Here is a 56,009-nt window from a genome sequence, read left to right on the forward strand (position 1 = left end):
TCTCCCGGTTGATGGAACGCTGCTCGAGGCAACGGCCTTCTCTAACTACAAGCTGATGACAATGTTGAAGGAGGCAGTGGCTGGAGAGGCGCTGCTCAAGGACATCAAGGAAGACGATCTTGCCCGGGAGCTTGGCTTCGATTACATCCCCACAACTTCATCTCGCAAACCGAGCACCTCCTCGGAGTCACGTCGCCTTGTTAAGAAGCGCCGACCGGGAACAAGGAAGCCCGGTCGAGATCCCATTGGAGGTGAATCAAATGACCTCTGATGACGACCTTTGGCAAGCATCGAATTGGCAAATGCCGGAACGAAGTCGCCTCTATCGGATCGCTCCACTGGGTAGAGATTCCATCATGCGGGAGGCATTGCATAGCGTGTTGATCCGCCTCGCCCTGGCCCACACAGTAAGCCCGCTTGTTCTGATGAGTCGCGAGATCGTTCCGGAGACAAGGATTCGACATACCAAGCATAGTTCAAGCTTCACGGAGTCTCACTTGAAGACCATGAACGGAGTGGGTAAGTATGCAGCGGAGCTCACCCGAAAACTGGAAAACTTGACGAGCCAGCGACAGCTAAGCGAATGCTCCTTCATGCTGTGGTCCGGCCTACTCGACCCGCGAGCACTGGGGTTACTGTCTACGCATCCGAGATGGTGCCCACTGTGCTTCCTCGAATGGCGTGACGCGGGACACGAACCCTATTTGCCGTTGATCTGGCAAGCCGCCCCCATTTTGGTGTGCCCAGTCCATAGCATGGCGCTGCAGTATGAATGCCCAACCTGCCGGCGGGTACAGCCGTTTGTGCCACGCCATGCCCATGTTGATTTTTGTTCTCGGTGCGGCAGTTGGCTAGCGGCAAACTATAAGGAGCTTCGGGGAATCGCCAAAGCCAGTCGTCTCAGCCCACAGCAGCGGTACAACATCGATGCCATCGGCGAGATGATTCTCCGAGGCCCGGAAATCAGCGAGCTGCTCACGGCACAACATCTGCAGACTCGTATTGCCGAGATGGCCGACCATCACTTCGACGGCACCGTCGCGAACATCGAGAGAGCCCTCGGATTCACAAAGAGAGTCATTAGCCAATGGCGTTATCGAGATGTGAAACCGTCACTGCCTGCCTTCCTTCTAATGACACAAGGGTTACGCACTACGCCCGTTGCGTTGCTGCGGAATGGACTCGACGAATCGTTTGCAGCACCTCCGCAACGGCAATTCCGGAAACCTACACGCCGCACCTTAGATCTATCAGTTAGGCAGCGCAACGCTTTGACTGAGGCGCTCCGAACCATCATCGCCAAAGGGTACTCCGAGCACCCGATGAAAGACATCGCAGAGAAATTGGGTTACAAGTATACGTACCTTCGATACTGGTTCGAGGACGAGTGTCGACAGATCTCAAAACTTCACCAACAGTGGGTTCAGGCTCAGCGTCTGGCGAAGGAAGAGCATGACGCAGAGCTTGCAACGCAGCTCGTACAGACGCTGTATTCAACACAGGCGCATGTCACTCGACGCCGTACCGAAAAGTGCTTGCGGGAAGCGGGCTTATCGCTCGCCAACCCAGTTGTACGTGAAGCGGCAAATCGTGTGAAGTTCGATCATTTTTCTGCCAGTCGACCAATTCAGCATAGCGGTCCGAACGAGGTATTCGCCTCTGTCGAACACTGGTCCGAAGATCCACCTCCGCCAGACTGAAGCAGCGTCGTGAGCTGGTTAAGAGCGTTGTAGGTCACCGTCTGCGTCCTCGTGCTGGGTCGATAGCGTCGATGAGCGCGTCACATAAACTGCGATCAACGCCGTTACTCGTTCGCCTGAGTCGGGATCGGTGACCGATGCTTGCTGACAATAAAGCGCTGCAGTTGGTCCCAGGCATCCAGATAACGAAACTTCGGCACTGCGGCCAGTTGTTGATCGTGCAGCACCAGCACCCGTTCGACCGCCGTCTGTTCTTGGTCCAGCAACAAGCACGGTTCGCCATGCTCAACGCGAGCGATGCATGCGTTCAAGACGGCCTCCGCCTGCCGATATAGTTCGAGGTCCATGCCGTTTGCAGTCTCGCCACGCATGTAAAAAGCCAGATAGACCACCCGTAGCAAACAGCAGAGCCGATCCAGATCACCTCGCCCCGCGCGCACCACCGCCAAAGCAAGGTGGTTCTCAAGCGACAGTGACCGAACCTTCTCCGCGGACAATGGCAGCAACATGGCTTTCGTTCGCGCGGGGCGCGCACCGCGAGGCGAACTCTGTTTTTTCATCGATCGGTACACTTCGTTCTTGCAACCCGTTGAGCGGCAAATACCCGGACAACCCCTGCCTAACCTCGTATATCGCCGACGTGGCAAAAGAGCGGGGCACTGAGCGGCACGTCGGCGATGTACGAATAGGGCGCCTGATTCTACCCACGAGGGTGCTACCATGCATTCATCATATAGCGCACAAGGGTATCGTTATGAGCGAAACCACCTTTACGTTTCGGGTCGATGACGCCCTGAAAACTGCGTTCTCGACTGCGGCGAAGGCTCATGATCGAACAGGTGCGCAGCTCTTGCGCGACTTCATGCGGGACTACGTAAAGCAGCAACGAGAAGCGATCAAATATGACGCATGGCTGCGCGCCTAGGTCGAGCGGTCGCGAGTCTCAGCCGACATTGGCAATTTGGTGCCGGCTGCCGAAGTCGATACCGAGTTCGCAGCACGTCGGGCTGCAACGCGTCGCCGGCTAGACGCGGCCAAGTAATGGATCCGTTCTGGACGCTAGAGGCACAAGACCGCGCAAACATCTTCGACTACATCGAAGCAGGCAACCCAGTGGCGGCACTAGACCTAGATGAGATGCTCGAGGAAAAGGCCGGTTGCTGGTCGATCATCCGAGCCTAGGTCGGCCGGACGTTCTGTCGCGAAATCCCCCGCGATTGGCACGCCACGTCTGAGCTGCAGTGGACTAGATCGTGTTGCAGATCATTCGGTCAACCCTATAGACAAGTTGCTTCCGATGACCATCGCATCCCTAATCTGCATAAGTTAAGACCTGATCCATCAGTCAGCGTCAGATGAGGTCTGAGATTGCTTCGCAGTCACTTCATCAAGGGCCGTGATCGACCCCAAGCGGACCTTCACTGTCCTCCAGCCAATGTCCGCTTCAGATCCAATCGCTGCCCGTGCTGCCTGTTTAAAGCGAAAAGCAGTTAATGTCTTCACGCCGCCTGGGTATTGCCTATGCCGTCGAGGAAGAGATCCACCAGGTGGGCAACGCGCGATTTCGTTGCGCCGCCTTGCTCGACGGCGAGGGCGATCGCCGTGACCACGCACACGAGATCGTCGACCGAGATGTCCTTGCGAACCGTCCCTGCTGTCTGGGCACGCTGGAGCAGCCGGCGCCCCTCTTCACGCCCGGCGTGACAGCCCGCGGTACCTTCCTGCAGTACCGTTCCCAGCAACGCAGCCAACCCGCGATAGTGGGTCGCGTGGTTCACGAGCTCCTTGACGAAGGCGCGTACGGAAGCGTTCGGTTCCAGCTTGTCATCGCGTGCGCGGCTTGCTTCGGCGAGTGACAGGAGGCGCTCATCACTCGTCGCGGCGAGGAGCGCGTCGCGCGTCGGGAAGCGACGGTAGAGCGTGCCGATACCAACGTTGGCACGCTTCGCGATATCGTCGAGCGACGCCTCCGCGCCGCGTTCGAGAAACAGCGCTTCCGCCGCTTCGAGAATGCGTTCCCGGTTGCGGGCTGCGTCGGCACGCAGCGGTGCTTCGTCGGTCGTGGAATGCTTGCTCTTCATCCTTGCCTCGATTTCTCTTGATAAGTGGATAATGCCTCCATATACTAAACGGAGCAATTCTCCACTTACCAAGAGATCTATATGACAAAGCGATTCGAGAGCAAGGTTGTGGCGATCACCGGCGGCAGCGAGGGCATCGGCCTTGCGAGCGCCAGGCTTTTCGCGGACGAAGGAGCCCAGGTCTACATCACGGGCCGCAGGCAAAGTCGACTAGACGAGGCGATACGAGAAATCGGCAACGGTGCCGTTGGCGTTCAGGGGGACGCAAGTAACCTCGCCGATCTTGATCGACTCTATGAGCGCATCCAGCGCGACCACGGTAGACTCGACGTCGTTTTCGCAAATGCAGGCGTTGCCGAAGTCGAGCCGCGACCGCTGGGCACCATCGACGAGGCGGGTTTCGACCGACTTTTCGGCCTCAATGTGCGTGGCATGCTCTTCACTGTGCAGAAGGCTTTGCCGCTACTTTCGTCAGGTGGCGTTGTCGTCCTCAATGGCTCGGTGGCTGGCAGCAAAGGCTTTCCTGGCCAGTCGCTTTACAACGCAAGCAAGGCGGCTGTGCGGTCGTTCGCGCGAAGCTGGACGACCGACCTGAGGGAGCGAGGCATCCGCGTGAACGTGGTCTCCCCGAGCGGGACCGAGACACGCCCGATGCGAAGCTACCTCGATGCGCGGCCGGGAGTTGAAGATATGCTGAAGCAACTCGTGCCGATGGGGCGCTTGGGCCGGCCGGATGAGATCGCGCGCGCCGTGCTCTTCCTGGCGTCGACCGAAAGCAGCTATATCGCAGGCGTCGAGCTCTACGTTGACGGTGGCTCACTCGCCGTATGAGCCTTCAACGTCACTGTCGCATCGTTCTTGCCGAACGGGCCGTTTTCCGCGGCGATTGAGCGACGGTATAGCGAATCTTGTCGGGTCGCAGTTGCTTCGGAATATTTATTTCTTCAAGCGCGCGGCAACGTGCGTCCGTTTGTCTTCGCTTTGCGGACGCACGGATCATGTAGATGGTAGTCGGCTCCTGGCCGGCAAGCGCACGCTCGCCGGCCACCGGCGATCACACTTCGGTTTGCTCAGCCATTTCAAGAGCATCGGCTACCTCGATCCCGAGGTATCGCACGGTGCTTTCAATTTTCGTATGGCCCAAGAGCAATTGAACCGCGCGCAGGTTCTTGGTGCGCCGGTAGATCAACGACGCTTTCGTTCGTCTCATGGTGTGCGTACCGTACGCGGTGTCATCGAGCCCGATCGACGCGACCCAACGATGAACGATGCGCGCATACTGGCGCGTCGACACGTGCGCTGAGGCATGCAGTCGACTTGGAAACAAATAGTCGGCAGGCTTCAATCCCCGCGCCGAAATCCAGGCAAAGACACTTTGACGAGTCTGCTCCGTGATTTCGAACTGCACTGGTCGATGCGTTTTCTGCTGCATGAAAGTCGCGCGAGCGACGACATGACCTCCCATGTAGACATCCTGCACTTGCAAGCGCGTCAAATCGCACGCTCGAAGCTTACTGTCGATCGCAAGGTTGAACATTGCCAACTCGCGAGCGTTAGACGACATCTGCAGCCTCGTTCGAATCGCCCAGATTTCCCGGAGCTTCAGCGGAGGCTTCTGGCCGGTTAGCCTTCCCTTATTCCATGGCACCCGACGAGCGCCGGAAAAATTAAGCGTTTCCATGACAATCTCCTCTTCAACGAAAGGAGATCGATTGTGCGCTTTGCGGAATGGTCACGATCCGCTACGGTCAGTCGAGGTTCGGCAACCCCGTCGTCCGATTTTCGAAGTGAAGCTGCCACTCAATGATCCTTCCGACGAACAGGCTAATGGCAGCGCAAGGCTGGGAAGCGAAAAACTGCCGGGCTGGCGCGTTCTTGTTTGTCGGGGCGAGCCCCCGACATTGAATGACGGATGCAGCCGCTCTTTTATAGCCTTGCGTTCCGATCCCAAGGCGGTTCATCGCCAAACGTCCCCGCAAGGTAATCGACGAACCGGCGCACTTTGAGCGGGATGCGCTGCGCGCTCGGATAAACCGCTTGAATCGCCAGATCAGCCGCGCGGTAAGCCGGCAGCAGTGCCACCAGTTCGCCCCGCCGTAGATGCTCGCCGAACACGAAGGTCGGACCGTACGCGATACCGGCGCCCGCGAGCGCGGCGGAAAGAAGCATCTGCGTATTGTTGGCTGTCATCCGGCATGGTCCGTCGATCACGTGCGCGCGGTTTCTCGCATCGAGCAATGTCCAGTCGCCAGCCGACACGGCTTCGCTGAAGGCAAGCCGCTGCGCGAGTCGTAAGTCTTCGGGTTTGCGCGGCGCTCCATGGCGCTTGAGGTACGCGGGAGACGCACATACGACCATTCGGCAGGGCGCAAGCCGGCGCGTCACCAGTCGGGGGTCCGTCAACCGTCCTATCCGGATTGCCACGTCAACGCCCGCATCCATGAGATCAACATAGCGGTCCCCGAGCAGCACTTCCACGTTGACGTGCGGATGGTCCTCGAGGTAGCGGGCAACGACGTCGCCCAGGTGCATGGCGCCGAACGTGACCGGCGCTGCGACGCGCAGTACGCCGTGCGCCGTGCCTTGCGAATCGCCTGCCTCCCGATTCGCCTCGTCGAACGCTTCAAGGATCCGCTTGCAGCGCTCATAGTAAGTCTGGCCGGCATCGGTCAGACTCAACCGCCGCGTCGTGCGCTGAAGCAGTCGCGCATTCAGCTCAGCTTCGATTGCGCTTACATGCTTGCCGGCCATCGCTGGCGATAGCCCGAAGCGGCGCGCCGCAGCAGCAAAGCTGCCTTCCTCGACAGCCGCGACGAATACGCCTAGGCTCGTCAGTCGGTCCATTTTATGCACTCCAATTCGATAGCCTCATTATCGACTGAATACACCAATCCGGCAATTATCAAACTGGTGACATGAATCTACCATTCAGACACTAACTAGCCTGGAGGTGGCACGGAAATGGACATCGACTCAAACGGTACGCGGATTCACGTCACGCAGCGAGGCAGCGGCGAGTTGGCGCTGGTGTTCCTGCACTACTACGGGGGCTCGTCGCGTACATGGGACGGGGTAGCAAGCGAATTGTCCGACCGGTATCGAATCGTTGCCACCGATCACCGCGGCTGGGGCGATTCCGAGGCGCCCGCCGACGGCTACCGCATTGCCGATCTTGCCGCCGATGCCAAGGGCGTCATCGAGGCGCTGGGCCTGCAGCGCTATGTTCTGGTCGGCCATTCGATGGGCGGCAAGGTCGCTCAACTCATCGCATCGCGTCGGCCACGCGGGCTCGCAGGCCTTGTGCTCGTCGCGCCGTCGCCTCCGTCGCCGATGCTCCTCCCGGACGAGCAACGTGCGACGTTGACCGGCGCGTATCAATCGCGTGAATCGGTCGAATTCGTGATCGATCACGTCCTGACCGCAACATCGCTTACCGCTGCTCTTCGGGAGCAGGTCATCGAGGACAGCCTGAAGGGCGCAGCGCAGGCAAGGGCGGCCTGGCCAAACGTGGCCATGCGAGAAGACATTAGTGCGGCGGTGACATCAATCGATGCGCCGACCATCGTCATCTCGGGTGAGCTTGACCAGGTGGATCGCGTCGCAACGCTGCAGGCGGAACTGCTGCCTCGCATTCCGCACTCGGCGATGCATATCCTGCCCGGAATCGGACACCTGTCGCCGCTGGAGGCTCCGATCGAAGTGGCACGGCTTATTGCACGGTTCGTCGCTGCGATCGAAAACAAGTCCGCCGTGTGCAGCACGCCCGAGCAGGTCCCCATCGCTTTCGACGCGGCGCTAAACGCCTGCGATCTTGATTCCCTGCTCGGTGTGTTTAGCAATAAAGCCACGATGCGGATGACGGACGGCGCGGTGGTGCAAGAAAGCCCCACCGAATTGCGCAACGGCTTGGCTCGGTTGCTGACACTGCGCCCGCGCATCCACAACAAGGTACGTCGAGTGTTGACAAGCAGCGATATAGCGCTCGTCCTGCTCGACTGGACCCTGAACGTGACGCTACCGGACGGCCAGGAGCACGAGGAACGCGGCACCGCTACGCAGGTTATGGAAAAGGGCCGCGACGGTGGGTGGAGGCTGCTGATCTCTAATCCGCTTGGGTTGAACTGAAGGGTACAGGGGGGACGACGCCATGAACGACCGACAGGAAGCACATCATGAATAAACCTACCATCATTACGGTTCCAATCCTGCCGTTCGGCATGGTCCACTCCCACCTCGTCATCGGTGCAACGGGCTGTGTTCTCGTGGACACGGGCACGCCGGGCTCAGAAGACAAGATTGAGCGCGTCCTGAAGAAGCACGGTCGAAGCTTTCGCGATGTCACCTTGATCGTGGTCACTCATGCACACACGGACCATGCCGGTTCGGCTGCGCGACTGCGCGAACTGACGGGCGCGCCAATCCTTGCTCATGCCGGAGACCTCGACTACTACGAGCGGCGCAAGGAAATGACATATTGCGTGACGCACTGGTGGGGGCCTCTCTTTTTGCGCTCCGGCGTGCCCGGCGAGCCGTACTTGCCGTTCACACCGGACATCCTGCTTCAGGACGACGCCACCATCGATCTAGGCGGTTATGGAATCGAAGGCGTGGCAAGGCACACGCCAGGCCACACAGCTGGCTCCGTGTCAGTTGAACTGGGCAGTGGAGACGCGTTGGTCGGCGACCTCATCGCCTCGGGTGTCTTTCTCGGCGGATTGATACGTAAGGGGCGCGCCATGCGCCCGCCGTTCGAGGATGACCCGCAAGCTGTAAGTGGGGAATTGATGGGCATGGTGGAGGCCGGCATGCAACGCTTTCACATGGGTCACGGTGGTCCGCTGGCCGCCAAAGAAGTGCGTCGGCACGCTCTCTCACTGCGTAACCTGAAGCCCGGGCGCAAATATGGGATGCAGGCCATCGGGTGTGCCTGCTCTGAGCCCAAGCTAGCTGAGCCGGTCAAATAAAGCATGGCGCGCGGTTCAGGCGTGTTCTTCCCGCAGAATCAATTGAAGTCGGCTCGGCTTCGCCAACTTTCAGGAATCGATTGCCATGCCTCTGGTTCATCCGAAATATAAAGTCGCTGTTGTTCAGGCTGCTCCAGTCTGGCTCGATCTTGACGCCGGCATCGACAAGACCATTGAGCTGATCAACGAGGCCGCCCGCAACGGTGCCAGCCTGATCTCCTTCCCGGAAACCTGGTTACCTGGCTATCCATGGCATATCTGGATGGGCGCGCACGCATGGCAGTTAAGCCGGGGCTTCGTACAGCGGTACTTCGACAACTCGCTGGACTACGACAGCCCGGAGGCTTCCCGGCTCAGCACCGCTGTCCGGCAGGCCGGGATCACCGCCGTCGTCGGCGTTTCTGAGCGAAGCGGCAGTAGCCTTTATATGGGTCAGTGGATTATCGGCGCCGACGGCAGGACCATCGCTGCGCGCCGCAAGCTGCGTCCCACTCACGTCGAGCGCGCCGTGTTCGGCGAGGGCGATGGTTCGGATCTGGCAGTGCATCAGGTTGAGGGTCTGGGAAGGATAGGCGCGTTGTGCTGCTGGGAGCATTTGCAGCCACTGTCAAAATACGCAATGTATGCGCAGAATGAACAGGTGCACGTCGCAGCGTGGCCAAGCTTTTCTAACTATGAGCCTTTTGCCCCTGCGCTCGGAAGCAAAGTCAACAATGCCGCAAGCAGAATCTATGCGGTGGAGGGGTCGTGCTTTGTGCTGGCACCTTGCGCTGTCGTGTCCAAAGCGATGATTGACGAGTTGTGTGACACACCCGAAAAGCGTGACTTGAACCACGTTGGTGGTGGTCATGCTGTCATCTTCGGGCCTGACGGAAGCGCGCTGGTTCCGAAGCTGCCCGAGGACAGTGAAGGTATCCTGTACGCGGACATTGATCTTGCCACCATTGTCATGGCCAAGAACGCTGCCGATCCTGCCGGCCACTACTCCCGCCCCGATGTCACCCGGCTTTTGATCAATAAGACCCGCATGCGACGAGTAGACGCTTTCGCGCTGCCTATCGACAGGTCCGAGGATGACGGTGTGGCGTAAAGGGAAGATGTGTAGGCACACAGATGTACCTTCGCCGCGCGAAACGCAACGACCTGCGGCCCCTGACGACAACGAAAGTGGAGCGAGCGACTCTTAGGTGAGAGAAGCCGGACATTCACATGTTTGAGCGAATCGCTCGCCGAACGGCGGCCCCTGGCCGGACTCGGCCGGCCGCAGCCCCGGCAGGCAGCGACTGGCTCAACCCGACCCTCACCGGACAGCCGGTCTCCTCGAAAGCAGTCGTTCGAACCGGGACCAACGATCTGGTCGGTCCCGATCCTCGGGGCGTGCTGTAACTGCTAGCGAGTCCGATCGCGACGTATCATCGCCGACAGGATATATCCGGCGATTCGTGGATTCTCCTTGATTCGCCGAGTGCTGTAGCCATACCAGTCATGCCCGTAAGGCACATAGACCCGCACATTAAATCCTTGCGCAAGCAAAGCGTCGCGCAGCGATTCGCACACACCCAGTAACATCTGGAATTCAAATCGTGACCTGTCGATTTGCTCGCGTTGCAGCCAGTGGGTCAGAGCATCGATCAATTGTGCATCGTGCGTTGCAATGCCGACGAATGATCCCGCCTGGATAGCGGTCGAAACGTGCCGAACAAAGTGTGAGTTGATCGCGACCCGATCCATCGATGCGCCCTCGACAAGATGCTCCTTCGCCTCCGCGTAAATCCCCTTGCAAATACGCATGCGACTCTTACGTGCCTGCAATGGAACTATGTCATCGTTTGTGCGCGTCAAATACGCTTGTAGTGCGATTCCGACTGAATGCCCGTCGGATTCGAGCTTCGAGAACGCGTCGAGCGTTTTCTGGGTGCAACTGATGTCTTCCATGTCGATGCACGCGCTGATCCCCTTCGATGCTGCCGCTCGCAGAATCACCGAGACTCGCGCCATGCAAGCGTCTTCGTCGAGATGCAACCCCAGCGCGGTCAACTTTATCGACAGCTCGGCGGGTTCATTTTGCGCGCCGAGCGCCTGGATGAGACTGAGATAGTCGCGAGTCATCGACTCTGCCTGATCCGATGTCGACGCGGTTTCGCCCAACACATCGACGGTTGTTCTGAAGCCTGCTGCGTGGAGCGCGTGGATGCGCGTGCGGGCATCGCAAAGCGTTTCGCCGGCGATATAGCGGCGGGAGATCTTGCGGATCAGTGAACGGGGAACGAGCGGGATGGCGTGAGCCGCCATCGTATTGAAAATACGCATGTTGTGGTCTCTTGAAAATGCAGTCGCACGAATCTGGACGTGACAAGTCGATTCGAGCGACATCCCCAGACTGTTGTCGACAACAGTCCGGAACGAACGCCAAGGCGGATGCAATCACTGCATCGACGCAGGCTTTCAGTGCGTTTTCGAGGGAGGCCAGGCAGCTGCGTACATTGTTCGAGTGGACTCGGTACGGGGGGAGGTTAGAGCCTGCTTTCACTACGTCAGTCAGGCTTCGCAGATCGTAGCACGAACGAGCCGCGCGGCATCGGGATTGTGATTGTTAGCGATTGGCGCAAAGGTGGCGAACGGCCGGTTGTGGCCGAACGCGGCCGGGCGCCGCCCTGCGACGCACGACCGGCGCAGATCGACCCTCAGCGGAAATCGGGCGCATCGAACAAGTAGCTGAAAAACGGTCATTCGCAGCGTCGTCACAACCACTCGAGCCGGATTCGCCTCGTGCGAACTGCCGAGACAACGGATACACCGGTCGCCAGCGCCAGCGCGAGTGAAACGGCTAGGGGCGGCTTGGGGAGCCACAGCGCGTATTCTGCGTTACCCTCGGGTGCGAAACCGCCTAACGTGACTGCCAAAACTCCGGTCACCCTGGCGACTAGCAATGGCCGTGCGGGCAAGCTCATTGTCCGCGAACGCATCGAGCGTAGCGTCATCGCTCTAAAGCGCATCGACCTCGTACAGCGTGTACTCGCCGTCCGAATGAATTCCTCGCAGCGTGAACTGCACATTCTTTGCAAGTAAGACTTCCTTCTCATGGCCAAGCGTCTGCCCCTTGTATCCAAAGACGATCGCTTGAGTAGTTGACCCGCTCGCTATCCGCACGACCCAGACATCTTTTGGCGTGTGATAGCTGGAGTGCGTAGCGGCGACTTGCGCGCAAAGGCTCGTCGAGAACACCTCTGACCTGGTGAACCCTGTCAATGGCCTACCCGTACTGTCGCGAGGATATTCGCCTCCGTGAAAGAGCACTTGGCCCGGGTGGAGTGGTCGGCCGTAGGTGGCCATCTCAGTGTCAACTCTTGCCGCGTCGTAGTGCGGGTACGAGTTTCTGTACTCGTAAATCGCTGGGATGTCTTGCAAACGCGGCATCTCAGCCCGGGCCGCCTTGAACGACCGCAGCGCGCTGAGCTTTGCTTCTATCAAACTGGGCAACAGGTTGTTGTGCAGATTCACTGCACGATGTGCATGATTCAAGGGATCGTGAATCACGAAACCGACCTCCACAGCCGGCAGTAGCGGCAACATCTCCGTACTGTCGCGAACTGCGGCGAATCTATCGAAGGGTTCGTAGACCAAGGGGTAAATGTCAACGAGAGGAAGCGTCATCGGAGTCATCCTTGATTGTTTAAGTCTGCGGGCTTGCGAGTTTGCTTTGTGCCGGCGGTGGCCCGTTCAGAAGGCCCTTTGCCTGAGACAACGAGAGCCAATGGCGAAAACCGACATCACTTTTGTCAAAAGACAAACCGTTCCCAGTGACGACTTCGTGTCGCGAAAGGGCCGATCTGCGGCTCGAATCGTCGATGGTCTAATCGACTTCGTCGCCGCACGCGCTCCGCCAATGAAGATCGGCAACGTCCCCGCGCATGGTACCCGAGACGGAAGGCGTCCTTCGCTCGTATGCCGACTCGCATCAAATGATGCATGGACTGCTGCCTGTCGCGCACACTCGGACTCTGACGGACGGGCCCGTCGCGCTGCGGCCTTCCTGGATAAGCCACAAAAAACCAGCCGTTTTGCTATCCTGCCAGACGGCGACTTCTGCGTTCCCACTGACTAGTGTTGCCATGCTGTTCGCGCCTGCGCGGCGCGTAACCGCAGGCAAGATGATTCAAACCACTTAAGAGACAGACATGTTCGCAGTTTCAGAGAATCATCGAAACCACATGCTCAAACAGCCGGTTTCGTATCGCCTCGGTCAGAACTGGACCGAAGACCATCGACTCGCGCTTTTGATGCTCGCAAGCAGCTTACCGGATGCCGCGACCGTTAGTGACCTGCCAACCGCAACTGACGCGAAAACGGCGTTAGACGGCGGACATCGATCCGACACCTTCGGGCATTTCAAATCGATTCGAGCAGCGTTGTTAGATGCGAACGATTCACTTCTTGACCAGCCGTTGTTCGATTCTGTCGGCGAATTGGCACCCAGAGAGAGGCTGACGCGGGTGCAAACTCACTGCACGAACTGCCAGGAGGCGCTAATTTTTGCGGCAAAATCATGGCGTGACGTAAAAGAACGGTCACGCGTTTGCAAACAAGGCCACGTGTATTTTACGGGTACCTACAGCTTTATCGACGGCAACGGAGCCCGCTAGATGCTCTTTCTCCATATCTCCGACATCCACTTCAAGCAAGTCGAGGTAGGCCAGCCAGACGATCCCAATCTGGCCTTACGAAACGACCTGATTCGCGATGTCAAAGCGATGCGGGAACGCATTGGACGTCCTGCCGATGGAGTGTTGATAACGGGGGACATCGCGTTCGCAGGAAAGGCCGCCGAGTACGACTTCGCCTACCAATGGTTAGAAGACGAACTCTGTCCCGCAGGCGGCTGCGCGATCGACAGCGTCTTCGTCGTGCCTGGCAATCACGACGTCGATCGGAGCGTGGAGACTGGACCGGCTTTCATGGCCGCGCGCAAGCAACTCCGCGAGATTGGAGCAAAGGACGCCGACAGTGAGATAAGAAAGTGGTTGCGAGACCGCATCTCGGCCGACGTCATCTTCGGCCCCATCGAAAACTATAATCGGTTCGCGGCAAAATTTTTGTGCGCGCTGCGCCCGTACATCGAGACCGAGGCCGAGCGGCAGCAAGCGGGAGTGACGAGCCGTCCATTCGCTAGTAGAGATCTGCCGCTCGATGATGGCTCGAAACTTAGATTATGGGGTTTCAATACCGTACTGATATCGAACGAGGACGATCGCGAAGGGCGGATGCTGATCGACCCGGCTGCGGCTCAAATCCCGGTCGAAGATGGCGTGACACACCTTGTGATGTGCCATCATCCGTTGGGATGGCTGAAGAACAGACAGGCCTTTGAAGACCGTGTGAACAGCGTGGCAAAAATCCATCTCTTCGGACACGAGCATACGCGTCGTGTGGAGGAGCATAAGCGCTATGTGCGGGTACGAGCTGGCGCGCTGCAGCCAGACCGCGACGACGCTGACTGGAAACCTGGTTATAACTGGATCGATGTCTCGGTCGACACGGACGGACCAAAGCGCTTCCTCAAGGTAAGGCTTTGGGTAAGAATGCACGAAGTGTCGCAGTTTCAGGCCATTCACGATCCGGACGACCGCGAAATTTGGGAGAGTCGATTTGACCTGCCGGCGTGGGCGCCGGTGGCGACAGCATCCACTCCAACGCAACTCGAAACCGTATCAATGCCGGAGGGACCGATGACTACGGATGGCGCGTCGCCCGTCACGGTCCGGAGCGTGACGATCAAGTTCTTTAAGCTTAAGGAACACGAACAACGGCGCGTTATTGCAAATCTCGAACTCGACCGAGAGGATGACAGGAACCTTAAGGACTATGAGGTGGCGATCAACGCCGTCCGTCGCAGTCAAGAAAATGGGAAGCTGCAACTATTGAACGACTTGGTCGACGAGATGTTGGCCGGGCAGGGGGGATCGTGATGGGCAAAAAGGAATTCAAGTTTCTGGAAGAGTACAGATCCGCCGCGCCGAGCGAGACACGCGAGGTTGTGGAGGCTCGTCGCAGCGCTCACGAGAGCCTGTTCGCGCTCGTCAAACAAATGGACAAGGTCTATGACCTCTGTCGCATTGCATTCGCTCTGCCATTTGACAAGGAGACTGTGTCGGAATGGTTCGAGAAGACTGTCAAAGCCGCGGATATCCACTTCTCTCTCGCCATCGACAAGGCAGAAGGCGCGCGTATCGCCACACTTGTGCTCCGGGACTTAGCTTGGCGAGCCGGCGTGTCATGTTCGCTCGCGAGTTTAGTGGCATCTTATTGCGGTAGGCGCGAACCGGCAGGCGGTGGCGATCTCTTGAGCGAGGCTCGCGACGCGATAAGCGCTTCGGCTAGCGAGCGCAGGATTGTCCTGGCAGACAAGAAGATAACGATGCCAGCCGCTAAAGACCTCAAAGCGGAGCTCGATGCGGCGCAAACCAATTTCCAGGGGCCGACGGTTCGAGCCGCCTTGGACGCGGTATCAGCTGACCTACGAGACGGCACGACAAAAGTAGCAAATGCGGCAAACGATGCCGCTATAGCGCTGAGAAGTGATGTGACACGTCTCACCGAAGAGGTAGACATGCTCTGGTGGTATATCGGCGATTGGAGCGAGCTCATCGACAGGCCCCGGACGGCTCTCGTCGGACCATTGATCGCCTTGGCCTCGGCGGTCGAACTCGGCGATCTCGTGCGTTCGATACCGGGGCCGTACGGCGCGTATGGCCTGTTGCGGCGGGCGTTGGGCAAGCTTGCGGGCAAGAAGACGTCCTTGAAATCGGCGATCGAAGGAATCGAAGTTGAGGTTCTTGCGCGCCTACGCAAGCCTCTGCCGGAAGGAGCCCGAACGCTCTTTCCGGTGCATGCTGCAATCAATCTTGCGGTCGAACGCGGAACTGCGCATTGGAGTGAAGCCCTCGAAGGATTGTTGGGAACCATTCCCGCCGACGAGGTAACCCTCTACGAACTGGCGGTGCATACGTTCCGCGAACGCTTGCTGATCGGATACGGTGGGCTCGGGAAATGAACGCCGTCACAAGCCCGTGCTCGATCCAGGATTGTCCAGTTCAGTCAATCGGCAAATGCAAGCTAGGTAACGACCCGGTTGAGAGTTGTCCCCACTATGGACGGAATGAGCCTGAGCCTGAGGCCGAATTCCGTGCCGACGACCCCGCACCTCTCGTGACAAGCGCCCCGGTATCCATTGTTTCAGGGGATGTAATGCACCTAGATGAGGTGGTTGCATTCTCCCGGCAACGCCCGATCCGCACGGTCGCACTTGTAGGAGAGCACAAAGCGGGCAAGACGACCCTGTTGTCTGCTATCTACGAGATGTATTGCAAGGGGCCGTTCGCCGGCGCAACTTTCGCCGGTAGCCGCACTTTGGTCGGCTTCGCAAAACGGCATCATCTGGCTCTTCTGAGTTCGCAGAGGACGACTCCCACCGTTCCTCGTACGAGCCGAAATGATCCCCCGTCATTTTTTCATTTAGCATTGGCAGTAAGTCCAGGCAACATCGTCAATCTCGTGATGTCCGACCGCTCAGGAGAGGCCTACAGCTTCGCACGTACCGCGACAGAACTTATCCCGACTCTTTCCGAGCTTGCGCTCGCTCAACGCATCTGCTTTGTTCTGGACGGCGCAAGGCTTGCTTCAATCGAACAACGAACGGCTTATACGCGAAAGTTCAAGCAGATGATTCACGCCTTAAACGACAACGGCGCGTTGGCGCACCGGCCGGTCGTGGAGATTCTTTCGACGAAATTCGACATCACCACGACGCGGACTGACGCGGAGCATCAGCTCAACTATCTGGCAGAGTACGAACGTCAGATTGTGGAGGAGTTTGCGCGCAAGGACTTGGCGGTCGAATGTTTTCGCGTATGCGCGTTGCCGAAGAAGGATCAAGCGGTTGGCTTCGTCGGGCTCGACGAAACCGTGAGGCGGTGGACCGCACCGTTGTCGTTACCAAGCATCCTGCCCGTTGCTCTCCCCACCCTGCCGCGTCAGATTGACCGAATCCTGGCCAAAGCCGAACCCTTGGAGCAGGAATGAACCCGCATCGATACATGGTTTTCGGTTTCCACGGGTCAGGCAAATCCACTTTCGCAGCTGCACTGTGGCATCTGCTCGATAGCAGGGAGTTACAGACCGCCCTGGAGAAGGGTAAGCATTCGGGAGACTTCCGATATCTCGAGGAAATCGCGCAGTCCTGGTCCGAAGGTTGGGAGGTCGAACGGACGAAGAGCGATCAGGTGGAAGATATCGCAATCAACCTCCGACATCCGCAATCGGCAACGGATTTGACACTGGAGTTCACCGACCTCCCGGGCGAGAGGTTCGAAGCCGCATTCGCCAACCGCCTCTGCTCCGCCGAGTTTATCGAACTAGTGAACGATTCGTCCGGCATGCTCCTGTTCGTGAGCGCCGATCGGAACATCGACGGAGTGACAATTCTGGATGCTCTTGGATCGGACGACTCCGACGACGAGGCGGAGGAAGAACCGCCGTCAACCGCGGACAATCCAGCGACGGATGTTGCATCCGGCGAGGATTCGCCGTGGCTTCCAGAACGGACACCCCTCCAGGTCCAGATAGTCGATCTGCTCGAGGCAATGCAGCGACCGCCCTTCGAGACCAGCGCTTCGCGGGTGGCGATCATCGTTTCCGCGTGGGATCTGACCGACGAGGAGTCGGCCGACGACTGGTTAGCGAAGCGGATGCCGCTGCTCCAACAATACCTCGCGAACACGCGGGGGCCTGGTGACGTCCGCGTCTACGGGGTCTCCGCGCAAGGCGGACGCCTATCGAAGAAAGAAAAAGGTCCGGGCCCAGACCGCGCGCGGCTCTTGCAGGTGCAACCGCCGAGCCGCCGCATCAAAATTACTGGTCACGAAGTTGCACCACATGACCTCACATGCCCATTGCTATGGTTGGGCGGCTGGACCACAAAGCTGTGAATATGTCCGAAGGCGAGAAGCTAGATCAGGCTCTGTTTGGTTATTCACGGGGCCACCGTCAAATCGCGGCGTCGGTCCGGCTCCCGCCCGCCGACCTTTACCGGCTGTCTGCGGCAACTGACCTTGCTACAGGAGCTCGGTTGGCACAGGATGAGAGTTACATAACTGGCCTTCCTCTCGAGGAGTCCAAGCGATACGCCCTCATCAGAACGTGGCCTGCTCCGGAACTGTCTCGGCCTGGTTGCGTCTGGAGTCACGTGCTGCTGCTAGACGCACGTGTCCTTGCTTCACGCACGAACCTCCACGATCTGCTCCAATACTTCAGACGTCCGCACGGTGACTTCGACGCTTATGGGATAGCGGCATCGATGAATATGAGGTCGACTACGTCTCCTTCTATCGACGAATCGGAGCTGCAATGTGCAGTCGAAAACTACTATTCTGGACGGCCCACGCTGTTATCCGCGAAGTTGGATCGGAAAACCGTGGAAAGTGTCGTCATGTCGATGTGGTCGCAGCAATGGCCGAGGTTACGTCTGGCGTTCACTTTCCGCACGGCCCGCACCGAGCGCAGGAAAAGCGATGTGATCCAGTACGACGTCCAGATGAACTCGCCCATCGATGCGGAAATGCGAGAGGACGAGATATCGAACTGGGCTCGTGTGGGCGCCAGTGACGCTGCGACGTGCCAGGTGACCGATCTCCGTCGCTTTTTGTGGCGATACGGTCGGGACATCGCTGCCGCGCGAAGCAACTATCGGATGTTGGTCGAGTTGTTTCTGCTCGGACGCGGAGAGCAGAACATTCCCACCGAACATGCGCTGGAAGTCTTTCGGGCACTTCCCGATCTGACCGACGGGGAAATTCTGAAGAAGGACATTCTTGGAATCCCGGCGGCTTCGCCGTCCCTCTCGCCACCGATCTCTCCGGTGGGTCTGCTGGAGGTGGTTGCGAACCAGAACGTGCACCGATTCGTTCCTCCAGACACTGTCGCCCGACGCTTTGAGACTTTGCATCCGGTGGAAATCGGGGAAGTTGCACAATATTTGGATCTGCATTATGACGCGCTGTCCCGTGGGCCGGGGAGCTTGAAAACGTCATCGTGACTCGGGTCGATGCAAGCACGCTGACGCAGAATTTTCCTCGACGCTTCATGATGCAGGTTCTTCGAGCACGGCCCGATCTGGTTAGATGGGACACGGTGTCCATGCTGTCGAACGACGAGATCGTCGAGTTGCTTGACGCTCATCCTGCGCTGCTCACGGAGTACACGCTTGCCGCGACGGTAGTGCGGCGGGACTTGGGGGCTGCCAAGAACAACGAATTGGTCCAGAGAAACCCGCAGCTGTTGTTCGAAGCCGCGCTCGATGCAATTGCAAGCGGCGAAATCAATTTCGTTTGGACGAGCCTTTGGGCCTCGAATGCGGGCGCAGTCTTCGCGACAGGCTGGCCAAGGACTGAACGTTCATGGTCCCGGGTCCAACTCGGCGTTGCCTGCCTGGGATATCCCCGTCATGGCAGTCCACGCGCGGAGGAGTGGGCAACCATTCTCACGTCACTCCCCGATGATCTGCGCGGCGATGACCGTGTGCGACTCCAAGCGTACTTGTTGCGGAATGCGTTGGATGAAGGCTCCGCTGGAACGTGGAAGCTATGCTCAGTAGTGCTTCCCGAATTGCGCACGGCAGTGTTGAAAGGTGCCCTGCCGAGCGATATTTATCGAATGCTGTCGGCCGATCTGCCGACGTTCAACACAGCAGGCAATTGGGATATCAATCGGCGTGTCTTAATCTGTCTATCGTATCTGCGGAGGAGATTCGCTGACACCAATGTCGAAAGCGCGCTCGGCCTATCGGAGTACGATCTGCACGTGCTTTTCGAAGGCGCAGACGATGAGGATGACTCGAAACGTCCGCGCTTCTGGTGGTTCTGACGTTGATCGCGCTCGCCATTAGTTACAACCGTCCTACGGTAGCATGGCCGCGCCCGAAGCACGTGAGTATCTTGCGGGAAAGGGGGGCAGTCCAGCAGGCCGCCGATGCAGCGGCACGGCGTTTCTTCGTTCGTGGCGCTGGTCATGCTGATGCTCCCCGGAGCGAGTGATCGAGGTGCGCGCGGTCACGCCACCGTAGTGGTTGCCACTGAAACCGTAGCGCCGACCATCTTACCAGCGCAGGCGCGCGCATGACCGGTGACGCACCGCTGGCGCTGCCCGCCCTGCCCGGCCCCGCCGGCCAAGGACCCGACGAAAGTGTCGCCGAGAAACGCTGACCCAGCCCTATTTTTAGCTACGCTCCAGCTTGAGTCGACACCCCAAACTCAAACTGAGGTTCGCACACTTGCCTGCGCCATTCGCTGAAGCGCCGCGGCGCCCCGTCTTAGTTGCACCCAAACAACAAAGCCGGCACAAGGCCGGCTTTGTTGTTTGGGAAGCATAACGTTGCACTTTGTCAGGGAAGCATATCTTTGCACTTGGGGCAAAAATATCCTTCCTGTCTCATTGCGACCGAGCCCTTCGAATCCCGTTGGTGGAGCGGAGGAGGATCGAACTCCCGACCTTCGCATTGCGAACGCGACGCTCTCCCAGCTGAGCTACCGCCCCAACAGTCGACCATCATACACATGCATTTCCGCGCTTGGCAATAGGGGTTTCAGTACCCCTGAAGCGTCACTTTGACGGCGCGCCGGCCAGCACCCATTCGACCACCGAACGGACGTCGGCGTCGCTCATGCGCGGGTGCGCGGGCATCGGAATCGCACCCCAGACGCCGGAACCGCCTTCCTTCACCTTCTTCTGCAGCTTCGCCACGGCCTGCGGATCGGACTTGTAACGTGCGGCGATATCCTTGAACGACGGGCCGACCAGCTTGCGGTCGACCGCGTGGCAGCCCATGCATGCGTTGCCGCGCGCTACCTTCAGGCCGTCGCCGACGTCCGCATGCGCGGCGCCCGGCATGCCGGCCGCGAGCGCCACGGCCGCGGCGCCCTGCACCATCCACTGTTTCATCTGCTTCATCTGCACGATCTTCATTGCGGCTGTGCCTTCGGGTTGCCCGGGTGCACGTTCGACGAATTCGAGATCGGCGCGGGCGGCTGCAATGGCGTGGACTGCACCGACGCGTCGGGCACCGCACCGACCGTCGCGGTGTCCGCCGGCGCGGCGGCAGCCTGCGTGCCGGATGCGCCGCTCGCGGGCGACGCGGCCTGCAGCGCCTGCGCGTCCTGCGGCTTGACGTACTGGAACACCTTCACGACCTTCTCGACGCCCGGCACCTGGCTCGCGGCTTCGGCGCCGCGATTGCCTTCGTCGACCGTCACGAGACCCATCAGGTAAAGGTTGCCGCGCTCGCTGACAACCTTGTAGTAGTTCGCCGAAATGCCCTTCGTCGCGATCAGCTCGGACTTCACGCGCCCTTCGAGGTACGAGTCGTTCGCGCGCGACGACAACGACGCCGCCGGCTCGACCGACAGTTCGTTGACGATGCCGTTCACGTTGTTGATGCCGCGCACGATTTCCTCGGCGCGCTGCTTCGACGCATTGTTCGGCACTTCGCCCGTCAGCAGCACGCGGCGGTTGAACACCGTCACGTTCACGTGCGACTGGTCCGGCAGCCCGTTGTTGATCTGCGAAAGCGCCTTGACCTGGATCTCGCGATCTTCCGTCTGCGCACCGAGCGTACGACGATCGGTCGCGATCAGCGCGCCGCCGCCGGCCGCTGCACCCACGACCCCGAGCACACAACCCTGCAGCGACACGGCGAGGCCCGCCGTCAGCGCGGCGAGCAGCGTGGTTCTGACGAGCGTCTGTTTGACGCGGCTTTGATTCATCGACGGCTCTCCTTCGTTCAATCCTCACCCAGCAGCATCGCGTCGATGCCATCGCACAGGCAGTGGATAGTCAGCAGATGGACTTCGTGGATGCGCGCCGCGCGAACGGCGGGCACACTGATCGGAATATCGGTGTCGGACAGCGCGGCCGCGACCGCGTGGCCGTTGCCGCCCGTCAGCGCGACGACGGTCATCTCGCGCTCGTGCGCTTCGTCGATGGCCGCGAGCACACGCGGCGACGCGCCGGTCGGGTCGAGCACCAGCAGGATGTCGCCGGTCTGGCCGAGCACGCGCACCTGCTGCGCGAACAGTTGCCCGGCCGCCGCCGAGCCCGCGAGGCCGGCCTGCGACGCATCGGTGGCCAGCGCGATCGCGGGCAGGCCCGGACGCTCGCGCTCGAAGCCGCCGACGAGCGACACCGCGAGATAGTGTGCGGCGGCGGCCGACGGGCCGTCGCCGCACGCGACGATCTTGTTGCCGTTCGCCAGCGCGGCGAACATCGCGTCGACCGCGGCTGCGATCGGCAACGACAGCGCGTCGGCCGCTTCGGCATGAAGCGCGGCGCTATCGCGAAATTGTTGCTGAATACGTTCGACTGACATCGATTCCTGGTGAACTGGGCGCGTGGCACGCATCGCGCGACATCGTGGGTGCGGCGAGTTTACCGTACTCCAGCACCCTCTCCAGCGGTCCGGCAAGAACTCTTTACATCTCGTCACAGCTCGCGGCTACGCATCGTCGGTACGAAATGCGTCGCGCAGCCACGCGAGCCGCCCGGCCTCGAACGCGACGACGTCGAAACGGCATGCGGCACCGGCACCGTGCCGCGCCCAGAACTGAAGCGCCGCCGCGACCAGGCGCCGCCGCTTGCGCCAGCCGACGCTCGCGGCCGCGCCCCCATGCCGGACGCTGCGCCGCGCGCGCACTTCGACGAACACGAGCACGCCGTCGGGCTCGCGCATCACAAGATCGAGCTCGCCGCCGCGCATCGTCACGTTCGCCGCGACGAACGCGAGGCCGCGGCGTTCGAGAAACTGTCGTGCACGCTGCTCGAATGCCGCGCCGACCGGTTTGGATCGCGCCGCACCGGAAAAGTTGTCGCCCGCGCGCGGCAAACCGCGCCCGCCATCCGGCCGCGCCGGCGCCGCGTGGCACAATGCCGTCCTTGTTCCGCTTGCGCCGCGATTGCGCGCATTGCCTGCCATGACTGCCCTCCTCGAACTCGCGCAAACGCAGCACTACCCGAGCGCCGCGCTCTACGTGGTCGCCACGCCGATCGGCAACACCGCCGACATCACGCTGCGCGCGCTGCACGTGCTCGGCCTCGTCGACCGCATCGCGGCCGAAGACACCCGCAACACGGGCCAGCTGCTCGCCCGCTACGGGATCTCGAAGCCGCTCGTCGCCGTGCACGAGCACAACGAACGCGAAGCCGCGCAGCGCGTGATCGAACTGCTGCGCGCCGGCGAACGCGTGGCCTATGTATCGGACGCCGGCACGCCCGGCATCTCGGACCCCGGCGCGCGGCTCGTCGATGCGGTGCGCGCCGCCGGCTTCGCGGTGATCCCGCTGCCGGGCGCGAGCGCGGCCGTGACCGCGCTGAGCGTGGCCGGCGACTGGGCCGGCGCATTCACGTTCGCGGGCTTCCTGCCGCCGAAGGCCAAACAGCGCGCGACCGCGCTACAGGCGCTGGTGTCGCACCCGTATGCACTGGTGTTCTACGAAGCACCGCACCGGATCGCCGAAACCGTCGCCGCGCTCGCCGACGCATTCGGCCCCGCGCGCCGGCTGCTGATCGCGCGCGAACTCACCAAGCTACACGAGCAACTGTTCCAGGGCACCCTGGCCGAAGGACAGACCTGGCTCGCCGGCGATGCGAACCGGCTGCGCGGCGAATTCGTACTGGTTGTCGAGGGCGCGCCGGCGACGAGCGGCAAAGCCGACGACACCGCGCACGACGCGCTGCTCAGGCTGCTGCTGGAAGAAGTACCGGTGAAGAGCGCGGCCAAGCTCGCGGCCGCGCTGACGGGCGCGTCGCGCAACGCGCTGTATGCGCGCGCGCTCGCGCTGAAGGAAGGCTGACGCGCGACGACGCCGCGCGGAAACGACAAAGGGCTGCCGGAAGGCAGCCCTTTGTGCATGAGCGGACGGATCTGCCGCGTTACTTCGTCGAGACCGACGCGAGCATTTCGTCGCGTGCCTCGCGCGCTTCCTGCGGCGACAGCCCTTCGATCTTCACGCGGCCCGTGCCGGCGTGCACGAGGCCGATCACCTTGGCGGCCGCATACGACAGGTCGAGCACGCGGCCGCGCTTGAACGGCCCGCGATCGTTGACCTTCACGACGACCCACTTGCCGGTCGACGCGTTCGTCACCTTGATGTACGACGACAGCGGCAGCGTGCGGTGCGCGGCGGTAAGCGCATTCATGTTGAACCGCTCGCCGTTCGCGGTGCGGCGGCCGTGGAAATCCCGCCCGTACCAGGACGCGCGCCCCGTCTGGCGGAAGTCGGACACATCCTTGCCGTCGATCGGCTCGGCGTCGGCCAGCGACGGCTTCTTCGCGTCCTTGCTGTCGGCAGCCGGCATCGACGCCAGTGCGGAATCGAAATTCAGTTGCTGCTTGTCGTTGTCCGCCTTCGCGGCAGCGGCCGTCTTGTCGACCGCGTTCTTCTGGTTCGCGCTTCCGGTGGTCTGGCTGGGTGGCACCGCACAGCCCGTCAGCGCAAAAAATAATGCAATGGTCCCGAATCGACTCGGAAATCGTACGTTCATCGACGTGTCGCCTTCTGGTTCGGGCCGCTCCTTCACGACGCTGTTTCACAGCGCACATACGCGGCCCGGACGGCAAATGCGTGCACGCCCCGCTCGAATGCGAGCAGGCGGCTAGCATGGGCGCGGCTTTCGTCTATGCCGCAACCGTCCTGATTAGCTTTCACGTCTGGCGCAACCTGTCCCCAACAGCCTGACCAGACCCCACATGCCGCCATCGAACATGGCTTCACGTTCGCGCGCGTCGATACGACCAACGCACAGGAACGGCGGCACAGGCCTCATCCGGCGGCGCGGCAGCAGGGCCGCAGGCGGGCGCGCAGCACCCGGCCGGACAAGACGTGAGCACCGAATGCTCGGTGCTGGATACACCGCCGGACTCCCCGGCGGCTGATGCTTGACGGTGATTTCGACGCCTCTTTTAACGGGGCCGAAACACCAGCGAATTGCGTGAAATTCACGCGCAATGGGGCGCATTATACATAAATCAAAACGCCATCTCGAAAAGGCGCCCGGCCGGACCATTGATTCTCACTATGGCGGTAACAATCGACATGCTCCGGGATTGCCCGTAGACGCGCGTCGCGCGGTGCGCCGCACGGGCGGCAGGCAGCGCGCGCGACCGGTACAATCGCTCCTTTTAGCCGCCGGTGCCTCCATGAAAGTCACGCTCATTCCGGTCACGCCGTTCCAGCAGAACTGCTCGCTGCTCGTCTGCGAGAAGACGGGCCGCGCCGCCGTCGTCGATCCGGGCGGCGATCTCGACCGGATCGAACAGGAAGTCGCGCGGCAGAACGTGCAGGTCGAAAAGGTGCTGCTCACGCACGGGCACATCGATCACTGCGCGGGCGCGAAAACGCTCGCGACGCATTACGGCGTGCCGATCGAGGGGCCGCAGGAAGAAGAGCGCTTCTGGATCGAGAAGCTGCCGACGCAGAGCGAGCGCTTCGGTTTTCCGGCCGCCGAAGCCTTCGAGCCCGACCGCTGGCTGAACGACGGCGACACCGTGCGGTTCGGCGACGAAACGCTCGAGGTCTATCACTGCCCGGGCCATACGCCGGGCCACGTCGTGTTCTTCAGCCGCGCGCATCGCGTCGCGATCGTCGGCGACGTGCTGTTCGCGGGCTCGATCGGCCGTACCGATTTCCCGCGCGGCAATCACGCGGATCTCGTCCGTTCGATCAAGGAAAAACTGTGGCCGCTCGGCGACGACGTCACGTTCGTTCCGGGCCACGGCCCCGTGTCGACGTTCGGCGACGAGCGCCGCACGAACCCGTTCGTGTCCGACAAGGTGTTCGGATGAACCAGACCGCCATTCAGGAAATCTACGTCAGCACCGACGTCGAGGCCGACGGCCCGATTCCGGGCCCGCACTCGATGCTGAGCTTCGCATCGGCCGCCTATACCGAGGACAAGCAGCTGATCGCGACGTTCTCGGCGAACCTCGAGACGCTGCCGGGCGCACAGGCGCATCCGGTGCAGGAAGCTTGGTGGAAGACGGAGCCCGAAGCGTGGGCTGCGTGCCGGCGCGACCTGCAGGCGCCCGAGGCGGCGCTGGTCGCGTACGTCGACTGGGTCGAGGCGCTGCCCGGCAAGCCCGTGTTCGTCGCGATGCCGGCCGGTTTCGACTTCACGTTCATGTTCTGGTACATGATGCGCTTCGCGGGGCGCTGCCCGTTCTCGTGGTCGGCGCTCGACATCAAGACGCTCGCGTTCGCGATGACGGGCCTGCCGTACCGCAAGGCGATCAAGCCGCGCTTTCCGAAGCACTGGTTCGACGACCATCCGCATACGCACGTCGCGCTCGACGACGCGATCGAGCAAGGCGCGCTGTTCTGCAACATGCTCGCCGACCTGCGCCGGCAGCAGGCAGCGCTCGCGGGCCTCGCCGTGTCGGATACCGATCGGTCGGAAAACGCGGGGACGGGACAAAACCCCACGGATCCGCGAGCAAATTAGCGAATCTCGCTCAACAGCGCCACGCCAGATTGCCTTTCCTTTCCCGGCCCTCTAACATTCAGCGTGTTGTAGCTGCCGCATGGAGGCGCAGGTGACGCTCGATTCCTTTTCGCAAAAAATCCTTCGCCTGTTGCAGCTCGACGCGCGCCGTTCCGTGCAGGAAATCTCCGACCAGGTCGGGCTGTCGAGCACGCCGTGCTGGCGCCGCATCAAGGACATGGAACAGTCGGGCGTGATCCAGCGCTACACGGCGCTGCTCGATCGCGAGAAGCTCGGCCTGCATGTTTGCGCGCTCGCGCACGTGCACCTGACCCGCCACAACGAAGGCGGCGTCGAACAGTTCGAGCGCGAGATCGCGACCTGCCCGGAAGTCACCGAGTGCTACAGCACGACCGGCGAGGCCGATTACATCCTCAAGATCGTCGCGCCCGACATCAAGGCCTACGACGTGTTCCTGCACGAACGCATCTTCAAGATCCCGGCCGTGTCGCAGGTGCGCACGAGCGTCGTGCTGCGCGAAATCAAGTTCGACACGCAACTGCCGCTGTAACGCGCTGGCCCGCATGGACGGCCCGCGCTCGCGGGCATCGCGTCACGCCTGCGCGGGCATCGCGCGCGTGAAGTCGATCCGGCTCGCGCCGAACTCGCGCTTGAGCGCGTCGGCGTCGATCCGGCCGGCCAGCGCCGCATCGGTGCCGCCCGGATCGCTCGCGAGCGTCACGTCGATCTCGAGCCCCGTACTCAGGTAATGCAGGTTGATCTCCGCCGCGCGCAGCCCGCGCTGCGCGAGCGCGGCCTCGAGCCGTGCCGCGATCTCGCCGCGCGGCGGCAGCGCGAGCGCCGGACGGCGCGCCGCGTCGTTCTCGGGGTCGACGTGGATCAGCGCATCGAGCACGCGCGGGTCGGTCAGCACGCGCGCGCGCGCGGTCTCGGCGATGTAATGCCCTTCGGAGACGGAGATCTTCGGGTCAACGAGGATGTGTGCGTCGACGAGCGCGGCATCGCCCATCTTGCGCGTGCGCAGGTCGTGCACGTCGCGCACGCCGGGGGTCGCCACGAGCAGCGCGCGGATCTCGGCCGTGTCGGCCGTGTCGAGCGCGCGGTCGGAGAGGTCCTGCAGCGCGTCATAGCCGAACGTCCAGCCCATGCGCGCAACCATGAAGCCGACGATCGCCGCCGCGATCGGGTCGAGCAGCCGCACGCCGGCCAGGCTGCCGACGATGCCGATCGCGACGACGAGCGACGACGCGGCGTCCGAACGCGCATGCCATGCGTTCGCGACGAGCATCGCCGAGCGCACACGCCGCGCCTCGCGCAGCATGTAGCGAAACAGCGCTTCTTTCGACACGAGCACCGTCAGCGCGACGACCAGTGCGGAAAAATGCACGGCCGGGATGTTTTCGAGATTAACGAGGCGGTCGCCGGCGCGCCAGAGCATGCCGATTCCGACCGCAATCAGGATAGCGCCGAGAAACAGCGACGCGACCGTCTCGTAGCGGCTGTGCCCATAATTGTGGTCGGCGTCCGGCGATGCGCCGCTATGCCGATTCGCAACCAGCACGACGAAATCCGAGATCAAATCGGAAATCGAATGTACACCGTCGGCAATCAACGCCTGCGAATGCGCAATCGTGCCGACGACGATCTGAAATGTTGCCAGCACGACATTCAGTACGATACTGACGAGCGTGCTCTTGCGCGCAACTGCGTGCTTATCTGCGCTTTGCGCGTCGCCGGAAAACGTGGACATGAAATATGAGATATCGGTGTGCGATACGCAATTCTATCAAAAGCGCCCCGCGAGACTCGCCAATATCAACAAATTCCTCATTCAAATCAATCGCTTATGCGAACGTGTCGCATTTTCATTCACGCCGCATTATTACATTTTCATGACAAATTTCCGCACACCGACGAGTGTCCGGAAACAAAAAAGCCGCGCTCCCGAACGGACACGCGGCTCTTTTGAGGCAGACGACTTAAACAGACGTTTAAATCGCAAACTGTTCGCGGTTCTTGCCGGCGATCCAGCGCGGCGGCTTGCCGCGGCCCGACCACGTCGCGCCCGTTTCCGGATCGCGGTATTTCGCGGCCACGCCTGCGCGCGGACGGCCAACCTTACCTGCCTTCGCGCGGTTGAGGCCGAGTTCGGCGAGCGAAAAGCCGTAGTCGGCAATTTTCTGCTTCACGTCATTCAGCACTTCAGCGTATTCACGCGACTTCGCTTCTTCGATTTGCTTCTCCAGCTTCTCCCGCTGGGCCAGCAGGTCCTTGTAAGAAGACATAGTTTCCCTTTCTATCTGACTAATGGCGCCGGTCTGCCGCCAGCTCACCATTCATGAAATATATGTGCCTCGGATTTTCGAAGGCAGAGATTAGCACAAAAAAGATTTGATAGAAGCGAGATTCATGAAAATCCCGAGATCAATTGTAATTCGTCCATGTCGTTTTGACCGGCCGCGGCCTTTTCTCAAATTTTTACGTTCCTACACAGAGATTAGGACATTAGCGATTGCCGATTAAGACTATCAACATACGCAATTACCCTGCATACGAAAAATCAAAGCTTTCATGGGACGACAGGTTTGCAAAAATCGGATGGCGCGACTTGCTATAAACGGACAAACCAATCCGCGACGTCACGCCACATCCCCCGCGCATGCGATCAGCCGGTCGCGCAGCGCGCCGGCATCGGCCGGCGGCGCATCGAACGGCGTGCGTACGCGGCGGCCGTCGCACCGCCAGTCGGCGCCGTGACGATCGACGCCGAGCAGGTCGAGCCCGTCGCGGCGCGCATCGCCGGCATCGTATGCGCTCCACAGCGCCTGTTCCTCGTCGAACCCGAGCGGCGGCAGCGCATCGAGATGCGTGCCGTCGACCCAGCCCATGCGCCCGAAGCCGCCGATATAGCGCAGCCGCTCGATATCGAGCGCCCAGAACGTGAAATCGCCGAGCGCGAGATAACGCGCGGCGTCCGGCTCGTAGCGCAGGTAGCGCGCGGTGACGTGCGGATCGTCGCCGAGCGGCACGAAACGGCCGAGCAGCGTCGCGCGTTCGGCGTTCAGCACGTCGCCGTCGGGCGCGTCGACGACGAGGAAACCCGCGCGCGGATCGGCGGCGAGGTTGCGCGTATGTTCGGCGAGGCCGCTCACGAGAATCACGGGCCGATGGCTTGCATCCGGCACAAACGGGACGACCGTCGGATACGGGAAGCCCTGCGGATCGCGCGCATGGGTGGCAAGCGTGCCGAGCGCGCAGCGGTGCAGCAGATGCAGGGCGAAGGCGGGATCGATGTTCAAGAAGACTCCTGCGGTCGAAGGGCGGCGCTTCGGGCACGCCGCGTGCGCTTCGATGTTACCCGCGGGCGCCGCACGCCGCGTATCGGCCGAACGGCCGACACGGCGCCAGGCACCGGATGGACGGCGCGCTGCCGCGACGTGACCGGATCGCCGGATCATCCACCGAACGGGCAGCGCCCGGCAGGATCGTAAGCGGTTCGATAGAATCGGACGATTCAGACGGACGCCGCGTGCGTCCATGCATCCTTTGACGAGCCTTCCGTGTCCGAATCCGCCTCCCCCGAATCGTCGTCCCCGTTCGCCGCGCCGCCGGACGCGCATCGCGTGCTGTCGCTCCCGGCCCGCCAGCGTGCGCGCACGGCGTCGATGGCGCTGTTCTTCGTCGCCGGCATGATGTACGCGTCGTGGGGCGTGCACGTGCCGACCGTGCGCGACAAGTTCGCGCTGAACCCCGGGCTGCTGTCGATTGCGCTGTTCGCGGTCGCCGGCGGCTCGATCGCCGCGATGCTGACCATCGCGCGCTGGATCGCTCGCGTCGGCTCGCGCACCGCGTGCCTCGCGGGCGGGCTCGTGATGTCCGCGTGCGCGGCGCTGATCCTCGTCGTGCCCGACTACTGGATGCTGCTCGGCGTACTCGCGCTGTTCGGCTTCTCGATGGCGACGCTCGACGTCGCGATGAACGCCGAGGCCAGCGCGGTCGAGATCGCGCTCGGCAAGCCGATCATGTCGTCGCTGCACGGGATGTTCAGCATCGGCGGGATGTCGGGCGCGGCGGCCGGCGGCGCGCTGCTGTCGGCCGGCATGGCGCCGGCCGCGCATCTCGCGCTCGCGGCGGCGGTGAGCGCCGCGGTGCTCGTGGCCGCGAGCCCGGCCGTGCTGCCGCACGTGCCGCACCACGAACACGCGCACGGCGGCGGCAATCGCTGGCGCTCGCCCGCGCTGTGGATGCTCGGCGGCATCGCACTCGTCGCGCTGATCGCCGAAGGCGCGATGTACGACTGGGCGACGGTCTACATGCGCGACGTCGTCGCGGCGAGCCCCGCGCTCGCGAGCGCCGCGTACGCGGCGTTCTCGGGCGGGATGGCCATCGCGCGCTTCGCGGGCGACGCCGTACGCGCCCGCTTCGGCGCGCCGCAGCTCGTGTTCGCGAGCGCGTCGCTCGCGTGCGCGGGGATGATCGGCGCGCTGCTGCTGCCCTATCCGGCCGCCGTGCTGACCGGCTTCACGCTGATGGGCCTCGGCCTCGCGAACATGATGCCCGTGCTGTTCGCGGCCGCCGCGCGCGTGAAAGGCATCCACGCGGCCGAAGGGCTCGCGCATGTGGCCGGGCTTGCGTATTTCGGACTGCTGTTCGGTCCGGTCGTGATCGGCGCGGTCGCGCAGGCCGCGAACCTGACGATCGGCCTGTCGGTCGTCGCGCTGTGCGCGGCGCTCGTCGCAGCCGTCGCGCCGAAGGTGCTCGCGCACCTGAAGATCTGACGGCATCGCGCCCGTCGGCCAAAAAGAAAGCGCGCATGCGTTGCCGCATGCGCGCTTTCGCCCCTACTGTCGACCGCCTGTTGCGTTACATCTTCACTTCGTCGAGCAGCGACTTCTTGCCGCCCTTGTAGTTGTACAGCGAGATCACGCCGTGCTGCAGGTCGCCCTTCGAGTCGAAGGTCGTCGTGCCGATCACGCCCGTGTAGTTCGTCGCCGGCATCGCCGCGAGGATCTTCGCCGGGTCCGCCGAGTTCGCGCGCTTCATCGCGTCGGCGACGATGTACACGGCGTCATACGTGAACGGTGCGTAGATCTGGATCGGCTGGCCGAAGCGCTTCTCGTACTTCGCCTTGAACGCGCCGCCGCCCGGCATCTTCTCGAGCGAAGCACCGGCTTCCGAGCACACGACGTTGTCCGTCGCATCGCCGGCCAGGTCGGCCAGCTTTTCCGTGCACACGCCGTCGCCCGCGAGGATCTTCGCGCGCAGGCCGAGCTGCTTCGCCTGTTTCGCGAACGGGCCGCCGGTGGCGTCCATGCCGCCGTACATGATCGCGTCCGGATTCTCGCCCTTGATCTTGGTCAGAATCGCGCGGAAATCGACCGCCTTGTCGTTCGTCGCGTCGTGCGACATCACCTTCAGGCCGAGCGCCTTCGCCTTCTTCTCGAACTCGTTCGCGAGACCCTGGCCGTATGCGGTCGAATCGTCGACCACCGCCACGCTCTTGATGCCCTTCGAATGCGCGTAGTTCGCGAGTGCCGGGCCCTGCTGCGCATCGGTCGCCACCACGCGGTACGTGGTCTTGAAGCCTTGCTGCGTGTAGGCCGGGTTGGTCGCCGACGGCGAGATCTGCACGATGCCCGCATCGCTGTAGATCTTCGAGGCCGGGATCGACGTGCCCGAGTTCAGGTGGCCGATGACGGCGACGACCTTGTCGTCGACGAGCTTCTGCGCAACCTGCGTGGCCTGCCGCGGGTCGGCCGCGTCATCCTGCGGGTCGAGTTGCAGCGTGATTTTCTGGCCGCCGACCGTGAGACCCTTGGCGTTGATCTCCTCGACTGCGAGACGCGCACCGTTTTCGTTGTCCTTGCCCAGGTGTGCAATGCCGCCCGTCAAGGGCGCGACGTGGCCGATCTTGACGACTTGATCGGCGGCCGCGTTGCTTGCAGCTGCAACGCACAGCATCGCCGCTGCGGTGATCGGCAACAGCTTCTGCATTTTGATATTCATGTAAGTCTCCAGTTTCGGTCCCAATAAAACGCCATCGCCCGGTGCCCCGCTGCCATCCCTGTGTTTGCAATCACTGGACGATTCGCCGGTTGCATCGTTTATGCACTTGGCCTCAAGCACGTGTAAACAGCCGCTTTTAGCAACCGCCCGTCCGTACTTGCGCGCAAGTGTAGGCGATCAAATTAATTTGTGGGACTTTTTTGGGGTAGTGGTAACACTACCGATATGCGCACTTTGGAAGGATGACTCGGAAGTCGCCGCAAGCCCCGCCGGATAAGGGTTTCCGCTAATTTTCGGCAGCTCGGCGAAAGGTCGCTTCAAAGGATTCCCGGGGCATTTCGATTCGGTATTTTGTGCCCGTGATCATTGAATGAAACGCGCGTGACAACACGCGCGTTTCGTCGTTCGGTACGAACGGTTCAGGCGATCGATGAAACGCCCCGTTCAGGCCGCCGACGCGCGCCATTCGGCGTCGAGCGCAGCGACGAGCTGCGACGTCGTCAGCGCATCGCCGCGCCGCCGTGCGAGCGGCGCGCCCTGCCCGGCCCACAGCGACAGGTAGTCGCCGTCATTCGTGCGCGCGGCCGCCTGGCGCAGCGGCTGCGTCAGCGCGTTCTGCACCGGGTATGGCGCGGCGTCGGCCACGCGTTCGCCGAGCCGCGCCATCAGCGTGTTGCGCAACCCGCGCGCATGGCGGCCGGTGATCGCGCGCGTGACCTGCGTCGACGTATCCGCGCTCGCCAGCAGGCGCGCCTTCCAGTCCGCCGCGATCGCGCTTTCCGCGCAGGTGAGGAACGCGGTGCCGAGCTGCGCGCCCTGTGCGCCGAGCGCGAGCGCGGCCGCGATCCCGCGGCCGTCCATGATGCCGCCCGCGGCGAGCACGGGCAGGCCCGTCGCGTCGACGAGTTGCGGCACGAGCGCGAACGTGCCGATCAGCGCGTCTTCGGCGGCGCCGATGAACGTGCCGCGATGGCCGCCCGCCTCGGCGCCCTGCGCAGACAGCGCGTCGGCCCCGGCCGCCTGCCACGCGAGCCCTTCGGCGACGTGCGTCGCGGTGCCGATCACGTAGGTGCCGACGGCCTTCAGCCGCGCGACGTCGGCCGCGTCGAGCACGCCGAACGTGAAACTCGCGACCGGCACGCGCAGCGACACGAGCGCATCGAGCTGCGCGCGGAAGTCGGGCGCGTAGCGCTCGGGCGCGGCGCCCGGCGGCAGCCCGAGCGCCGCGTTCAGCGGGTCGATCGCCGCGAGTGCGCGCGCGACGGTCGCCGCGTCGGGCGCGGCGTCCGGCAGCACGAACAGGTTGACCGCGAACGGGCGATCGGTCGCCGCGCGGATCGCCGCGACTTCGGTCGCGAGACGCTCGGGCTCGAACGCGCCGGCGCCGAGGCTGCCGAGCGCGCCGGCGTTCGATGCGGCGGCGACCATCGCGGCCGTGGTCGCGCCGACCATCGGCGCCTGCACGAGCGGCAGGCGCAGGCCGAAGCGTTCGGAAAAGGGTGTGGAATACGGACGGGCAGGCATGACGAATCCTTCGATGACGATGTGCGAAAGCGCTTTGTAAAAGCCGGCACATCGACTCTATCGAAGCGGCTCGCCGCCGAAAAATGAATAATCGAGATCGAAACGATCGCTGCGCGAGAAGCGGACGCGCGCAGCAGGCGCGCACTTCGTGCGTGCCCTGCACCGCCAGACGATTGGTGGCACACTAGGCCGCCCTATTCCACCCGGGGCGCGCTCGGCGCACCCCGTTCGCCAGGAGTTCAAAACGTGACTGCCCAATGGATCGACATCCCGACCGGTAACGACAGCTTCGGCGGCTACCTCGCGCTGCCCAAGCGCGGCAAGGGCCCTGCCGTCATCATCATCCAGGAGATCTTCGGCGTGAACTCGCACATCCGCGCGGTCGCCGACCAGTACGCGGCCGACGGCTACGTCGCGCTCGCGCCGGACGTGTTCTGGCGCACGCAGCCGCGCGTCGAGCTGACCTACGAAGGCGCGGATCGCGACAAGGGCATCGAGCTGTTGAAAAAGACCGACGTGGGTCTCGCGGTCGCGGACATCGGCGCGGCGGCCGACGCGTTGCGCGCGCGCCCCGAAGTGGCCGGCAAGCTCGCCGCGATCGGCTACTGCTTCGGCGGCCAGCTCGCGTACCGCGCGGCCGCGACCGGCAAGCTCGATGCGGCGGTCGCCTATTACGGCGGCGGCATCCAGAACGCGCTCGATCTGGCCGCCAAGGTCACGCAGCCGATCCTGTTCCACTACGCGGAAAACGACCACGGGATCCCGCTCGCGGCCGTCGACCAGGTGAAGGCCGCGTTCGCCGGCCGCGGCCACGCATCGTTCCACGTGTATCCGGGCGCCGAGCACGGCTTCAACTGCACGGACCGCGCGTCGTACAACCAGCGCGCGGCGGCGCTCGCGCACGGCCGCACGCTGACGTTCCTCGCCGAGCACCTGTAAAAACGCCCCGCCGCGGGCCCGTCGCACCGGCCCGCGTTATGCTCCCACCATCGCCACGAGTCACAACGGGGGTGACCGCGATGCACTCGGACTATCTCGCGCATGACGCAATCGGCCTCGCCGCGCTCGTGCGCGACCGCAAGGCAAGCCCGCGCGAATTGCTCGATGCCGCGATCGGCCAGGCCGAAGCGGTCAATGGCGCGATCAACGCGATCGTGCTGCAGGACTACGAAGCCGCGCGCCAGCGCGCGGCCTCCGCGCCCGAACCCGGCGCCGACGCACCGTTCGCGGGCGTTCCGTATCTCGTCAAGGATCTCGGTGCGGCGGTCGCCGGGCTGCCGCTGTCGATGGGCAGCCGGCACTACCGGTATTTCGTGCCCGGCGACGATTCGCCGGTGATCGCGCGCAGCCGCGCAGCGGGCCTCAACGTGTTCGGCAAGACCAACACGTCGGAGATCGGCCAGATGCCGTACACGGAACCCGAACTGTTCGGCGCATGCCGCAACCCGTGGAATCTCGACCACACGCCCGGCGGCTCGAGCGGCGGCGCGGCGGCGGCCGTCGCGGCCGGCATCGTGCCGCTCGCGCACGCGTCCGACGGCGGCGGCTCGATCCGCATCCCGGCATCGTGCTGCGGGCTGTTCGGCCTGAAGCCGAGCCGCAACCCGATGCTCGTCGACCAGCCGTCGAACGGCGAGCTCGTCGTCCAGCATGCGGTCTCGCGCAGCGTGCGCGACAGCGCGCTGCTGCTCGACGTGACGACCGGCCAGACGCTGCCGCACGGCGCGCCCGGCACGTTCCTCGGCGAACTCGATACGCCGCCGGGCCCGCTGCGGATCGGCCTCGTCGTCGATCCGATGCTCGCGCCGGCGCTCGCCGACGACACGCGCGCGGCGCTCGACGACGCGGCAGCACTGCTCGAATCGCTCGGCCACCACGTCGAGCCGGCGACGCTGCACGTCGACTACGCGCGCGCGGCCGAAACCTTTCTCACGCTGTGGGCGACCATCGCCGAGGAGATGGTGCTCGGCGCGCGCGCGCTGACCGGCCGCGCGCCGCGGCGCGGCGAATTCGAAGCGGCGACGTGGGCGATGGCCGTGGTCGGCCGGCGCCTCGCGCGCACGCGCCTGCCGGACGTGCTCGAATGGCAGCGCCAGCTGACCGTGCAGGTGGCCGGCCTCGTGTCGCGCTACGACGCGATCCTGTGCGCATCGCTCGCGGGACCGCCGGTGAAGATCGGCGAACTGCAGCCGACGCCGTTCGAATCGGCGCAGATGAAGCTGCTCGCCGCGCTGCCGGTGAAGCCGCTGCTGAAGGAAATGCTCGCGAAGTCGTCGGAAAAGGCGTTCGCGTGGGCCGGCTGCACCGAGCTGTTCAACCTGACCGGCCAGCCGGCGATGTCGGTGCCGCTCTACTGGAACGCGCGCGGGCTGCCGATCGGCGTGCAGTTCGCCGCACGCCACACCGACGACGCGCTGCTGCTCAGGCTCGCGCGGCAGCTCGAACAGGCACGGCCGTGGTTCGACCGCCGCCCGCCGCTGATGCAGGCGCAGCGCTGACGCAAGCATCGAAAAAAAGCCCCGCCGGCAAGACCGGCGGGGCTTTTGCGCATGCAAAACGCGCGGCGGCGCTTACACGGCGAGCCGTTCGCAGATCGTCCGCGTCGCGGCCGCTGCGTTCAGCGTGTAGAAATGCAGCCCCGGCACGCCCGCGTCGATCAGGCGGCGGCACAGATCGGTGACGACGTCCGCGCCGAACGCGCGGATCGCGTCGCGATCGTCGCCGAAGCTCTCGAGCCGGCGCGCGATCCATCGCGGCACTTCGGCGCCGCACATCTCGGAGAAGCGCATCAGCTGCGAGAAGTTCGTGATCGGCATGATGCCCGGCACGATCGGCACGTCCACGCCCAGCTTGCGCACATCGTCGACGAAGCGGAAATACGCGTCGGCGTTGAAGAAGTATTGCGTGATCGCGGAATTCGCGCCGGCTTTCACCTTGCGCGCGAAATTCTCGAGATCGGCCTTCGGCGAGCGCGATTGCGGGTGGTACTCGGGGTAGCCTGCGACCTCGATATGGAACCAGTCGCCATGCTCGGCGCGGATGAAGCTGACGAGCTCGGACGCATAGCGCAGTTCGCCGACCGCGCCCATCCCCGACGGCAGGTCGCCGCGCAGCGCGACGATATGCCGGATGCCATACGAGCGGTACTGGTCGAGGATCGCGCGCAGGCTGTCGCGCGAAGAGCCGATGCACGACAGGTGCGGCGCGGCCTCGAGGCCGTCCTTCTGCATGTCGAGCACGGTATCGAGCGTGCCCTGCTGCGTCGAGCCGCCGGCGCCGAACGTCACGGAGACGAATTTCGGCTTCAGCGGCAGCAGCTGCGCACGCGTCGCGCGCAGCTTTTCGACGCCGTCCGCCGTCTTCGGCGGGAAGAATTCAAACGAGAGTTCGATCGGTTTCATGATTCGAAAGGAGTCAGCCGATGTCGCGCTGGCCGAAGATCAGCGCGGACAGCAGCCAGGACACGATGCTGTACAGGATCGAACCGAAGAACGCGGACCAGAATCCCGACACCTCGAAGCCCTTCAGCAGCGACGACGCGAACCAGAAGCACAGCGCGTTCACGACGAGGATGAACACCCCGAGCGTGACGATCGTGACGGGCAGCGTCAGCAGGATCAGCACCGGGCGGATCACCGTGTTGATCAGCCCGAGCACGACCGCGACGATCAGCGCGGTGCCGAAGCTCTTGATGTGGATCGACGGCACGAGGTACGTGATGATCAGCAGCGCGAGCGCGTTGATGACCCAGGTGAGGATGACGCTCATGGAGTGCTCCGGTTCGGTTGTCGATCTGTGCGATCAGCGGCCGCCGCCGGCCGACGCGCGCGCCCGAAGGCGCAACGCGAAGGCCGGCGATCCGGCGCCGTGCCGCCGCCGCACCGCGGGCCCCGCAGCGAGGCGCGCACGGCACGGCGGTGGCGGCGCATCAGTAGCGGTAGTGGTTCGGCTTGAACGGGCCGTCCTTCTGCACGCCGATGTACGAAGCCTGCTCGTCCGACAGCACGGACAGGTTCGCGCCGATGCGCGCGAGGTGCAGGCGCGCGACCTTTTCATCGAGATGCTTGGGCAGCACGTACACCTTGTTCTCGTACTCGCCGCCGCGCACGAACAGCTCGATCTGCGCGAGCGTCTGGTTCGCGAACGAGTTCGACATCACGAACGACGGGTGGCCGGTCGCGCAGCCGAGGTTCACGAGGCGGCCTTCCGCCAGCAGGATCACGCGCTTGCCGTCCGGGAAGATGATGTGGTCGACCTGCGGCTTGATGTTTTCCCACTGGTACTGGCGGGTCGACGCAACGTCGATTTCCGAGTCGAAGTGGCCGATGTTGCAGACGATCGCGTTGTGGCGCATCGCCTTCATGTGATCGTGGTTGATCACGTGGTAGTTGCCGGTCGCCGTCACGAAGATGTCGGCCTTGTCGGCCGCGTATTCCATCGTCACGACGCGGTAGCCTTCCATCGCCGCCTGCAGCGCGCAGATCGGATCGATTTCGGTGACCCACACGGTCGCACCGAGGCCGCGCAGCGACTGCGCGCAGCCCTTGCCCACGTCGCCGTAGCCGGCGACGACCGCGACCTTGCCCGCGATCATCACGTCGGTCGCGCGCTTGATGCCGTCGACGAGCGACTCGCGGCAGCCGTACAGGTTGTCGAACTTCGACTTCGTGACCGAATCGTTCACGTTGAACGCCGGGAACGGCAGGCGGCCGTCCTTTTCCATCTGGTACAGGCGGTGCACGCCGGTCGTGGTTTCTTCGGTCACGCCCTTGATGTGCGCGAGGCGCTTCGAGTACCAGGTCGCGTCGATGTCGAGATGCTTCGCGATCGACTTGTACAGCGCGACTTCTTCCTCGTTGGTCGGCTTCGCGATCACCGAACGGTCCTTCTCGGCCTTCGCGCCGAGGATCAGCAGCAGCGTTGCGTCGCCGCCGTCGTCCAGGATCATGTTCGCGAATTCGCCGTTCGGCCATTCGAAGATGCGGTGCGAGAACTCCCAGTATTCGTCGAGCGATTCGCCCTTGAACGCGAACACCGGCGTGCCGGATTCGACGATCGCGGCCGCTGCGTGGTCCTGCGTCGAGAAGATGTTGCACGAGGCCCAGCGGACGTCCGCGCCGAGCGCCTTCAGCGTCTCGATCAGCACGCCCGTCTGGATCGTCATGTGCAGCGAACCGGCGATGCGCGCGCCCTTCAGCGGCTGCTGCGCCTTGTATTCGTCGCGGATTTGCACGAGGCCCGGCATTTCGGTCTCGGCGATGTTCAGTTCCTTGCGGCCCCAGCCGGCCAGCGCCATGTCGGCGACGACGTAATCCTTGGAAGCTTGCGAATCGATAATGGCGTTCATCACGCCCTCCTTTCTAAAAAAGTTCTAGATTGGTGACGTGAGCGCCGTTCAGGAAGCGGGGCCGGCGCGACGGTCGCGAAACTCGCGCCGCACGGCTGCTTGGTGAAGCCTTCCGAGCCTGGCGGACGCAGAGTGGTCCGTCGCAACGCTCCTCGGAAAACGGGAGGGATTGTAGCAAATCGGCGCGCAAAATGCGCAAGCGCGCAGCGTCGGCGCGCGTTGCCGTGTGGAAAGGGTCAGGACTCCGCGCCGACCCACGCCTGTTCGCGCAGCCGCGCGCGCAGGCGCGCGACGGCCTGGCTGTGCAGCTGGCACACGCGCGATTCGCTCACTTCGAGCACCGCGCCGATCTCGCGCAGATTCAGACCCCGTTCGTAGTACAGCGACATCAGCAGCTTCTCGCGCTCCGGCAGCCGCTCGATCGCCTCGACGAGCGCCTCGCGCAGGTGCTCGTCGAGCAGCGCCGACAGCGGATCGGCGTGATCGACGCGATAGCGGTCGAGGAACGGCTCGTCGTCGGCCGCGCGGTCGAAATCCTCGTAGTAGATGAGCTGGCTGCCGTGCAGGTCCTGCAGCATCCCCTGGTATTCGTCGAGCGGCATGTTCAGGTGCTGCGCGATCTCGGTCTCGCTCGCCGAGCGGCCGAGATGCTGCTCGACCTGGTGCACCGCGTGCTCGACCTCGCGCGACGTCTTGCGCAGGCTGCGCGGCAGCCAGTCGTTGCTGCGCAGCTCGTCGAGCATCGCGCCGCGGATGCGCTGCGTCGCGTAGGTCTCGAACTGCGCGCCCTGGTCTTCCTTGTAGCGGCCGGCCGCGTCCATCAGGCCGATCATGCCGGCCTGGATCAGGTCGTCGAGGTCGACGCTCGCCGGCATCTTCGCGACGAGCTGCAGCCCGAGGCGGCGCACGAGCGGCGCATATTGCGCGAGCACGTCGGCCTGGGACATCTTTCCTTGAGCGTTGTACATCATGGCTCTCTCCTTCCGGTAGCGCTCACGCGGCGTGTGCCGCGCCCGCTTCATACGACGGCTTGCCGCCCGCGTGGACGGCGCGGTCCGCCCCCGAACGCGGGCGCATCGGCCAGTACAGCAGGTCGGCGGCAATCTGCCGGTAGTCGCGCGCGGCCGCCGCCGACGGGAACGCGTCGACCACCGGATGCGTCAGCTCGCGCGCATGCTCGACGAGCGGATCGGCGCTCACGCAGCCCGCGTCGGCGATCGACACGGTCAGGTAGCGGCTCGCGACGCCCGCGAGGTTGTCGAAGGCCGTCTTCGCGTCCGCATGGCTGCCGACGTGATTGGTCAGCACGCGGAACTGCGCGAACGCGTGCGCGAAATGCAGCCGCTTCATGCACGCGTACGCCTCGGTGATCGCCTGCGCGGCGACCCGCGTGACGACCAGCACGTCGTGCGCTTCGCGTGCGAGCGCCGAGAACGAGCCGTCGGCGCCGAGCTGTGCGTCGACGAGGACGATGTCGGCCGGGCCGTCGATGAAGTCGCTCAGTTGCGTGTCGCTGTAGCCGGCGCGCGCGAGCCGCGCGGCCGCGCACAGGCCGAAGCCCGCGGCCACCCGCGTGCGCTCGCCGTCGCGCAGCCACGCGCCCGCGAGCGTCGCGCTGGCCGAATGCACGTCCGCGCGCTCGTCGACGACGAGCACGTCCTTGCCGAGCGACGCGAGCGCCGCCGCCAGGTTCACGGTGGTGGACGTGCAGCCGACGCCCGCCGGCCCGCCCGTCACCGCGACGATGCGCGACGCGCGCCCGGCCAGCAGGCGCCGCAGCCCTTCGGCCTGGTCGATGATTCGTTTATCCAAATCGCACCTCGTGCAGCTCGGCGGTGGAACGTGCGGTCAGTGCGGAGAGCAGCGTCGGCATGTCTTCGTCTTGCGGCACGAAGGGCGAGCCGTCGCGCGGCACACAGAACGCGCTCTTCAGCAGGAACCTGGTCGATGCGACATACAGGTTTTCCGGCACCTTCTGGCCGGTCGACACGTAGTGGACCGGCAGCTTGTAGCGGATCACCGTGTCGAGCACGCCGCCGAGGTGGGTCGCCTCGTCGAGCTTCGTGAGGATGCAGCCGGCCAGGTCCGGATGCTCGCCCGCGCTGCGGTACGCCTGCACGACTTCGTTGAGCGTGTCGCCGTGGCTCGTCGCGTTGAGCAGCAGCAGGCGCTGCACCGGTGCGTTCGCGCCGTGCAGCATCGCGATCTGGTCGGACACCGCGCGGTCGCGCTGGCTCATGCCGATCGTGTCGATCAGCACGATGTGCTTGTTGCGCAGTTCGGACAGCGCGAGCGCGAGATCGCCCGCATCCTTCACCGCGTGCACCGGCACGCCGAGGATCTTGCCGAAGATGCGCAGTTGCTCGTGGCCGCCGATCCGGTAGCTGTCGGTGGTCAGCAGCGCGACCTTGCTCGCGCCGAAGCGCATCACGCAGCGCGCGGCCAGCTTCGCGGTGGTGGTGGTCTTGCCGACGCCCGTCGGCCCCATCAGCGCGAACACGCCGCCGCGCTCCATCAGCGCGTCCTCGCAGTCGAGCACCGGCAGGTTCGCCGCGAGCACCGACTGCGCCCATTCGGCGGCCTGCTCGAAGGTCTGCGCGCCGTCGCCGGACGGCAGGTTGTCGACGAGCATCCGCACGAGCTGCGCGGACAGGCCGGCCGCGAACAAGTGCTTCGTCAGCGCGCCATGCACGGCGCTGCGACGCTGGCGGTCGTGCCACATCAGGCTGTCGAACTGCTCTTCCATCATCCCGCGCAGTTCACCGAGCTCGTGCATCACCGTGTCGTTGACGATTCGTTCGACGCGCGACTTCACCGCATCGGCCACCGCGGCGGCGGTATCGGCGGACAGGCGCGTGCGCTCGGCCGCTTTCGCGGCGTTCGCGGCGCTCGTGTCGGGCTTGCGCGGAGCAGCGGCCGGCATCCGGCGTTCGGCATCGCGCACGATGTCGCGTGCCCAGTCGGGCGACGATGCGCTTGCAGCGCGCTGCGGCGCGGGTGCGCTCGCTTGCGGCGCGGCAGCCGTCGCCTGCGTGCGCGCGATCAGCGCGTCGCGCTGCTGCGTCAGGCGCTTCGCGTGCTCGACGAGCCACGGCGCGGGTTCGGAAGCGGGGGCCGGCCATCCGGGGGCCGGCCGTCCGGGGGCCGGTGCGGCGGTCGACGGCGCTGCCGCAGCCGTGGCGTCCGCATCGATCGTCGAAGGTTGCGTCGCCGTCTCGTCCGCGTCGTCCGTTTCTTCCGCTTCGGCGCTTGCACCGAACACCGACGAGAACACGTCCGGTAGCCCGCCGGCGCCCGCCGCATACGGATTGACGCCCGGGCGCGCGAGCGCGGCGCCCGGGCGCGACACGATGCCCGGCACCGCGGCGGCCGGCACGGATTCCGGCACGCGCGGCGCGGTGATCCGCGGCCGTGCGGCGGCCGGCGGCGTTACCGCGGCCAGGTCCGAATCGGCGAGTGCGACGATTTCGACGCTGCCGTCATCGAGCGTGCGGTTCGACAGCACGACCGCGTCGGCGCCGAGCGCCTCGCGCACGAGACGAAGCGCGTCGCGGCTCGTTGCGCCGGTGAATTTGCGAATGTTCAAGCGGAACCCCCGATGACGTTAACGACTTTGATCGTGCGTGTGTCCGGCACTTCGGCATACGACAGCACTTTCAATTGCGGCAGGCTGCGGCGCAGGAAACGCGCGAGCATCGCGCGCAGCGCGTGCTGCACCAGCAGCACGGGCGGCAGCCCGAGATTCTGTTGACGCAGCATCGCTTGCTGCGTGCCGGTCAGAAGGTTGTGCGCGAGGCCGGGTTCGAGGCCCGGATTCGCGCCGGTGGCGAGCGCCTGCGACAGCACACGCTCCAGATTCGAGTCGAGGCCCATCACCTGCATCTCGCCCGCGCCCGGATACCACTGCTGCGTGATCGCGCGGCCGAGCGAGAGCCGCACCGCGGCGGTGATCTCGAACGCGTCGCCGCGGCCCGCATGTTCGGACACGGCCTCGAGGATCGTGCGCATGTCGCGGATCGGCACGCCTTCCTCGAGCAGGTTCTGCAGCACCTTCTGCAGCGTCGTCAGCGAGATCGTCTTCGGCACGAGGTCCTCGACGAGCGTCGGCGCGTCCTTGCCGGTGCGCTCGACGAGCGCCTGCACTTCCTGGCGGCCGAGCAGTTCGGCCGCGTGCTGGACGACGAGATGGTTCAGGTGCGTCGCGACGACCGTGCTCGCGTCGACCACCGTGTAGCCGTACACCTGCGCCTGTTCGCGCAGCGCGACGTCGATCCACACGGCCGGCAGCCCGAACGCGGGATCCTGCGTCAGGGCGCCCGGCAGCGCGGCGGTCACCTGGCCCGGGTTGATCGCGAGCCACTGGCCAGGGAACACTTCGCCGACGCCGATCTCGACGCCCTTCAGCGCGATCCGGTACCCGTTCGGCCGCAGTTCGAGGTTGTCGCGGATATGGATCACCGGCGGCAGGAAGCCGATTTCCTGCGCGAATTTCTTGCGGATGCTCTTGATGCGCTTGAGCAGCTCGCCGTCGCTGTTCTTGTCGACGAGCGGGATCAGCCGGTAGCCCACTTCGAGGCCGAGCGGGTCGATCAGCTGCACGTCGTCCCAGGTCGCCTCGTGGCTGTCGGACGGCAGCACGGCGGGCGGCGCGATGTCGGTCACGTCGCCGGCCGCCTTGCGGGCCGCCGCGCGCTTCGTCTGCGTGCGGGCCAGCCAGATCGCGCCGCCGCCGAGCGCGAGGAACGCGAAGTGCGGCATCCCCGGGATCAGCCCCATGATCACGATGATCACGCCGGTGATCGTCAGCACGCGCGGGTTCGTGAACAGCTGCCCGGTGATCTGCGTGCCGATGTCCTCGTCGGTCGCGACGCGCGACACGATCACGCCGGCCGCGGTCGAGATCACGAGCGACGGGATCTGCGCGACGAGGCCGTCGCCGATCGTCAGCAGCGTGTAGTTGGTGCCGGCCGCCGCGAAGCTCATGTCGTGCTGGACCACCCCGACGATCAGCCCGCCGATCACGTTGATCGCCATGATGATCAGGCCCGCGATCGCGTCGCCGCGCACGAACTTCGACGCGCCGTCCATCGACCCGTAGAACTCGGCTTCCTGCGACACGGCCAGGCGGCGCTTGCGCGCCTGTTCCTCGTTGATGAGGCCGGCGTTCAGGTCGGCATCGATCGCCATCTGCTTGCCGGGCATCGCGTCGAGCGTGAAGCGCGCGGACACTTCGGCGATCCGCCCCGCACCCTTCGTGATCACCATGAAGTTGATGATCATCAGGATCACGAACACAACGATGCCGACCGCGAAATTGCCGCCGACGAGGAAGTGGCCGAACGCCTCGATCACCTGGCCGGCCGCGTCCGGGCCCGTGTGGCCCTCGAGCAGCACGACGCGCGTCGACGCGACGTTCAGCGACAGGCGCAACAGCGTCGAGAACAGCAGCACGCTCGGGAACGCCGCGAAGTCGAGCGGCTTCATCGTATACATGCTGACGAGCAGCACCATCACCGACAGCGCGATGTTGAACGTGAACAGCAGATCCAGCAGCAGCGGCGGCAGCGGCAGGATCATCATCCCCAGGATCATGCAGATGAGGACGGGGCCCGCGAGTGCGCGCAGGTTGGTGCCCGCGAACGGGTTCGTGCGCTTCGCGAACAGGCCGGTCGGGGTGCTCATGCTGCCTCCCGCCGGGCCGCCCCTAGGGAGGCAGCCGCCCCTTGGGGGGCAGCGAACGAATGTGAGCGTGGGGGCTAATCATCACGAGGCTCCTTGCGTGCCTTGCTTGCCGAGCGTGTCCTCGGCTTCCTCGCGTTCATCGTCGGCGGGCACCGACGTGCCCTTGTCGAGTTCGGCCGGCACGTCGAGATCGACCGGCACCGCGGGGAACGCACCGCCTTCCGAACGGAAGCGCTTGAGCTGGTAGACCCACGCGAGCACTTCGGCGACGGCCGAGTACAGCGAGCCGGGAATCTCGCGTTCGAGTTCGACGTTGTGATACAGCGCACGCGCGAGCGGCGGCGCCTCGAGCAGCGGCACGTTGTGCTCGGCCGCGAGTTCGCGGATGCGCGCGGCGACGAGGTTCACGCCCTTCGCGACGACCTTCGGCGCGCGCATCTCGCCGTCCGTGTATTGCAGCGCGACGGCGAAGTGCGTCGGGTTCGTGACGACCACGTCGGCCTTCGGCACGGCCGCCATCATCCGGCGGCGCGCGATCGCGCGCTGCTGCTGGCGGATCCGCCCCTTCACGTGCGGATCGCCTTCGTTCTCGCGATGCTCGCGCTTCACTTCTTCCTTCGTCATGCGCAACTTCTTGTTGTACTGCCAGATTTGGTAAGGCACATCGAGCGCGGCGACCACCAGCATCCCGGCGACCGTCGTGCCGCAGCACACGGCGACGAGATGCAGTGCGTCGGGCAGCGCCGCGCCGAGCGGCTGCGTCGCGAGGCCGAGCAACTCGTCCTTGCTGCGCCAGATCGCGATGCCGCCGATCCCGCCGACGACCAGCGTCTTCGCGAGCGACATCCCGAGCTGGATCGGCCCCTGGATCGAGAAGATCCGGCCGAGGCCCGAAATCGGGTTCAGGCGGTCGAACTTCAGCTCGAAGGTCTTCTGCGAGATCAGCCAGCCGCCGAGCGCCATCGGCGCGAGCAGCGCGGCGAGGCCGGTGAGCACGAGGATCGGCAGCAGCGCGGCGAAGCCTTCGAGGCTCGCGCTGCCGGCCGCCGACAGCATCCGGTTCGTGTCGAACGCGGTCGCGCGATCGAACGTGAACGCGCCGCGCAGCATCGCCTGCAGATGCGCACCCGACGGGCCCGCGAGCAGCCACGCGCCGTAGAACCCGGCCGCGAGCAGCGCGAACGAAGCCAGTTCGCGCGAACGCGCGACCTGCCCCTCCTCGCGCGCCTTCTCGCGGCGCCTGGGAGTGGCGGCTTCGGTCTTGTCGAGATCGCTCTCGTCTGCCACGGGGCCTCCAGTCGGGTACGGCGGAATGCCGCTTTCCAGTGACACCGATTATTCATGGAGGCGTCAAACGCCGATCGGTCGAGCAAAGCCGGGAAAGGGGGGTATTTCGGGGAATCGGGCGAGCCGGTGCGAACGAGGCCGGAAGAGGGACGGAGCGGCGCGCGACGTGGTGCGATGCGGCGGAAAAGCACGGCGATCGGCGCAACGGTGAAGCGCGGTTCCCGGCAAGGTTCCCGGGCGGGACGGTGGCGGAATGAAGCGGGGAACGATGAAGCGGAGAAACGGAGAGAAACGGGGAAGTCAGGCCCCGACGCGACGGCGCCGCGCGTCGGGGCAGGCGGCGCTCAGACCGACGGGATCGGATCCGAGCCGAAGCGGTTCGGGCCTGCGGTGCCGCGCGAGCACATCCACACGAGCAGCAGGATGGGGCCGACGACCGGAATGAGCCCGAGCAGCAGGAACCAGCCCGAGCGGCCCGTATCGTGCAGGCGGCGCACGCTGACCGCGATGCCCGGAATGATCAGCGCCAGCGAAATCAGGAAGATCGCGCCCAGCAGCAGCAGCGCGATCAGGCCCGCGTCGCGGCCGATCGCGCCGATCACCTGAGCGACGACCGAAAGAATGCAGCTCAGCAGCGCGAAATACCAGTATTCGGCACGACGCGCACGGCCTTCGAATTTCGCGTATTGATTGAGTACGGAACGAACAGCCTCGGAAAAATTCATTTTATTATCCTCCTGTTTTATATTGACGACCCCGGAAACAACGCGGGAATTATATGTTCGAATTTCGACAGGCTCCATCTCTTTTCACATGCCGGCCAAGCGAAAACCCCGTCGCACTGGCGTGAAAACGGGTGCCATAGCGTAATGCGGCGCCACCGGCTTGCATGCCGCGTCATTTTAATAGTCTTGAAGACCCGACAAAAACTACAACCGAATATAATCCGGCATTTGATTACAACCAAATGAATTCCGACTCGATCGATAATCGATCCAGTCGTACGACATTCGATTTTCCGGCCGACCGGCATGACGCGAGCGCGCCAGTCGCGCTACCCTTCGCCATTCCCGATCCCGCTCGCATCGCGCCGTGCTCCGTCATCCGCTCGCTCCGCTGCTGTCGCTCGCCTGCGCGCTCGCCGCCGGCTGCGCCAGCACGCCGGGCACGCCGGGTACGCCCGACCTGCCGCCCGGTGCGCAGGCGCCGGGCGCGCCGCATCCCGGCACGATCGTCGTGCGAGATGCGTGGAACGGGTCGACGCAAACCTGGCGCGCACAGGATGTCACCGCGAGCGTCGCGTTCCGCTGTTTCGACGCGCATGGCGAACCAACGGAACGCGCTCGCGCGGCCTGGTGCGTGCCGGTCGTCGAGATCGAATCGGTGTCGGTCGATGCGGGCGGGCGCGCCGTCGCGCCGGCCGCCGCCGCGCGCATCGAAAGCACCGCGTACGGGCCCGGCCGCCGCTTTCTCGACCATACGACGGCGGTAAGCGCCAGCCTCCGGCCTGGGCCCTAACCGGCCGCCGCCCGCTGCAGCGCGCCGAGATCGAGCTTCTTCATCGTCATCACCTGCGCCATCACACGCTCGGCGCGTGCCGGATCGCCCGTCATCAGCTCGGACATCTGCACGGGCACGACCTGCCACGACACGCCGAAGCGGTCGCGCAACCAGCCGCACTGCTGCGCACGCTCGTCGCCGCCTTCGGACAGCCGCGCCCAGTAGCGGTCGATCTCGTCCTGGTCGCGGCAGTTGACGACGAACGACACGGCCGGCGTGATCTGAAACACGGGGCCGCCGTTCAGCGCGACGAACGCCTGCCCGTCGAGCTCGAACGCGACCGTCATCACCGTGCCCTCGGCCTGTCCGGACGCGTGCGCGCCGGCCTTGCCGTAGCGCGCGACGTGCACGATGCGCGCGTTGTCGAACACCGACACGTAGAAACCGGCGGCCGCCTCGGCGTCGCGGTCGAACCACAGGAACGGCGTGATGCGTTGTATGCGCGGGCTCATGGCGCTGTCTCCTCGATGTCGTGCCGGTGCCGGTCTTACATCGTAGGCGCTGCGCGCGCGCACGGCGGCGATCCGATCCGTAGTTCGCGCGCGGCCTCCTGACAAAAAAGAGGGGGCGATCGCTCGCCCCCTCTTTGCTGCCTGCGATCGTGCCGCGTCAGAACGCGACGAAAGGCGCCGCGCCGCCGCTCGAGCGCTTGTCCATCCCGAAGTAGATCGTCTTGCCGTAGAAATGCGGCATGCCGATGTCGAGCCATCCCGGCGAACCGAACGGGCCCGCGATGTCGTTGAACGCGAACGTCGACGCGTTCGAGAACAGCGTATCCGCGTTCGCGACGGGCATCGACACGGTGCCGCTCGCGCTGTTCTGGCCGGTCAGCGTCGCCGTATAGGTGGTCGTGGAGGACGGGCAGTAGAACTGCGTGTTCCTCGAACAGACCGCCTGCGACGAATCGTTGAAGAAATACGCGTTCGAACCGGTATCGAAGAAAGCCGTCACCGTGCTGCCGAGGAACGACGCGCTGACGTCGCCCGTCGTGGTCGACGTCATGACGGTAGACGCGCCGAGCCCGTTGTTGCCCTGCGTGCCGATCCCGAAGATCAGCTGGCCCTTCGCGCTGGCCTGCCCGCTGCTCGAGATGTTCGGCATCTGCACGATCACGCCGTTGTTATCGGTCGCGAAGTGATGAACCGGGTTGGCCACCTGCTGCGCGACCGGCACGAGCGCGACCGCGCAGCTCGCATTGCCGTTCGGGCACGCGTAGTAGTTGTTGCTCGACGAAGTCGACGTCGCGCAGGTCGTGCCGCAGTCGACCGGCGCCGGCCCGATGCCGAGGATCCCGTTCGCGCCGAGCGCGCTCGCCGAGTTGGCCGACGCGCCGCCGTTCGTGCACGAGCTCGGCACGTTCGTCGTGCCGAGGTCGCCGATGATCTGCACGGGCAGCGAGTTCGCCTGTTCGGTACCGATCGACAGGTCGACCGTGCGCACCGAGCCCCACGTGTAGCTCGACACGAACTTGCCGCACTCGGCGACCGGCGCGCCGCCGCTCGTCACCTGCGGCAGGTTGCCGAGCACGCCCGACACCGCGCTGCCTACGAGCCGCAGCCCGTAGGACGCGGTATCGACGAGCACGTTGTTGACCACCTGGCAGTTCGACGTGCCCGGCACGCAGACCTTCACGTTGACGGTCGGGATGTTGATCACGTTCGCGACGCCGGTGCCGACGGTGATGACGGCCGTGTTCGCGGTATTGCCGTCCGACACGCTCGAACCGTTGCCGTTACTGCCGCCGTTGTTGCCGGAACTGCCGCCGTCATCGCCGCCGCCGCATGCCGTCACGAGCACGGCCGTCGCGGCCGCGAGGCCCAGCACGCCGAGCCAGCGCTTGAATGTACGAGGAATTCTCAAGATCGCTCTCCCGCTGTCACTGGATGTCGTTGCCGGCGAGGCCGGCAGGCAGTGCCGCCGGCAGCCACGCCTGGCCCGAGAAGGCGCCCATGTGGCCGCCCGTCCGGATCACGAGGCCGCTCGTGTCGACGGACACGGGCGCGCGCCAGCCGCGCGCCGCGTGCGCCGCCTGGACGCCGGCGGTGTACTGCGGGAAATAGCTGCCGAGCAGCGACGCGAGATCCGGCATCGTCGGCCCGCGCCATGCGAGGCCGAACACGCTGCCGGCGGCCGACGTGTATTCGTGGATGACGGTGCCCGATCCGAGCGTGATCTCGCGGACGGTATAGGCCGCCGTGCTCGTCTGGACGCCATCGGCCGAACGCATCGCGCGCTGCATCGCACGCACGGTTGCAGCCCGATCGTCCGCCGGCGGCGACATCGGCGCGCCGCCCAGTTCCGCGTGTGCGTGGACGGTCCACAGCACACCCATTGCAGCCGTCGCGCGTGCTACGGCCCAGCCCAAGCGTTTCAGCTTCACGTTCCCCCCCAAGGGACTGGCTTCGTTGCCGGCGGCGCAGCCATCGTGCCCGCGCCGCCGGCCAACATATGAAATCGTACGAATGACGCTCCGTTACTGCTGACGCGTAGTATGCCTGCTGAGTGTGTCGAAGTGTCAATTCGACGCAGCCCGAACAGGGTGCGCGCGTGCGCGGCGAGCGAGGGAAAACGTGGAGGGAACGGCGTGACGCGCGCATCGGGCAGCCCCGCGAAACGGGGTGCGCCGACGCGCTGCAGCAAGATCAGAAGCCCAGGCTCGCGAGCAGGTCGTCGACCTGCCCCTGGTCCTGGACCACGTCGGACTTGCCTTCCGGCGCGATCTGCGGGCCGTTCAGCAGCGACTCGGGGCTGCCGGTCGCGCTCATCTGCTCGGCCGCCAGCGCGGCCGCGGTGGCCGCGAACTGCTCGCGCCGCTCGGGCGCGATGTTCTCGACGAGCACGGTAAGGAGCTGCTGCTCGATCAGGTAGACCATGTCCATGATCTTCTTGATCACCTGCCCGGTCAGGTCCTGGAAATCCTGCGCGAGCATGATCTCGAGCAGCTGCGCGCTGGTCGCCGACGTCGACTCGGGCAGCGTGCGCAGGAACGCGCGCGTGTCGTCCATCAGCTCGCGCACTTCCGCGTGCTCGATCGGTGCCGCATACCACTGCGCCCAGCGCGTGTCAAGCGCCTCGGCCTCGTTCTGGATGCGCTCCTGCATGGGCTTCGCGATCTCGATCGCGTTCAGCACGCGCACGGCGGCCTGCTCGGTCATCGTCGCGACGTAGCGCAGCCGGTCGCGCGCGTCGGGCACGGCTTCCGCCGCGCGCTCGACATGCTTGTCGAGCCCGAGCTCGCGCATCGAATCGCGCAGCGCGCGCGTGACCTGGCCGATGCGCGCCAGGATCCGGTCGCTCGCGAGATCGGCGCCTTCGGGGTGGCTGTCAGCGGCGAACCCCGCGCCGGCGAGCGCCGCATGGATCGGCTCGTTCACGTCAGCTCCCGGTCTTCGCCATCTTGTCGATGATCTTGTTCAGCTTCTCGTCGAGCGTGGCAGCCGTGAACGGTTTCACGACGTAGCCGCTCGCGCCCGCCTGCGCGGCCGCGATGATGTTCTCCTTCTTCGACTCGGCCGTGACCATCAGCACCGGCAGGTGCGTGAGCGTCGCGTCCGCGCGGATTTCCTTCAGCATCGCGAGGCCGTCGAGGTTCGGCATGTTCCAGTCCGAGATCACGAAGTCGAAGCCGCCGCCGCGCAGCCGCGCGAGACCGGCCGCGCCGTCCTCGGCCTCGTCGACGTTCGTGTAGCCCAGTTCCTTGAGCAGGTTGCGGACGATCCGGCGCATCGTCGGGAAATCGTCCACCACCAGGATTTTCATGCTCTTGTCCATCGTCGTTCCTTTCCAGATTCGTTTCCGTCGGGACGCGTATCGTGGCGCGCGCCCCGTGGCATTCCATTCACACGCGCTGCACGCGGTCGCCCATCGTCGCCAGTCGCGCCATCACGCGGCGGCTCATGTCGGCGAGCGGCGCAACCTCGTCGGCACCGCCGAGCGCGATCGCCTCGCGCGGCATCCCGAACACGATACAGCTCGCTTCATCCTGCGCGAACGTGTAAGCGCCCGCGCGTTTCATTTCCAGCAGGCCGGCCGCGCCGTCACGGCCCATCCCGGTGAGGATCACGCCGATCGCGTTCTTGCCCGCGTGCGTCGCCGCCGAGCGGAACAGCACGTCGACCGACGGGCGGTGACGGTTCACCGGCGGCTCGTCCGACAGTTGCGCGATGTAGTTCGCGCCGCTTCTCGCGAGCAGCAGGTGCGCGTGGCCCGGCGCGATGTACGCGTGGCCCGGCAGCACGCGCTCGCCGTGCTCGGCTTCCTTCACCGCGATGCGGCACAGGCCGTTCAGCCGCTGCGCGAACGATTTCGTGAAGCCGGGCGGCATGTGCTGCGCGATCAGCACGGCCGGAGCATCCGGCGGCAGCGGCGTCAGCACTTCGCGGATCGCCTCGGTGCCGCCCGTCGACGCGCCGATGATGATCAGCTTCTCGGTACTGACGAGCGGGTTGTTGATCATCGGCGCGGCCGGCTGGCTGTCCGCCGTGCGCGCGGCGGCCTGCGGCTGCGGCGCCTGGCGCACGCGTGCGCGCGACGCAGCACGGATCTTGTCGGCGAGCTTTTCCGCGTAGTCGAGCATCCCGTCGCGAATCCCGACGCGCGGCTTCGTGACGAAATCCACCGCGCCGAGCTCGAGCGCGCGCAGCGTGATCTCCGAGCCGCGCTCGGTCAGCGACGACACCATCACGACCGGCATCGGCCGCAGGCGCATCAGCTTCTCGAGGAAGTCGAGCCCGTCCATGCGCGGCATTTCGACGTCGAGCGTGAGCACGTCGGGGTTGTGCTGCTTGATGAGCTCGCGCGCGACGAGCGGATCGGGCGCGGTCGCGCACACCGTCATGTCGGGCTGGCTGTTGATGATCTCCGTCATCAGGCTGCGGATCAGCGCCGAATCGTCGACGCACAATACTTTGATCTTCTGCACTGCGGTCATGCCTCCTGCTTTTTCGATAGGTTCCCCGCGTACGCGCTTCCGGCGCCCGGGCTCCCGGCGTACGGGTTCGCCGCCCGCACGCCGCCGGCACTGCCCGCGCCGGTGCCGCCCGGGCTCGCGCTGCGCGCGCCGAACAGTTCGATGCGCGGGCGCGCCGGCTGCGGCGCGGCCGGCCGCTTCGCCGCGAACAGCTCGACGTGCGCGCGCGGCCGTGCGGCGCGCTCGGCCTCGCGCGCGAGCGCGGCTTCGCGCTCGGTGACGCCAGGCACCTGCAGCCGCAGCTTCTTCACCATCGCGCGCCCCGTGTGCGGCATGAACGCGACCTTGCGCGGGTGCACGCCCTGCAGGTCTTCCGCCGTGATGCGGATACGTTCGAGCGCGAGGTAGCGGCGCACGAAATCCGCGTTGCGATCGCCGATGTTGATGGTCGTCATCCCGGCCAGCACGGCCGCGCCGCCGAACACCTTTGCCTCGATGCGCTCGCGGCGCCCGCCGGCCTTGATCAGCTCGTTGATCAGCACTTCCATCGCATACGCACCGTAGCGCATCGATTCCGACGCGGCCGCGCCCGGATCGGTGCCGTCGTCGGGCAGCATGAAGTGATTCATCCCGCCGATGCCCGCGTACGGGTCGTGCAGGCACGCGGCGACGCACGAGCCGAGCACGGTCATCAGCACCATGTCCTCGGACGTCGTGTAGAACTCGTTCGGCAACAGCTTCACGCCGGGACGGCCGAAGTGGTTGTCGAAATAGCGATTGGTCGCGATCGGCAGTGCGCTCATCCGCGATCTCCATAGGCGGGCGCGGCGTCCGCAGCCCGCGCGGGGGCGCGCGACGGCATGGCCGCCGCCGCGGGCGCCTGCGCGCCACGCAGCCGCGCACCCTGCGCGGCGTCGCGAGTCAGTTCGTACACCGTCTGCCCGCGCAGGCGGAACGCCTGCGTGACGTACGTGAAGTTTTCCGAATGGCCGGCGAACAGCAGCCCGCCCGGCTTCACGAGCGGCTCGAAGCGCGACAGCACCTGCCCCTGCGTCGGCTTGTCGAAATAGATCATCACGTTGCGGCAGAAGATCGCGTCGAACGGCTTCGCGATCCCGTAGTCCGCATCGGTCAGGTTCAACTGCTCGAAGCGGATCATCGCGCGCAGCTCGGGGCGCACCTTCACGCGGCCGGCCTGCGCGCCCGTGCCCTTCAGGAAGAAGCGCTTCAGCCGCTCGGGCGACAGGTGCTTGACCTGGTCGTACGTATAGATGCCGGCTTCCGCCTTCGCGAGCACCTGCGTGTCGAGATCGGTCGCGAGGATCGACGCGCCGCGCGCCGCCGATTCGCCGAGCGCCTCGATCAGCGTGATCGCGATCGAGTACGGCTCCTCGCCGGTCGACGCCGCCGAGCACCACACCGACACGGGCGCCGGCCGCCCCTTCACGAACTCCGACAGGATCGGGAAGTGATGCGACTCGCGGAAGAACGCGGTCAGGTTGGTCGTCAGCGCGTTGGTGAACGCTTCCCACTCGAGCGGATCGTCTTCCTGCTCGAGCAGGTCGAGGTAGTCGCGGAACGTGTCGAGGCCGCGCGCGCGCAGCCGCCGCGCGAGACGGCTGTACGCCATGTCGCGCTTGTGCTCGGACAGCGAGATCCCCGCGCGTTGGTGGATCAGCGCGCGGATGCGGGCGAAATCCGCGCCGGTGAACGCGAAGTCGCGCCCCGGCTCGCCCGCGCGAGGCGAGGCATCCGGTGCATCGGGTCGAAATGGCGCGCGCGCGTTCGGCATGGCTTAGAAGGTCTCCCAGTCGTCGTCGGACGTGCCGGCCGCGGCCGGCGCCGGCTTCTCTCCGTTCAGCGCGGGGCGCACGAGCGCGGGCTTCGCGGCCGGCTTGTCCGCCGGGGCGGCGGCCGACTTCGCGAGACGCGGCCCGTAGCCGCCTGCAGCGGCGCCGCGGGACGCGGATGCTTCCTTCTGCAAGCGCGCATCGGGGTCCGCCGCGCGCTTCGGTTGGCTCGCGCCCGCTGCGCCCGCCGCCGCCGACGTGGCCGCATGCGACGCCGGCGCGGCGCGCCGTGCCGGTTGTGCCGCAGCCTGCGGCGCCGGCAGCGCGGCGACCGGCGCCGCATCGTGACGCGGCTCCGACGGCAGTGCCGGCACGCTCGCCGATCCCTGCGCGACCGGCCGTGCAACGCCGCGTGCCGGCGCGAGCATGATGCCGCCCGCCACGCGCCAGCCCGACACGATCGCCTTCATCTGGCGCGTCTGCTCCTCGAGCGACGCGGCCGCGGCCGCCGCCTGCTCGACGAGCGCCGCGTTCTGCTGCGTGACCGAATCCATCTGGCTGACCGCACGGTTGACCTGCTCGATGCCGGTCGACTGCTCGTCCGACGCGGCGCTGATCTCGCCCATGATGTCGGTCACGCGGCGCACGGCCTGCACGATCTCGTCCATCGTCGAGCCCGCGCGCGCGACGAGCGCCGACCCGCTGTCGACCTTCTCGGCCGAATCGCCGATCAGCTGCTTGATTTCCTTCGCAGCGCTCGCGCTGCGCTGCGCGAGCGAGCGCACCTCGCCCGCGACCACCGCGAAGCCGCGGCCCTGCTCGCCCGCACGCGCGGCTTCGACCGCTGCGTTCAGCGCGAGGATGTTGGTCTGGAACGCGATGCCTTCGATCGTGCCGATGATGTCGACGACCTTGCCCGAGCTCGCCGCGATGTCCTGCATCGTCGATACGACCTGGCCGACCACCTCGCCGCCCTGCGTCGCGATGTCCGACGCGTTCACCGCGAGCTGGCTAGCCTGCCGCGCGTTCTCCGCGTTCTGCCGCACGGTGCCCGTCAGCTGCTCCATGCTCGACGCGGTTTCCTGCAGCGACGCGGCCTGCTCCTCGGTGCGCTGCGACAGGTCGATGTTGCCGGTCGCGATCTCGCGCGCGCCGACGTCGATCGATTCGGTGCCGCGATGCACGGACTGCACCATCGTCGTGACGGCGTCCTGCATCCGCTTGACGCCGCCGAACAGGCGGCCGATCTCGTTCGTGCCGGACACGTTCACCGGCTGCGTGAGGTCGCCGCCGGCGATCCGCTCGAAGTGCGCGATCGCGTCCTCGAGCGGCTTCACGATCAGCCCGCGCATCGCGAAGCGGATCGCGATCACGACCACGAACGCGATCGCGATGCCGGCCGCGATCAGCGCGACCATCAGCGAGATCTGCGACTGCGTCGCGGCCTGGCGCTCTTCCGCGCGCGTCTGCAGCGACGCGATCACGGCCGCCGCCGTCTGGTCGAACGCGACGAACAGCGGGCTGATCTTCGCGTCGGCAATCGCGTGGTACGCCGCCATGTCGCCCGCGCGCGCCGCGGCAAATTCGGGCTCGACGCCTTCCTTCATGATCGTCGTGT

The 56,009-nt window shown here is 64.7% G+C and carries 55 protein-coding genes, 1 tRNA gene, 1 pseudogene and 1 riboswitch (2 of these 58 cut by a window edge); of the genes and pseudogenes, 22 read left to right on the forward strand and 35 right to left on the reverse strand.

The window, feature by feature from the left end; translation table 11 throughout:
• Positions 1-271 carry the final stretch of a TniB family NTP-binding protein gene (locus tag DM992_RS02715; RefSeq protein ID WP_059570488.1) on the forward strand. 875 nt of this gene lie to the left of the window's left edge, so 271 of the gene's 1,146 nt are visible here — the last part of the coding sequence; its start codon lies beyond the left edge, outside the window; its stop codon occupies positions 269-271.
• Entirely contained in the window at positions 261-1,700 is a 1,440-nt protein-coding gene (locus DM992_RS02720; RefSeq protein ID WP_111015542.1) for a TniQ family protein, read from the forward strand. Before DM992_RS02715 ends, DM992_RS02720 begins: the two co-directional genes overlap by 11 nt.
• 104 nt (positions 1,701-1,804) lie before the next feature.
• On the opposite strand, the gene DM992_RS02725 is transcribed toward DM992_RS02720, so the two are convergent.
• Positions 1,805-2,260: a hypothetical protein gene (locus tag DM992_RS02725; protein ID WP_239511304.1), complete on the reverse strand. Its 456-nt coding sequence runs from the start codon at positions 2,258-2,260 to the stop codon at positions 1,805-1,807.
• A gap of 194 nt (positions 2,261-2,454) precedes the next feature.
• Between DM992_RS02725 and DM992_RS02730 the strand changes: the two are divergent.
• Positions 2,455-2,742, forward strand: a pseudogene (locus tag DM992_RS02730) (hypothetical protein).
• 457 nt (positions 2,743-3,199) lie between these two features.
• Here DM992_RS02730 and DM992_RS02740 read toward each other — a convergent pair.
• Positions 3,200-3,781 (reverse strand): TetR/AcrR family transcriptional regulator, encoded by a 582-nt coding sequence (locus DM992_RS02740; RefSeq protein WP_111015544.1) that lies wholly within the window; start codon positions 3,779-3,781, stop codon positions 3,200-3,202.
• 81 nt (positions 3,782-3,862) lie between these two features.
• On the opposite strand from DM992_RS02740, the gene DM992_RS02745 reads away from it, so the two are divergent.
• On the forward strand, positions 3,863-4,612 hold the full coding sequence (locus tag DM992_RS02745; protein WP_111015545.1) for an SDR family oxidoreductase: 750 nt from the start codon (positions 3,863-3,865) through the stop codon (positions 4,610-4,612).
• A gap of 223 nt (positions 4,613-4,835) precedes the next feature.
• On the opposite strand, the gene DM992_RS02750 is transcribed toward DM992_RS02745, so the two are convergent.
• Positions 4,836-5,462, reverse strand: coding sequence for a tyrosine-type recombinase/integrase (locus DM992_RS02750; protein WP_111015546.1), 627 nt, complete (start codon positions 5,460-5,462; stop codon positions 4,836-4,838).
• A 245-nt stretch (positions 5,463-5,707) separates the two neighbouring features.
• Complete coding sequence (locus tag DM992_RS02755; RefSeq protein ID WP_111015547.1) at positions 5,708-6,625, reverse strand: LysR family transcriptional regulator; 918 nt, start codon at positions 6,623-6,625, stop codon at positions 5,708-5,710.
• A 117-nt stretch (positions 6,626-6,742) separates the two neighbouring features.
• On the opposite strand from DM992_RS02755, the gene DM992_RS02760 reads away from it, so the two are divergent.
• The 3 genes from DM992_RS02760 to DM992_RS02770 all read left to right on the forward strand — a co-directional run bounded on the left by DM992_RS02760 (position 6,743) and on the right by DM992_RS02770 (position 9,835).
• Positions 6,743-7,906: an alpha/beta fold hydrolase gene (locus DM992_RS02760; protein ID WP_111015548.1), complete on the forward strand. Its 1,164-nt coding sequence runs from the start codon at positions 6,743-6,745 to the stop codon at positions 7,904-7,906.
• A 47-nt stretch (positions 7,907-7,953) separates the two neighbouring features.
• Positions 7,954-8,745 (forward strand): MBL fold metallo-hydrolase, encoded by a 792-nt coding sequence (locus DM992_RS02765; RefSeq protein ID WP_111015549.1) that lies wholly within the window; start codon positions 7,954-7,956, stop codon positions 8,743-8,745.
• Positions 8,746-8,830: 85 nt separating this feature from the next.
• Positions 8,831-9,835, forward strand: a complete 1,005-nt coding sequence (locus DM992_RS02770; protein WP_111015550.1) for a carbon-nitrogen hydrolase family protein — start codon at positions 8,831-8,833, stop codon at positions 9,833-9,835.
• A gap of 299 nt (positions 9,836-10,134) precedes the next feature.
• Here DM992_RS02770 and DM992_RS02775 read toward each other — a convergent pair whose 3' ends face one another.
• Together DM992_RS02775 and DM992_RS02780 are read right to left on the reverse strand one after the other, a co-directional pair.
• Positions 10,135-11,055 carry a proline dehydrogenase family protein gene (locus tag DM992_RS02775; RefSeq protein WP_111015551.1) on the reverse strand — a complete coding sequence of 307 codons (921 nt, stop codon included), beginning with the start codon at positions 11,053-11,055 and terminating at the stop codon, positions 10,135-10,137.
• A gap of 675 nt (positions 11,056-11,730) precedes the next feature.
• A complete protein-coding gene (locus DM992_RS02780) occupies positions 11,731-12,399 on the reverse strand; it encodes a hypothetical protein (RefSeq protein WP_162631574.1) in 669 nt (222 codons plus the stop codon).
• Between the two features lie 524 nt (positions 12,400-12,923).
• Between DM992_RS02780 and DM992_RS41445 the strand changes: the two genes are divergently transcribed.
• The 7 genes from DM992_RS41445 to DM992_RS02810 all read left to right on the forward strand — a co-directional run bounded on the left by DM992_RS41445 (position 12,924) and on the right by DM992_RS02810 (position 19,662).
• Entirely contained in the window at positions 12,924-13,388 is a 465-nt protein-coding gene (locus DM992_RS41445; RefSeq protein WP_162631575.1) for a hypothetical protein, read from the forward strand.
• Complete coding sequence (locus tag DM992_RS02785; RefSeq protein ID WP_111015553.1) at positions 13,389-14,711, forward strand: metallophosphoesterase; 1,323 nt, start codon at positions 13,389-13,391, stop codon at positions 14,709-14,711. It begins immediately after the preceding gene.
• Positions 14,711-15,796, forward strand: coding sequence for a GTPase-associated system all-helical protein GASH (locus DM992_RS02790; RefSeq protein ID WP_111015554.1), 1,086 nt, complete (start codon positions 14,711-14,713; stop codon positions 15,794-15,796). The genes DM992_RS02785 and DM992_RS02790 overlap by 1 nt, the downstream gene beginning before the upstream one ends.
• A gap of 194 nt (positions 15,797-15,990) precedes the next feature.
• Positions 15,991-16,824, forward strand: coding sequence for a hypothetical protein (locus DM992_RS41450; protein WP_162631576.1), 834 nt, complete (start codon positions 15,991-15,993; stop codon positions 16,822-16,824).
• Positions 16,821-17,729, forward strand: a complete 909-nt coding sequence (locus DM992_RS02800) for a hypothetical protein (protein WP_111015556.1) — start codon at positions 16,821-16,823, stop codon at positions 17,727-17,729. The genes DM992_RS41450 and DM992_RS02800 overlap by 4 nt, the downstream gene beginning before the upstream one ends.
• A 500-nt stretch (positions 17,730-18,229) precedes the next feature.
• Positions 18,230-18,835, forward strand: coding sequence for a hypothetical protein (locus DM992_RS02805; RefSeq protein WP_111015557.1), 606 nt, complete (start codon positions 18,230-18,232; stop codon positions 18,833-18,835).
• Between the two features lie 101 nt (positions 18,836-18,936).
• The gene (locus DM992_RS02810; protein ID WP_162631577.1) at positions 18,937-19,662 is read left to right on the forward strand and encodes a hypothetical protein; all 726 of its coding nucleotides are present in this window, start codon (positions 18,937-18,939) and stop codon (positions 19,660-19,662) included.
• 593 nt (positions 19,663-20,255) lie between these two features.
• Here the strand turns inward: DM992_RS02810 and DM992_RS02815 are convergent.
• From DM992_RS02815 to DM992_RS02835, 5 genes are all read right to left on the reverse strand, one after another.
• A tRNA-Ala gene (locus DM992_RS02815) sits at positions 20,256-20,331 on the reverse strand.
• Between the two features lie 66 nt (positions 20,332-20,397).
• Positions 20,398-20,760, reverse strand: a complete 363-nt coding sequence (locus DM992_RS02820; RefSeq protein ID WP_111015559.1) for a c-type cytochrome — start codon at positions 20,758-20,760, stop codon at positions 20,398-20,400.
• Complete coding sequence (locus DM992_RS02825; protein WP_111015560.1) at positions 20,757-21,557, reverse strand: BON domain-containing protein; 801 nt, start codon at positions 21,555-21,557, stop codon at positions 20,757-20,759. The genes DM992_RS02820 and DM992_RS02825 overlap by 4 nt, the downstream gene beginning before the upstream one ends.
• A gap of 17 nt (positions 21,558-21,574) precedes the next feature.
• Positions 21,575-22,159 (reverse strand): SIS domain-containing protein, encoded by a 585-nt coding sequence (locus DM992_RS02830; RefSeq protein ID WP_111015561.1) that lies wholly within the window; start codon positions 22,157-22,159, stop codon positions 21,575-21,577.
• Positions 22,160-22,285: 126 nt separating this feature from the next.
• Positions 22,286-22,714 (reverse strand): YraN family protein, encoded by a 429-nt coding sequence (locus tag DM992_RS02835; RefSeq protein ID WP_204356108.1) that lies wholly within the window; start codon positions 22,712-22,714, stop codon positions 22,286-22,288.
• A 46-nt stretch (positions 22,715-22,760) separates the two neighbouring features.
• Here DM992_RS02835 and rsmI point away from each other — a divergent pair, with 46 nt between their 5' ends.
• Positions 22,761-23,639 (forward strand): 16S rRNA (cytidine(1402)-2'-O)-methyltransferase, encoded by an 879-nt coding sequence (gene rsmI, locus DM992_RS02840; RefSeq protein WP_111015563.1) that lies wholly within the window; start codon positions 22,761-22,763, stop codon positions 23,637-23,639.
• A gap of 79 nt (positions 23,640-23,718) precedes the next feature.
• Here rsmI and DM992_RS02845 read toward each other — a convergent pair whose 3' ends face one another.
• Positions 23,719-24,330 carry a septal ring lytic transglycosylase RlpA family protein gene (locus DM992_RS02845; RefSeq protein WP_111015564.1) on the reverse strand — a complete coding sequence of 204 codons (612 nt, stop codon included), beginning with the start codon at positions 24,328-24,330 and terminating at the stop codon, positions 23,719-23,721.
• 655 nt (positions 24,331-24,985) lie between these two features.
• Here DM992_RS02845 and DM992_RS02850 point away from each other — a divergent pair.
• From DM992_RS02850 to DM992_RS02860, 3 genes are all read left to right on the forward strand, one after another.
• Complete coding sequence (locus tag DM992_RS02850) at positions 24,986-25,630, forward strand: MBL fold metallo-hydrolase (RefSeq protein ID WP_111015565.1); 645 nt, start codon at positions 24,986-24,988, stop codon at positions 25,628-25,630.
• Positions 25,627-26,286, forward strand: a complete 660-nt coding sequence (locus DM992_RS02855; RefSeq protein WP_034183926.1) for an exonuclease — start codon at positions 25,627-25,629, stop codon at positions 26,284-26,286. Before DM992_RS02850 ends, DM992_RS02855 begins: the two co-directional genes overlap by 4 nt.
• Positions 26,287-26,365: 79 nt before the next feature.
• A complete protein-coding gene (locus tag DM992_RS02860; protein ID WP_006477376.1) occupies positions 26,366-26,836 on the forward strand; it encodes an Lrp/AsnC family transcriptional regulator in 471 nt (156 codons plus the stop codon).
• Between the two features lie 42 nt (positions 26,837-26,878).
• Here DM992_RS02860 and DM992_RS02865 read toward each other — a convergent pair whose 3' ends face one another.
• From DM992_RS02865 to DM992_RS02875, 3 genes are all read right to left on the reverse strand, one after another.
• Positions 26,879-28,036 (reverse strand): cation diffusion facilitator family transporter, encoded by a 1,158-nt coding sequence (locus tag DM992_RS02865; RefSeq protein ID WP_111015566.1) that lies wholly within the window; start codon positions 28,034-28,036, stop codon positions 26,879-26,881.
• 241 nt (positions 28,037-28,277) lie between these two features.
• Entirely contained in the window at positions 28,278-28,571 is a 294-nt protein-coding gene (locus DM992_RS02870) for an H-NS histone family protein (protein ID WP_034183924.1), read from the reverse strand.
• A gap of 354 nt (positions 28,572-28,925) precedes the next feature.
• Positions 28,926-29,585, reverse strand: a complete 660-nt coding sequence (locus DM992_RS02875) for a pyridoxamine 5'-phosphate oxidase family protein (RefSeq protein WP_111017774.1) — start codon at positions 29,583-29,585, stop codon at positions 28,926-28,928.
• A 261-nt stretch (positions 29,586-29,846) separates the two neighbouring features.
• Between DM992_RS02875 and DM992_RS02880 the strand changes: the two genes are divergently transcribed.
• Entirely contained in the window at positions 29,847-31,064 is a 1,218-nt protein-coding gene (locus tag DM992_RS02880; protein WP_111015567.1) for an MFS transporter, read from the forward strand.
• 85 nt (positions 31,065-31,149) lie between these two features.
• Here DM992_RS02880 and DM992_RS02885 read toward each other — a convergent pair whose 3' ends face one another.
• A complete protein-coding gene (locus tag DM992_RS02885) occupies positions 31,150-32,292 on the reverse strand; it encodes a branched-chain amino acid ABC transporter substrate-binding protein (protein ID WP_034183922.1) in 1,143 nt (380 codons plus the stop codon).
• A 444-nt stretch (positions 32,293-32,736) separates the two neighbouring features.
• Positions 32,737-33,816 (reverse strand): nitronate monooxygenase, encoded by a 1,080-nt coding sequence (locus DM992_RS02890; protein ID WP_111015568.1) that lies wholly within the window; start codon positions 33,814-33,816, stop codon positions 32,737-32,739.
• 246 nt (positions 33,817-34,062) lie between these two features.
• Here DM992_RS02890 and DM992_RS02895 point away from each other — a divergent pair, with 246 nt between their 5' ends.
• Together DM992_RS02895 and DM992_RS02900 are read left to right on the forward strand one after the other, a co-directional pair.
• On the forward strand, positions 34,063-34,755 hold the full coding sequence (locus tag DM992_RS02895; protein WP_111015569.1) for a dienelactone hydrolase family protein: 693 nt from the start codon (positions 34,063-34,065) through the stop codon (positions 34,753-34,755).
• An 80-nt stretch (positions 34,756-34,835) separates the two neighbouring features.
• Complete coding sequence (locus tag DM992_RS02900; protein WP_111017775.1) at positions 34,836-36,314, forward strand: amidase family protein; 1,479 nt, start codon at positions 34,836-34,838, stop codon at positions 36,312-36,314.
• A gap of 72 nt (positions 36,315-36,386) precedes the next feature.
• Here DM992_RS02900 and metF read toward each other — a convergent pair whose 3' ends face one another.
• From metF to DM992_RS02945, 9 genes are all read right to left on the reverse strand, one after another.
• Complete coding sequence (gene metF, locus DM992_RS02905) at positions 36,387-37,217, reverse strand: methylenetetrahydrofolate reductase [NAD(P)H] (RefSeq protein ID WP_111015570.1); 831 nt, start codon at positions 37,215-37,217, stop codon at positions 36,387-36,389.
• A gap of 13 nt (positions 37,218-37,230) precedes the next feature.
• Positions 37,231-37,584 carry a phage holin family protein gene (locus DM992_RS02910; RefSeq protein WP_011882923.1) on the reverse strand — a complete coding sequence of 118 codons (354 nt, stop codon included), beginning with the start codon at positions 37,582-37,584 and terminating at the stop codon, positions 37,231-37,233.
• A gap of 160 nt (positions 37,585-37,744) precedes the next feature.
• On the reverse strand, positions 37,745-39,163 hold the full coding sequence (gene ahcY, locus DM992_RS02915; protein WP_111015571.1) for an adenosylhomocysteinase: 1,419 nt from the start codon (positions 39,161-39,163) through the stop codon (positions 37,745-37,747).
• 32 nt (positions 39,164-39,195) lie between these two features.
• Positions 39,196-39,323, reverse strand: a riboswitch (S-adenosyl-L-homocysteine riboswitch).
• Positions 39,324-39,399: 76 nt separating this feature from the next.
• Positions 39,400-40,134: an RNA polymerase sigma factor FliA gene (locus DM992_RS02920; RefSeq protein ID WP_006484033.1), complete on the reverse strand. Its 735-nt coding sequence runs from the start codon at positions 40,132-40,134 to the stop codon at positions 39,400-39,402.
• 22 nt (positions 40,135-40,156) lie between these two features.
• Positions 40,157-40,975 carry a MinD/ParA family protein gene (locus DM992_RS02925; protein ID WP_111015572.1) on the reverse strand — a complete coding sequence of 273 codons (819 nt, stop codon included), beginning with the start codon at positions 40,973-40,975 and terminating at the stop codon, positions 40,157-40,159.
• A complete protein-coding gene (gene flhF, locus DM992_RS02930) occupies positions 40,968-42,749 on the reverse strand; it encodes a flagellar biosynthesis protein FlhF (protein WP_111015573.1) in 1,782 nt (593 codons plus the stop codon). The genes DM992_RS02925 and flhF overlap by 8 nt, the downstream gene beginning before the upstream one ends.
• A complete protein-coding gene (flhA, locus tag DM992_RS02935; protein WP_111015574.1) occupies positions 42,746-44,845 on the reverse strand; it encodes a flagellar biosynthesis protein FlhA in 2,100 nt (699 codons plus the stop codon). Before flhA ends, flhF begins: the two co-directional genes overlap by 4 nt.
• 81 nt (positions 44,846-44,926) lie before the next feature.
• A complete protein-coding gene (flhB, locus tag DM992_RS02940) occupies positions 44,927-46,132 on the reverse strand; it encodes a flagellar biosynthesis protein FlhB (protein WP_111015575.1) in 1,206 nt (401 codons plus the stop codon).
• A 344-nt stretch (positions 46,133-46,476) separates the two neighbouring features.
• Positions 46,477-46,857 (reverse strand): DUF805 domain-containing protein, encoded by a 381-nt coding sequence (locus DM992_RS02945; protein ID WP_111015576.1) that lies wholly within the window; start codon positions 46,855-46,857, stop codon positions 46,477-46,479.
• A 367-nt stretch (positions 46,858-47,224) separates the two neighbouring features.
• Here DM992_RS02945 and DM992_RS02950 point away from each other — a divergent pair, with 367 nt between their 5' ends.
• A complete protein-coding gene (locus tag DM992_RS02950) occupies positions 47,225-47,650 on the forward strand; it encodes a hypothetical protein (RefSeq protein ID WP_111015577.1) in 426 nt (141 codons plus the stop codon).
• Here DM992_RS02950 and DM992_RS02955 read toward each other — a convergent pair.
• The 9 genes from DM992_RS02955 to DM992_RS02995 form a co-directional block, all read right to left on the reverse strand.
• The gene (locus DM992_RS02955) at positions 47,647-48,144 is read right to left on the reverse strand and encodes a VOC family protein (protein ID WP_034183909.1); all 498 of its coding nucleotides are present in this window, start codon (positions 48,142-48,144) and stop codon (positions 47,647-47,649) included. The two genes, DM992_RS02950 and DM992_RS02955, sit on opposite strands and share 4 nt — an antisense overlap.
• A gap of 157 nt (positions 48,145-48,301) precedes the next feature.
• Complete coding sequence (locus DM992_RS02960) at positions 48,302-49,552, reverse strand: DUF3443 domain-containing protein (RefSeq protein WP_111015578.1); 1,251 nt, start codon at positions 49,550-49,552, stop codon at positions 48,302-48,304.
• Positions 49,553-49,568: 16 nt separating this feature from the next.
• Positions 49,569-50,072 (reverse strand): DUF2844 domain-containing protein, encoded by a 504-nt coding sequence (locus DM992_RS02965; protein WP_111015579.1) that lies wholly within the window; start codon positions 50,070-50,072, stop codon positions 49,569-49,571.
• A gap of 262 nt (positions 50,073-50,334) precedes the next feature.
• Complete coding sequence (gene cheZ, locus DM992_RS02970) at positions 50,335-51,066, reverse strand: protein phosphatase CheZ (RefSeq protein ID WP_111015580.1); 732 nt, start codon at positions 51,064-51,066, stop codon at positions 50,335-50,337.
• Between the two features lies 1 nt (position 51,067).
• Positions 51,068-51,463 carry a chemotaxis response regulator CheY gene (gene cheY / locus DM992_RS02975; RefSeq protein WP_026045350.1) on the reverse strand — a complete coding sequence of 132 codons (396 nt, stop codon included), beginning with the start codon at positions 51,461-51,463 and terminating at the stop codon, positions 51,068-51,070.
• A gap of 67 nt (positions 51,464-51,530) precedes the next feature.
• Positions 51,531-52,622: a chemotaxis response regulator protein-glutamate methylesterase gene (locus DM992_RS02980; protein WP_111015581.1), complete on the reverse strand. Its 1,092-nt coding sequence runs from the start codon at positions 52,620-52,622 to the stop codon at positions 51,531-51,533.
• Positions 52,619-53,404: a chemoreceptor glutamine deamidase CheD gene (gene cheD / locus DM992_RS02985; protein ID WP_034183903.1), complete on the reverse strand. Its 786-nt coding sequence runs from the start codon at positions 53,402-53,404 to the stop codon at positions 52,619-52,621. The genes DM992_RS02980 and cheD overlap by 4 nt, the downstream gene beginning before the upstream one ends.
• Complete coding sequence (locus tag DM992_RS02990; RefSeq protein WP_111015582.1) at positions 53,401-54,393, reverse strand: CheR family methyltransferase; 993 nt, start codon at positions 54,391-54,393, stop codon at positions 53,401-53,403. The genes cheD and DM992_RS02990 overlap by 4 nt, the downstream gene beginning before the upstream one ends.
• Positions 54,394-54,396: 3 nt before the next feature.
• Positions 54,397-56,009: the 3' portion of a methyl-accepting chemotaxis protein gene (locus DM992_RS02995; protein ID WP_111015583.1), read on the reverse strand. 370 nt of this gene lie beyond the right edge of the window; only the last 1,613 of its 1,983 coding nucleotides appear in the window; its start codon lies off the right edge, out of view; the stop codon is at positions 54,397-54,399.

It is taken from the genome of Burkholderia sp. JP2-270 (assembly GCF_003233675.1).
GTDB lineage: Bacteria > Pseudomonadota > Gammaproteobacteria > Burkholderiales > Burkholderiaceae > Burkholderia > Burkholderia pyrrocinia_C.

What these genes read in the sequence shown, in the direction of transcription:
- DM992_RS02720 (WP_111015542.1), top strand. Translation starts at nt 261, where the DNA reads ATGACCTCTGATGACGACCTTTGGCAAGCATCGAATTGGCAAATGCCG.
- DM992_RS02725 (WP_239511304.1), bottom strand. Translation starts at nt 2,260, where the DNA reads ATGAAAAAACAGAGTTCGCCTCGCGGTGCGCGCCCCGCGCGAACGAAA.
- DM992_RS02740 (WP_111015544.1), bottom strand. Translation starts at nt 3,781, where the DNA reads ATGAAGAGCAAGCATTCCACGACCGACGAAGCACCGCTGCGTGCCGAC.
- DM992_RS02745 (WP_111015545.1), top strand. Translation starts at nt 3,863, where the DNA reads ATGACAAAGCGATTCGAGAGCAAGGTTGTGGCGATCACCGGCGGCAGC.
- DM992_RS02750 (WP_111015546.1), bottom strand. Translation starts at nt 5,462, where the DNA reads ATGGAAACGCTTAATTTTTCCGGCGCTCGTCGGGTGCCATGGAATAAG.
- DM992_RS02755 (WP_111015547.1), bottom strand. Translation starts at nt 6,625, where the DNA reads ATGGACCGACTGACGAGCCTAGGCGTATTCGTCGCGGCTGTCGAGGAA.
- DM992_RS02760 (WP_111015548.1), top strand. Translation starts at nt 6,743, where the DNA reads ATGGACATCGACTCAAACGGTACGCGGATTCACGTCACGCAGCGAGGC.
- DM992_RS02765 (WP_111015549.1), top strand. Translation starts at nt 7,954, where the DNA reads ATGAATAAACCTACCATCATTACGGTTCCAATCCTGCCGTTCGGCATG.
- DM992_RS02770 (WP_111015550.1), top strand. Translation starts at nt 8,831, where the DNA reads ATGCCTCTGGTTCATCCGAAATATAAAGTCGCTGTTGTTCAGGCTGCT.
- DM992_RS02775 (WP_111015551.1), bottom strand. Translation starts at nt 11,055, where the DNA reads ATGCGTATTTTCAATACGATGGCGGCTCACGCCATCCCGCTCGTTCCC.
- DM992_RS02780 (WP_162631574.1), bottom strand. Translation starts at nt 12,399, where the DNA reads ATGACGCTTCCTCTCGTTGACATTTACCCCTTGGTCTACGAACCCTTC.
- DM992_RS41445 (WP_162631575.1), top strand. Translation starts at nt 12,924, where the DNA reads ATGTTCGCAGTTTCAGAGAATCATCGAAACCACATGCTCAAACAGCCG.
- DM992_RS02785 (WP_111015553.1), top strand. Translation starts at nt 13,389, where the DNA reads ATGCTCTTTCTCCATATCTCCGACATCCACTTCAAGCAAGTCGAGGTA.
- DM992_RS02790 (WP_111015554.1), top strand. Translation starts at nt 14,711, where the DNA reads ATGGGCAAAAAGGAATTCAAGTTTCTGGAAGAGTACAGATCCGCCGCG.
- DM992_RS41450 (WP_162631576.1), top strand. Translation starts at nt 15,991, where the DNA reads ATGCACCTAGATGAGGTGGTTGCATTCTCCCGGCAACGCCCGATCCGC.
- DM992_RS02800 (WP_111015556.1), top strand. Translation starts at nt 16,821, where the DNA reads ATGAACCCGCATCGATACATGGTTTTCGGTTTCCACGGGTCAGGCAAA.
- DM992_RS02805 (WP_111015557.1), top strand. Translation starts at nt 18,230, where the DNA reads ATGTCGATGTGGTCGCAGCAATGGCCGAGGTTACGTCTGGCGTTCACT.
- DM992_RS02810 (WP_162631577.1), top strand. Translation starts at nt 18,937, where the DNA reads ATGCTGTCGAACGACGAGATCGTCGAGTTGCTTGACGCTCATCCTGCG.
- DM992_RS02820 (WP_111015559.1), bottom strand. Translation starts at nt 20,760, where the DNA reads ATGAAGATCGTGCAGATGAAGCAGATGAAACAGTGGATGGTGCAGGGC.
- DM992_RS02825 (WP_111015560.1), bottom strand. Translation starts at nt 21,557, where the DNA reads ATGAATCAAAGCCGCGTCAAACAGACGCTCGTCAGAACCACGCTGCTC.
- DM992_RS02830 (WP_111015561.1), bottom strand. Translation starts at nt 22,159, where the DNA reads ATGTCAGTCGAACGTATTCAGCAACAATTTCGCGATAGCGCCGCGCTT.
- rsmI (WP_111015563.1), top strand. Translation starts at nt 22,761, where the DNA reads ATGACTGCCCTCCTCGAACTCGCGCAAACGCAGCACTACCCGAGCGCC.
- DM992_RS02845 (WP_111015564.1), bottom strand. Translation starts at nt 24,330, where the DNA reads ATGAACGTACGATTTCCGAGTCGATTCGGGACCATTGCATTATTTTTT.
- DM992_RS02850 (WP_111015565.1), top strand. Translation starts at nt 24,986, where the DNA reads ATGAAAGTCACGCTCATTCCGGTCACGCCGTTCCAGCAGAACTGCTCG.
- DM992_RS02855 (WP_034183926.1), top strand. Translation starts at nt 25,627, where the DNA reads ATGAACCAGACCGCCATTCAGGAAATCTACGTCAGCACCGACGTCGAG.
- DM992_RS02860 (WP_006477376.1), top strand. Translation starts at nt 26,366, where the DNA reads ATGGAGGCGCAGGTGACGCTCGATTCCTTTTCGCAAAAAATCCTTCGC.
- DM992_RS02865 (WP_111015566.1), bottom strand. Translation starts at nt 28,036, where the DNA reads ATGTCCACGTTTTCCGGCGACGCGCAAAGCGCAGATAAGCACGCAGTT.
- DM992_RS02870 (WP_034183924.1), bottom strand. Translation starts at nt 28,571, where the DNA reads ATGTCTTCTTACAAGGACCTGCTGGCCCAGCGGGAGAAGCTGGAGAAG.
- DM992_RS02885 (WP_034183922.1), bottom strand. Translation starts at nt 32,292, where the DNA reads ATGAATATCAAAATGCAGAAGCTGTTGCCGATCACCGCAGCGGCGATG.
- DM992_RS02890 (WP_111015568.1), bottom strand. Translation starts at nt 33,816, where the DNA reads ATGCCTGCCCGTCCGTATTCCACACCCTTTTCCGAACGCTTCGGCCTG.
- DM992_RS02900 (WP_111017775.1), top strand. Translation starts at nt 34,836, where the DNA reads ATGCACTCGGACTATCTCGCGCATGACGCAATCGGCCTCGCCGCGCTC.
- metF (WP_111015570.1), bottom strand. Translation starts at nt 37,217, where the DNA reads ATGAAACCGATCGAACTCTCGTTTGAATTCTTCCCGCCGAAGACGGCG.
- DM992_RS02910 (WP_011882923.1), bottom strand. Translation starts at nt 37,584, where the DNA reads ATGAGCGTCATCCTCACCTGGGTCATCAACGCGCTCGCGCTGCTGATC.
- ahcY (WP_111015571.1), bottom strand. Translation starts at nt 39,163, where the DNA reads ATGAACGCCATTATCGATTCGCAAGCTTCCAAGGATTACGTCGTCGCC.
- DM992_RS02920 (WP_006484033.1), bottom strand. Translation starts at nt 40,134, where the DNA reads ATGATGTACAACGCTCAAGGAAAGATGTCCCAGGCCGACGTGCTCGCG.
- flhA (WP_111015574.1), bottom strand. Translation starts at nt 44,845, where the DNA reads ATGAGCACCCCGACCGGCCTGTTCGCGAAGCGCACGAACCCGTTCGCG.
- DM992_RS02945 (WP_111015576.1), bottom strand. Translation starts at nt 46,857, where the DNA reads ATGAATTTTTCCGAGGCTGTTCGTTCCGTACTCAATCAATACGCGAAA.
- DM992_RS02955 (WP_034183909.1), bottom strand. Translation starts at nt 48,144, where the DNA reads ATGAGCCCGCGCATACAACGCATCACGCCGTTCCTGTGGTTCGACCGC.
- cheY (WP_026045350.1), bottom strand. Translation starts at nt 51,463, where the DNA reads ATGGACAAGAGCATGAAAATCCTGGTGGTGGACGATTTCCCGACGATG.
- DM992_RS02980 (WP_111015581.1), bottom strand. Translation starts at nt 52,622, where the DNA reads ATGACCGCAGTGCAGAAGATCAAAGTATTGTGCGTCGACGATTCGGCG.
- cheD (WP_034183903.1), bottom strand. Translation starts at nt 53,404, where the DNA reads ATGAGCGCACTGCCGATCGCGACCAATCGCTATTTCGACAACCACTTC.
- DM992_RS02990 (WP_111015582.1), bottom strand. Translation starts at nt 54,393, where the DNA reads ATGCCGAACGCGCGCGCGCCATTTCGACCCGATGCACCGGATGCCTCG.